General features: G+C 36.0%; 55 protein-coding genes and 3 tRNA genes (2 of these 58 only partly in view). 30 read left to right on the forward strand and 28 right to left on the reverse strand.

Annotated features, from left to right (window positions below; genetic code table 11):
- Nucleotides 1-4: the 5' end (the start) of a hypothetical protein gene (locus tag ACEN25_RS10755; RefSeq protein ID WP_441802921.1), read on the reverse strand. The gene continues 365 nt to the left of window position 1, outside the view; 4 of the gene's 369 nt are visible here — the first part of the coding sequence; it begins with the start codon at nt 2-4; the stop codon falls past the left edge of the window.
- A 126-nt stretch (nt 5-130) separates the two neighbouring features.
- Between ACEN25_RS10755 and ACEN25_RS10760 the strand changes: the two genes are divergently transcribed.
- The 5 genes from ACEN25_RS10760 to ACEN25_RS10780 all read left to right on the forward strand — a co-directional run bounded on the left by ACEN25_RS10760 (nt 131) and on the right by ACEN25_RS10780 (nt 3,955).
- Nucleotides 131-982: a thymidylate synthase gene (locus tag ACEN25_RS10760; protein ID WP_441802922.1), complete on the forward strand. Its 852-nt coding sequence runs from the start codon at nt 131-133 to the stop codon at nt 980-982.
- Nucleotides 983-997: 15 nt separating this feature from the next.
- Nucleotides 998-1,411, forward strand: a complete 414-nt coding sequence (locus ACEN25_RS10765; RefSeq protein WP_441802923.1) for an energy transducer TonB — start codon at nt 998-1,000, stop codon at nt 1,409-1,411.
- A gap of 82 nt (nt 1,412-1,493) precedes the next feature.
- Nucleotides 1,494-2,657, forward strand: coding sequence for an ergothioneine biosynthesis protein EgtB (gene egtB, locus ACEN25_RS10770; protein WP_441802924.1), 1,164 nt, complete (start codon nt 1,494-1,496; stop codon nt 2,655-2,657).
- 11 nt (nt 2,658-2,668) lie between these two features.
- On the forward strand, nt 2,669-3,643 hold the full coding sequence (gene egtD / locus ACEN25_RS10775; protein ID WP_441802925.1) for an L-histidine N(alpha)-methyltransferase: 975 nt from the start codon (nt 2,669-2,671) through the stop codon (nt 3,641-3,643).
- 30 nt (nt 3,644-3,673) lie between these two features.
- Nucleotides 3,674-3,955: a DUF427 domain-containing protein gene (locus ACEN25_RS10780; protein WP_441802926.1), complete on the forward strand. Its 282-nt coding sequence runs from the start codon at nt 3,674-3,676 to the stop codon at nt 3,953-3,955.
- Nucleotides 3,956-3,980: 25 nt separating this feature from the next.
- Here ACEN25_RS10780 and ACEN25_RS10785 read toward each other — a convergent pair whose 3' ends face one another.
- Nucleotides 3,981-4,271 (reverse strand): isoamylase early set domain-containing protein, encoded by a 291-nt coding sequence (locus tag ACEN25_RS10785; RefSeq protein WP_028376666.1) that lies wholly within the window; start codon nt 4,269-4,271, stop codon nt 3,981-3,983.
- A 197-nt stretch (nt 4,272-4,468) separates the two neighbouring features.
- The gene (locus tag ACEN25_RS10790; protein ID WP_441802927.1) at nt 4,469-5,539 is read right to left on the reverse strand and encodes an aminotransferase class V-fold PLP-dependent enzyme; all 1,071 of its coding nucleotides are present in this window, start codon (nt 5,537-5,539) and stop codon (nt 4,469-4,471) included.
- A gap of 58 nt (nt 5,540-5,597) precedes the next feature.
- Here ACEN25_RS10790 and ACEN25_RS10795 point away from each other — a divergent pair, with 58 nt between their 5' ends.
- From ACEN25_RS10795 to ACEN25_RS10810, 4 genes are read left to right on the forward strand one after another with little or no spacing between them, the layout of a single operon-like run.
- Nucleotides 5,598-6,023 carry a 2TM domain-containing protein gene (locus ACEN25_RS10795; protein WP_441802928.1) on the forward strand — a complete coding sequence of 142 codons (426 nt, stop codon included), beginning with the start codon at nt 5,598-5,600 and terminating at the stop codon, nt 6,021-6,023.
- A gap of 5 nt (nt 6,024-6,028) precedes the next feature.
- Nucleotides 6,029-6,514, forward strand: coding sequence for a dihydrofolate reductase (locus ACEN25_RS10800; RefSeq protein ID WP_441802929.1), 486 nt, complete (start codon nt 6,029-6,031; stop codon nt 6,512-6,514).
- Nucleotides 6,501-7,352 (forward strand): fructosamine kinase family protein, encoded by an 852-nt coding sequence (locus ACEN25_RS10805; RefSeq protein WP_441802930.1) that lies wholly within the window; start codon nt 6,501-6,503, stop codon nt 7,350-7,352. Before ACEN25_RS10800 ends, ACEN25_RS10805 begins: the two co-directional genes overlap by 14 nt.
- A 22-nt stretch (nt 7,353-7,374) precedes the next feature.
- The gene (locus tag ACEN25_RS10810; protein WP_441802931.1) at nt 7,375-7,947 is read left to right on the forward strand and encodes a pyridoxamine 5'-phosphate oxidase family protein; all 573 of its coding nucleotides are present in this window, start codon (nt 7,375-7,377) and stop codon (nt 7,945-7,947) included.
- A gap of 45 nt (nt 7,948-7,992) precedes the next feature.
- On the opposite strand, the gene ACEN25_RS10815 is transcribed toward ACEN25_RS10810, so the two are convergent.
- Complete coding sequence (locus ACEN25_RS10815) at nt 7,993-8,367, reverse strand: hypothetical protein (RefSeq protein WP_125411776.1); 375 nt, start codon at nt 8,365-8,367, stop codon at nt 7,993-7,995.
- Nucleotides 8,368-8,500: 133 nt separating this feature from the next.
- Here ACEN25_RS10815 and fabD point away from each other — a divergent pair, with 133 nt between their 5' ends.
- On the forward strand, nt 8,501-9,382 hold the full coding sequence (fabD, locus tag ACEN25_RS10820) for an ACP S-malonyltransferase (protein WP_441802932.1): 882 nt from the start codon (nt 8,501-8,503) through the stop codon (nt 9,380-9,382).
- Between the two features lie 62 nt (nt 9,383-9,444).
- Here fabD and ACEN25_RS10825 read toward each other — a convergent pair whose 3' ends face one another.
- The 4 genes from ACEN25_RS10825 to ACEN25_RS10840 form a co-directional block, all read right to left on the reverse strand.
- A complete protein-coding gene (locus ACEN25_RS10825) occupies nt 9,445-9,681 on the reverse strand; it encodes a hypothetical protein (RefSeq protein ID WP_028376674.1) in 237 nt (78 codons plus the stop codon).
- Between the two features lie 258 nt (nt 9,682-9,939).
- Nucleotides 9,940-10,158 carry a hypothetical protein gene (locus tag ACEN25_RS10830; protein WP_441802933.1) on the reverse strand — a complete coding sequence of 73 codons (219 nt, stop codon included), beginning with the start codon at nt 10,156-10,158 and terminating at the stop codon, nt 9,940-9,942.
- 43 nt (nt 10,159-10,201) lie between these two features.
- Nucleotides 10,202-10,951 carry a TIGR03915 family putative DNA repair protein gene (locus tag ACEN25_RS10835; protein WP_441802934.1) on the reverse strand — a complete coding sequence of 250 codons (750 nt, stop codon included), beginning with the start codon at nt 10,949-10,951 and terminating at the stop codon, nt 10,202-10,204.
- Complete coding sequence (locus ACEN25_RS10840) at nt 10,952-12,214, reverse strand: putative DNA modification/repair radical SAM protein (protein ID WP_441802935.1); 1,263 nt, start codon at nt 12,212-12,214, stop codon at nt 10,952-10,954.
- Nucleotides 12,215-12,312: 98 nt separating this feature from the next.
- On the opposite strand from ACEN25_RS10840, the gene ACEN25_RS10845 reads away from it, so the two are divergent.
- Nucleotides 12,313-13,080 (forward strand): LexA family transcriptional regulator, encoded by a 768-nt coding sequence (locus tag ACEN25_RS10845; RefSeq protein WP_441802936.1) that lies wholly within the window; start codon nt 12,313-12,315, stop codon nt 13,078-13,080.
- A 51-nt stretch (nt 13,081-13,131) separates the two neighbouring features.
- Here the strand turns inward: ACEN25_RS10845 and ACEN25_RS10850 are convergent, their stop codons facing one another.
- Entirely contained in the window at nt 13,132-13,365 is a 234-nt protein-coding gene (locus tag ACEN25_RS10850) for a hypothetical protein (protein WP_441802937.1), read from the reverse strand.
- Nucleotides 13,366-13,383: 18 nt separating this feature from the next.
- Nucleotides 13,384-13,605 (reverse strand): hypothetical protein, encoded by a 222-nt coding sequence (locus ACEN25_RS10855; protein ID WP_441802938.1) that lies wholly within the window; start codon nt 13,603-13,605, stop codon nt 13,384-13,386.
- 146 nt (nt 13,606-13,751) lie between these two features.
- Here ACEN25_RS10855 and ACEN25_RS10860 point away from each other — a divergent pair, with 146 nt between their 5' ends.
- Nucleotides 13,752-14,408, forward strand: a complete 657-nt coding sequence (locus ACEN25_RS10860; RefSeq protein WP_441802939.1) for a DUF2461 domain-containing protein — start codon at nt 13,752-13,754, stop codon at nt 14,406-14,408.
- Here ACEN25_RS10860 and ACEN25_RS10865 read toward each other — a convergent pair.
- Complete coding sequence (locus ACEN25_RS10865; protein ID WP_441802940.1) at nt 14,381-15,631, reverse strand: 3-deoxy-D-manno-octulosonic acid transferase; 1,251 nt, start codon at nt 15,629-15,631, stop codon at nt 14,381-14,383. The two genes, ACEN25_RS10860 and ACEN25_RS10865, sit on opposite strands and share 28 nt — an antisense overlap.
- Before the next feature lie 220 nt (nt 15,632-15,851).
- Between ACEN25_RS10865 and ACEN25_RS10870 the strand changes: the two genes are divergently transcribed.
- A complete protein-coding gene (locus ACEN25_RS10870) occupies nt 15,852-16,985 on the forward strand; it encodes a DegT/DnrJ/EryC1/StrS family aminotransferase (protein ID WP_441802941.1) in 1,134 nt (377 codons plus the stop codon).
- A 75-nt stretch (nt 16,986-17,060) separates the two neighbouring features.
- On the opposite strand, the gene ACEN25_RS10875 is transcribed toward ACEN25_RS10870, so the two are convergent.
- Entirely contained in the window at nt 17,061-17,618 is a 558-nt protein-coding gene (locus ACEN25_RS10875; protein WP_441802942.1) for a nitroreductase family protein, read from the reverse strand.
- 286 nt (nt 17,619-17,904) lie between these two features.
- Here ACEN25_RS10875 and ACEN25_RS10880 point away from each other — a divergent pair, with 286 nt between their 5' ends.
- Nucleotides 17,905-19,833, forward strand: a complete 1,929-nt coding sequence (locus ACEN25_RS10880; RefSeq protein WP_441802943.1) for an OmpA family protein — start codon at nt 17,905-17,907, stop codon at nt 19,831-19,833.
- An 80-nt stretch (nt 19,834-19,913) separates the two neighbouring features.
- Here the strand turns inward: ACEN25_RS10880 and ACEN25_RS10885 are convergent, their stop codons facing one another.
- Complete coding sequence (locus ACEN25_RS10885; RefSeq protein ID WP_441802944.1) at nt 19,914-22,580, reverse strand: AsmA family protein; 2,667 nt, start codon at nt 22,578-22,580, stop codon at nt 19,914-19,916.
- Between the two features lie 5 nt (nt 22,581-22,585).
- The gene (locus tag ACEN25_RS10890) at nt 22,586-23,320 is read right to left on the reverse strand and encodes a queuosine precursor transporter (RefSeq protein ID WP_441802945.1); all 735 of its coding nucleotides are present in this window, start codon (nt 23,318-23,320) and stop codon (nt 22,586-22,588) included.
- A 112-nt stretch (nt 23,321-23,432) separates the two neighbouring features.
- Between ACEN25_RS10890 and folK the strand changes: the two genes are divergently transcribed.
- Nucleotides 23,433-24,536 carry a 2-amino-4-hydroxy-6-hydroxymethyldihydropteridine diphosphokinase gene (folK, locus tag ACEN25_RS10895; protein WP_441802993.1) on the forward strand — a complete coding sequence of 368 codons (1,104 nt, stop codon included), beginning with the start codon at nt 23,433-23,435 and terminating at the stop codon, nt 24,534-24,536.
- A gap of 277 nt (nt 24,537-24,813) precedes the next feature.
- Here folK and ACEN25_RS10900 read toward each other — a convergent pair whose 3' ends face one another.
- A complete protein-coding gene (locus ACEN25_RS10900) occupies nt 24,814-25,350 on the reverse strand; it encodes a TrmH family RNA methyltransferase (protein WP_441802946.1) in 537 nt (178 codons plus the stop codon).
- Between the two features lie 174 nt (nt 25,351-25,524).
- Here ACEN25_RS10900 and mutS point away from each other — a divergent pair, with 174 nt between their 5' ends.
- The 13 genes from mutS (at nt 25,525) to ACEN25_RS10965 (ending at nt 41,666) form a co-directional block, all read left to right on the forward strand.
- Complete coding sequence (mutS, locus tag ACEN25_RS10905; RefSeq protein ID WP_441802947.1) at nt 25,525-28,149, forward strand: DNA mismatch repair protein MutS; 2,625 nt, start codon at nt 25,525-25,527, stop codon at nt 28,147-28,149.
- Between the two features lie 88 nt (nt 28,150-28,237).
- Nucleotides 28,238-28,309, forward strand: a tRNA-Gly gene (locus ACEN25_RS10910).
- A gap of 46 nt (nt 28,310-28,355) precedes the next feature.
- Nucleotides 28,356-28,439 (forward strand) — tRNA-Leu (locus ACEN25_RS10915).
- 148 nt (nt 28,440-28,587) lie between these two features.
- The gene (locus ACEN25_RS10920; protein ID WP_441802948.1) at nt 28,588-29,187 is read left to right on the forward strand and encodes a hypothetical protein; all 600 of its coding nucleotides are present in this window, start codon (nt 28,588-28,590) and stop codon (nt 29,185-29,187) included.
- A 77-nt stretch (nt 29,188-29,264) separates the two neighbouring features.
- Nucleotides 29,265-31,703, forward strand: a complete 2,439-nt coding sequence (locus tag ACEN25_RS10925) for a zinc-dependent metalloprotease (protein ID WP_441802949.1) — start codon at nt 29,265-29,267, stop codon at nt 31,701-31,703.
- Between the two features lie 198 nt (nt 31,704-31,901).
- Complete coding sequence (locus ACEN25_RS10930; protein WP_028376693.1) at nt 31,902-32,348, forward strand: ferritin-like domain-containing protein; 447 nt, start codon at nt 31,902-31,904, stop codon at nt 32,346-32,348.
- A gap of 179 nt (nt 32,349-32,527) precedes the next feature.
- Nucleotides 32,528-32,974, forward strand: a complete 447-nt coding sequence (locus ACEN25_RS10935; RefSeq protein ID WP_028376694.1) for a ferritin-like domain-containing protein — start codon at nt 32,528-32,530, stop codon at nt 32,972-32,974.
- A 286-nt stretch (nt 32,975-33,260) separates the two neighbouring features.
- On the forward strand, nt 33,261-37,643 hold the full coding sequence (dnaE, locus tag ACEN25_RS10940; RefSeq protein ID WP_441802950.1) for a DNA polymerase III subunit alpha: 4,383 nt from the start codon (nt 33,261-33,263) through the stop codon (nt 37,641-37,643).
- A gap of 695 nt (nt 37,644-38,338) precedes the next feature.
- The gene (gene trxA / locus ACEN25_RS10945; protein WP_371457763.1) at nt 38,339-38,689 is read left to right on the forward strand and encodes a thioredoxin; all 351 of its coding nucleotides are present in this window, start codon (nt 38,339-38,341) and stop codon (nt 38,687-38,689) included.
- 210 nt (nt 38,690-38,899) lie between these two features.
- Entirely contained in the window at nt 38,900-39,445 is a 546-nt protein-coding gene (locus ACEN25_RS10950; protein WP_028376700.1) for a ClpP family protease, read from the forward strand.
- A 94-nt stretch (nt 39,446-39,539) separates the two neighbouring features.
- Nucleotides 39,540-40,469, forward strand: coding sequence for a DUF58 domain-containing protein (locus ACEN25_RS10955; RefSeq protein ID WP_441802951.1), 930 nt, complete (start codon nt 39,540-39,542; stop codon nt 40,467-40,469).
- Nucleotides 40,470-40,583: 114 nt separating this feature from the next.
- Nucleotides 40,584-40,657, forward strand: a tRNA-Asp gene (locus ACEN25_RS10960).
- Between the two features lie 316 nt (nt 40,658-40,973).
- Nucleotides 40,974-41,666 (forward strand): type 1 glutamine amidotransferase domain-containing protein, encoded by a 693-nt coding sequence (locus ACEN25_RS10965; protein WP_441802952.1) that lies wholly within the window; start codon nt 40,974-40,976, stop codon nt 41,664-41,666.
- Between the two features lie 79 nt (nt 41,667-41,745).
- Here ACEN25_RS10965 and ligD read toward each other — a convergent pair whose 3' ends face one another.
- From ligD to ACEN25_RS10995, 6 genes are all read right to left on the reverse strand, one after another.
- Nucleotides 41,746-44,172, reverse strand: a complete 2,427-nt coding sequence (gene ligD / locus ACEN25_RS10970) for a DNA ligase D (RefSeq protein WP_441802953.1) — start codon at nt 44,170-44,172, stop codon at nt 41,746-41,748.
- Nucleotides 44,173-44,176: 4 nt separating this feature from the next.
- Entirely contained in the window at nt 44,177-44,953 is a 777-nt protein-coding gene (gene ku / locus ACEN25_RS10975; RefSeq protein WP_441802954.1) for a non-homologous end joining protein Ku, read from the reverse strand.
- A gap of 165 nt (nt 44,954-45,118) precedes the next feature.
- The gene (locus tag ACEN25_RS10980) at nt 45,119-45,967 is read right to left on the reverse strand and encodes an SDR family oxidoreductase (RefSeq protein WP_441802955.1); all 849 of its coding nucleotides are present in this window, start codon (nt 45,965-45,967) and stop codon (nt 45,119-45,121) included.
- A 13-nt stretch (nt 45,968-45,980) separates the two neighbouring features.
- Nucleotides 45,981-46,427: a hypothetical protein gene (locus ACEN25_RS10985; RefSeq protein WP_441802956.1), complete on the reverse strand. Its 447-nt coding sequence runs from the start codon at nt 46,425-46,427 to the stop codon at nt 45,981-45,983.
- Between the two features lie 23 nt (nt 46,428-46,450).
- The gene (locus tag ACEN25_RS10990; RefSeq protein ID WP_441802957.1) at nt 46,451-46,726 is read right to left on the reverse strand and encodes a hypothetical protein; all 276 of its coding nucleotides are present in this window, start codon (nt 46,724-46,726) and stop codon (nt 46,451-46,453) included.
- 140 nt (nt 46,727-46,866) lie between these two features.
- Complete coding sequence (locus tag ACEN25_RS10995) at nt 46,867-47,034, reverse strand: adenylosuccinate synthetase (protein ID WP_441802958.1); 168 nt, start codon at nt 47,032-47,034, stop codon at nt 46,867-46,869.
- A gap of 216 nt (nt 47,035-47,250) precedes the next feature.
- On the opposite strand from ACEN25_RS10995, the gene ACEN25_RS11000 reads away from it, so the two are divergent.
- Complete coding sequence (locus ACEN25_RS11000) at nt 47,251-48,069, forward strand: endonuclease/exonuclease/phosphatase family protein (RefSeq protein ID WP_441802959.1); 819 nt, start codon at nt 47,251-47,253, stop codon at nt 48,067-48,069.
- Between the two features lie 34 nt (nt 48,070-48,103).
- Here ACEN25_RS11000 and ACEN25_RS11005 read toward each other — a convergent pair whose 3' ends face one another.
- The 3 genes from ACEN25_RS11005 to ACEN25_RS11015 all read right to left on the reverse strand — a co-directional run bounded on the left by ACEN25_RS11005 (nt 48,104) and on the right by ACEN25_RS11015 (nt 50,965).
- Nucleotides 48,104-48,769, reverse strand: a complete 666-nt coding sequence (locus ACEN25_RS11005) for a DNA-binding response regulator (RefSeq protein ID WP_441802960.1) — start codon at nt 48,767-48,769, stop codon at nt 48,104-48,106.
- 12 nt (nt 48,770-48,781) lie between these two features.
- Nucleotides 48,782-50,722: an ATP-binding protein gene (locus tag ACEN25_RS11010; RefSeq protein ID WP_441802961.1), complete on the reverse strand. Its 1,941-nt coding sequence runs from the start codon at nt 50,720-50,722 to the stop codon at nt 48,782-48,784.
- Between the two features lie 78 nt (nt 50,723-50,800).
- Nucleotides 50,801-50,965 (reverse strand): hypothetical protein, encoded by a 165-nt coding sequence (locus ACEN25_RS11015; RefSeq protein WP_441802962.1) that lies wholly within the window; start codon nt 50,963-50,965, stop codon nt 50,801-50,803.
- A 352-nt stretch (nt 50,966-51,317) separates the two neighbouring features.
- Between ACEN25_RS11015 and ACEN25_RS11020 the strand changes: the two genes are divergently transcribed.
- Nucleotides 51,318-52,097, forward strand: coding sequence for a hypothetical protein (locus ACEN25_RS11020; protein ID WP_441802963.1), 780 nt, complete (start codon nt 51,318-51,320; stop codon nt 52,095-52,097).
- Between the two features lie 85 nt (nt 52,098-52,182).
- Here ACEN25_RS11020 and ACEN25_RS11025 read toward each other — a convergent pair whose 3' ends face one another.
- From ACEN25_RS11025 to ACEN25_RS11040, 4 genes are all read right to left on the reverse strand, one after another.
- Nucleotides 52,183-53,946 (reverse strand): alkaline phosphatase, encoded by a 1,764-nt coding sequence (locus tag ACEN25_RS11025; protein ID WP_441802964.1) that lies wholly within the window; start codon nt 53,944-53,946, stop codon nt 52,183-52,185.
- An 8-nt stretch (nt 53,947-53,954) separates the two neighbouring features.
- The gene (locus ACEN25_RS11030; protein ID WP_441802965.1) at nt 53,955-55,073 is read right to left on the reverse strand and encodes an alkaline phosphatase; all 1,119 of its coding nucleotides are present in this window, start codon (nt 55,071-55,073) and stop codon (nt 53,955-53,957) included.
- A gap of 66 nt (nt 55,074-55,139) precedes the next feature.
- Complete coding sequence (locus tag ACEN25_RS11035) at nt 55,140-56,948, reverse strand: RagB/SusD family nutrient uptake outer membrane protein (RefSeq protein WP_441802966.1); 1,809 nt, start codon at nt 56,946-56,948, stop codon at nt 55,140-55,142.
- 17 nt (nt 56,949-56,965) lie between these two features.
- Nucleotides 56,966-57,671 carry the 3' end of a SusC/RagA family TonB-linked outer membrane protein gene (locus ACEN25_RS11040; protein WP_441802967.1) on the reverse strand. It continues 2,330 nt past the right edge of the window, so the window shows 706 of its 3,036 coding nt (coding positions 2,331-3,036); the start codon falls outside the window, past its right edge — the gene reads right to left on this strand; it ends in the stop codon at nt 56,966-56,968.

Below are 57,671 nucleotides of genomic sequence, written 5' to 3' on the forward strand. Positions count from 1 at the left end.
TCATATAGATGAATAATTAATTCGTCACAAAAATACTTATTTAAAGTTAATAAGTTTTTAGAAAATTTTAACTTATTAACATTTTTCTCATACCGGCTTCTTTTATTTTTGAACCGAAAAAAATATTCCAATGAAACAGTATCACGAGTTAGCAAAACATATTTTAAAAAACGGAATTCAGAAAGGCGATCGCACTGGTACCGGTACGTTAAGCGTTTTTGGATATCAAATGCGTTTTGATTTAAGTGAAGGTTTCCCAATGGTTACCACAAAAAAATTACACCTTAAATCAATCATTTATGAATTGCTTTGGTTTTTAAAAGGGGAAACTAATATTGCTTACCTTCAAGAAAATGGTGTTCGTATATGGAATGAATGGGCAGATGACAACGGAGATTTAGGCCCTGTTTATGGTCACCAATGGCGCAACTGGGCAAGCGAAGAAATAGACCAAATCAAAGAGGTTATTGAAACCTTAAAAACAAACCCAAATAGCAGACGTATGCTTGTAAGTGCCTGGAATCCAAGTGTATTACCAGACACTTCAAAGTCATTTGCCGAAAATGTAGTGAATGGTAAAGCAGCGCTTCCGCCTTGTCATGCTTTCTTTCAGTTTTATGTTGCTCCTGCAGATCTTAATAGCGAAGACAAAAGACCTAGACTTTCCTGCCAACTTTATCAGCGTAGCGCAGATGTTTTTTTAGGGGTTCCGTTTAATATAGCTTCTTACGCTCTGTTCACAATGATGATTGCACAAGTTTGTGATTATGCTCCCGGAGATTTTGTACACACTTTTGGCGATGCACATATTTATAATAATCATATCGAGCAATTAAACTTGCAATTGAGCCGAGAAATACGCATCTTACCGACAATGAAAATCAATCCTGAAGTCAAAAATATATTTGACTTCAAATTTGAAGATTTTACATTAGAGAATTATAACCCGCATCCTCACATTAAAGGAGCGGTAGCTATTTAACCCCAACTTTAATTCATGAGAACTCTTTTTTTAATTGCATTTCTAACAGTTAGCAGTTTAAGCTTTGCTCAGGAAGGCGTGACTGTATCTGGCAACGCAATATCTATAACCGAAATTCCTCCTATTTGGCCCGGCTGTACAGGTAATGCAGCAGAAACAAAAGCCTGCTTTAAAAAAGAATTAGTTAAACACGTAGTAAGTAATTTTAGATTTCCGGAAGGTTATAAAAAAGGCACTGTAAAAGAAAAAGTGGTCGTTGATTTTGTAATTAATGAAGAGGGTAAACCTCAAATTCTAGGTGTAAAGGGAGGAACTAAAGTGTTACAGGAAGAAGCTAAGCGCAATATCCTGGCAATACCACAAATGACACCAGGAAAAGCAGGCGGAAGCCCAAGAGCCATTAAATATACTATGCCTTTTACGTTTTAACGCCCTGTTAACGCACGTGTAAAAAAGGTCAAGGCAATAATTGTGTAACTTTGGGAATAACCTAAAGTTATATACTATTGCTATGATTACCAGTTCTATCTCGCTATTAGATTTTTTACTTGAAACACGGGAGCATACAGAAACTATTTGCAAGCCTCTGCAAATAGAAGATTATGTAGTTCAGCCTATTGAAGATGTTTCTCCTCCTAAATGGCATTTAGGACATACTACATGGTTTTTTGAAGACTTTATTCTAAAAAAATACAAACTAAATTATCAGGTTTACGATAATCATTTTGCGTATGTTTTTAATAGTTATTACGAAAGCATGGGGGCTAGAGTTGTTCGCACAGATCGTGGTAATCTCTCAAGACCTACTGTAGATCAAGTCTATTCTTACCGAAAGCACGTAACTAATGCCCTTAAAGAACTACTCGAGGAAAACCCTTCAGAAGAAGTCGAAAGTCTCATTGAGATAGGTATTCATCACGAAAAGCAGCATCAAGAATTATTACTCACAGATATTAAATACATATTAGGCAATAACCCCTTACTACCAACATATTCTGTTGATTTTAATGAATTTAAACTGAATCCTAAGCCTGCAGAATGGTTATCTGTAGAAGAAGGTATTTATAGCATTGGTTATCAAGGTTCTGGCTTTTGTTATGATAATGAACTAGGATTGCATAAAGTCTATCTCAATTCTTTTGAAATAAGCAGTCGTTTAGTAACTAATGCCGAATATCTAGAGTTTATTGAAGATTCAGGCTATAAACAAACCTTATTGTGGCATAGCGAAGGTTGGTCCTGGGTTACTGAAAATACTATTACCGCGCCATTATACTGGCATAAACAGGTTGACGGCTGGGAATATTATGGCTTAAACGGTCTACAAAAATTAAATCTTGAGGCTCCTGTAACTCATATTTCATATTTTGAAGCATACGCATACGCACAATGGAGGGGCCTACGACTTCCTACCGAATTTGAATGGGAAGTTGCACAATCACAGTTTGACTGGGGAGAACGCTGGGAATGGACAGAAAGCGCATATTTACCTTATCCTAATTATACAAAAGCTCCAGGAGCACTCGGGGAATATAATGGTAAGTTTATGGTTAGTCAAAAAACCCTTCGTGGCGGCTCTGTTGCAACTTCAAATAGTCATACCAGATCTACTTATCGCAATTTTTTTCACCCTCAACTTAGGTGGCAGTTTACCGGCTTACGCCTTGCCCGCTAATTTTATTATCAATGAATACAAATCAAAATGTAACATTTAAAAATACTTTTGAAGAAGAAGTATATGAGGGATTAACAGCATTTCCTAAATACTTATCATCTAAGTGGTTTTATGATATGAAAGGAGATAAGCTATTTCAGAAAATAATGGCACTTCCTGAGTATTACCTAACGGAATGTGAGCGATCTATAATAGAGGAAAACAAAGCAGATATAGCACAACTTTTTTCAGACAACACGGGCTTTGATCTTGTTGAATTAGGTGCAGGTGACGGTAAAAAAACTAAAATACTACTGCAGGAATTGGTGAATTCAAAACTAAATTTTACCTACAGACCTATAGACATAAGCCAGAATGTACTTGATGAATTAGAAGAAGACGTTCTTAAAAGATGGCCTAAGCTAGATATTATAACAGAACAAGGAACTTATTTTAATATTCTAAATAAACTGAGCGAGCAGCAAAAAGACCGCAAAATGGTAATTGTTGTTTTAGGCTCAAATATTGGTAATCTTTCTCATCAATATGCCGTGGAGTTTTTGACAACTATACGTAAATCAATGCAACCCGATGATCTTTTATTTATGGGATTTGATCAAAAAAAGAATCCCGAAGTTATTCTTAAAGCCTATAATGATTCTCAAGGGGTAACAGAAAGCTTCAATAAAAATTTACTAACTCGCATTAATAAGGAAATGGATGCAAATTTTGAAATAGATAATTTTAAACATTGGCCTGTTTACGATCCGGAAAGCGGCACTACAAAGAGTTTTTTAGTAAGCACAAAAGACCAAACAGTTACAATTCAAAAATTAAATCTAGACATTCATTTTTCTGCCTGGGAAAGTATTCACACCGAAATTTCTCAAAAATATGACGATGATATCGTAAACTGGTTAGCTCAAGAAGCTGGTTTAAGTGTTGAAAAACAATATACAGATCATCAAAATTACTTTACAGATTATATATTCAGAATAAAAAATTAGCCCATTCTTAAATAGTAAACACATAAATAAATGAAAGCAATTTGGAAAGATGCAGTGATTGCAGAAAGTAATGAGACTATTGTAGTAGAGGGCAATCACTATTTTCCGCTAAAAGATGTAAATAATATGTTTTTGTCTAAAACAAATACTCGTACTACCTGCCCGTGGAAAGGTGAAGCGTACTACTACTCTATTACTGTAGCTGGCGAAACACTAAAAGACGCGGGCTGGTATTACCCAGAGCCAAAAGATAAAGCAAAAAACATTGCTAATTATGTAGCTTTTTGGAAAGGTGTTAGTGTTAATTCATAACTAACACTAGCACCCTTTTCTATATTTATAATGCTAAAATACTGTTGTCTGCACCAGCAAAATCATTCCATTTTGTACCATCTGCTTCAGGTTCTGTCATCCAGTTTTGATCAACTGCATATTTAAACTCATAAGAAGCATCAACAGGTATATTCAAAGAACCTTTAAAAGATCCGTTTTTTAATTTTTTTAATTCGGCTTTTTCCCAGTTATTAAAATCTCCCGCTACAGCAACCGCATCAGCATCAACATTCTCAACCACAAATGTTACTTTACACTCTGGTTTTGACTTTAAGAATTGTTTTGTAATTGGCATAACTATTAGTTTTAAGTTTTTCCAAATTTATAAACGAAAATCGATAGTAAGCAAGAAATCAGATTTTTAGCGTTATTTTTCCGAATAATAAATTTTATCAAAGTATTGAGAATTAAATATTTAATACGAAAACGTTATATCAAATTAATTTACTACTATTTTAAGTGTTTCGCCAAGAAAATTAACTCCATTAAATGCTAAATTAACTTTAAAAGCTTCAATAAATCCTCTTCTGAATTAAAATAATGGAAACTTACGCGTATTCCTTCTCCACGTTGAGAACATATAATCTGATTATTATTTAATTTTTTAAATAATTTTTGATCTCCCCTTATATTAAAAATTGATGAATGCTGCTTCCGCTTTAATACAACAGAATCTAGCAAACCTTTTTCAGCAAATTGCTCAAAAGCTTTTGTTTTTAATATATCTATTTGAGTCGTTATCTGATGCTGTCCTACCCGCTTAATAAGACCTATAGCAGCCTGTAAACTCCCTTGTGCCAAAGTGTCTAAATGACCCGGTTCTAATTTTCCTATAAAGGTATTTTTTGCCTCTTTATATTTACCTCTAATACTATTAAAACCCGTTGTTTTTAATTCAATATGCGTAGCAATTTCTTGCTTAATTAGAAAGAAGCCATTGCCGTAACCGGCATTTAACCATTTATAGGCGCTTGCTCCTAATATATCTATACCACTATTCTCAAAATCAAAACTCTCAATCCCACAATATTGCGTACCATCTGCGATTATAAGAAGTTTAGGAAATTTAGATTTTAAGGCTTTTAAAAACTCTAAATCAATACGGATACCACTGATATATTGTACTAAGCTTAAACACAAAACATCAGGATGCTCTTTCTCGATAGCCTGTTGTATATTGTCTTCTAGATGTTCATTAATTGAAGCATAACACACATTAAAATTGCGCGATAAAACAGGCCAGTTTATAGATGGGTAATCTTCTTCTAGAAGTAGAATTTTATGAGTGGCAGGTATACCTTCAAGTACAGCATTAAATCCTATTGAAAAATTAGGAACTAAAGCAACATAAGAAGCGTTACAGTTAAAAAAAGCACCTACATCTTTGCGCACTTTATCTAAAAAACTATCCTGGTCATTTTTAAGCAAACTCCCCATTACCAGATAATCAAGATCGTAATTTTGTCTAAAATCAAGCAAGGTTTCAGAGAGTAAACCAGAGCCGGCAGTATTTAAATGCGTATAATTTGCCGTGACCGGGAATTCTTTTTTTAAGTTTTTCATAAGTGAGAACTGCGATTAAATCTTGTAAATTTGAACAACAAACAATTTACCTCATCTTATGTTCTCAAAAAAGCAAGAAACCACAAAAATAGATCGTGACCAACGCGAACTCATAGAGTATGCACAATTACGTATCAAAGAAAAGAAAAATCTTTTTAGACATTTTGTGATATTTCTTGCAGGTGCCGTATTGCTTATTATTCTGAATTTAATTTTAGATTTTGGTGCAGATTTTAGACCATTTGACGTAGACTGGTTTGTATGGGCTACGTTGATATGGTTCTTTCTTTTTTTAATTCATTTTCTAAATGTTTTTCTTTTTAGAACGTTTATGAATAAAAAATGGGAGAATGAACAACTTGATAAACTAGTTGCTAAACAAAAAGATAAAATTGCAAAGCTTCAAACTCAGGTAGAAAAAGAGTATCCTGTGATTGAGAACGATACTAAAATAATACGCCCTAATACCCCATTAAATCCCTAATTGATATGATTACAATGATTGCGGCTGCCGCAGAAAATAATGCTTTGGGTAAAGACAATGCAATGATCTGGCATTTGCCAGATGATTTTAAACGATTTAAAAAACTTACTTCTCACCATACTATTATTATGGGAAGAAAAACCTTTGAGTCGCTTGACGGACCTTTACCGAATCGTAAGCATATTGTGATCACGCGTCAAAAAAATTACAATCCCGGTGACCATATTATTGTAGTGCAAAGTATTGAAGAAGCGCTAACCTATATTGATACAGATCAAAATGCATTTATTATAGGAGGCGGCGAGATTTATAAATTAGGATTAGATTATGCGACCCATATAGAACTTACGCGGGTACACGGAACCTTTGAAGCTGAGGCATTTTTCCCCGAACTAGATCCTGAAAAGTGGGAACTTCTAGAAAGTGTCTTTCACGATACAGATGAGCGTCACAACTACTCATTTACGTATCTAACCTATGCTAAACGATAGCTTTAAAAAACATCTTCAAGTCGTTCTTTCTGTAGAGGCAAAACAAATCACCTCGCTCACGGGTGGCGACATCAATGACGTCTATAAACTTTCGAGTGCAGATTACAACTATGTGATAAAAGTTAATGACGCTTCAGCCTTTCCTAATATGTTTGAGCTCGAAGCGCAGGGTCTGGCGTTTATTAAAGCCTCCGGTAGTTTCCCGGTACCTAATGTGCTTGAATACGGTAATTTTGAAAATCTGTCCTACCTTATTTTAGAATATCTCGAGACGGGACCTAAAAACCCCGATTTCAATAATATTTTTGGCTCTCAACTTGCAGCAATGCATCAAACCAGCTCGTCAAAATTTGGTTTCGAGAATGACAATTATATGGGCAGTTTAAAGCAATACAATACTTCAGAATCTACTGCCATTGATTTTTATATTAATCAACGTTTAGAACCTCAATTCAAATTAGCAGCAGACAATGGTTACTACTTTAATTCTATTGAATTATTTTATAAAGAAATAAGTCAACTAATTCCTTCAGAAAAACCAGCTTTAATTCACGGTGACTTATGGTCTGGTAATTACCTCATAAATTCTAAAGGAGGTCCATCACTTATAGATCCCGCAGTTAGTTTTGCCCCACGAGAGATGGATATTGCTCTGATGCATCTTTTTGGGGGATTTGACGTACAAATTTTTGAAATCTACACTACACATTTTCCTTTAGAAAGCGGTTGGGAAGAACGCTTACGTCTATGGCAATTGTACTATATTTTAGTTCACGTCAATCTCTTTGGAGGATCATATTATAATTCCGCAAAAGCGATACTCAAGGCTTATATATAGCATTAACAAACTTTATATTTTAATGCTTTATTATTGGCAAATTCTTACCAATTCTCAAGATTTTAATGAAGTAACTTTATTAAAAACTAATGTTATGAGTACAGAGAATTTATCAAATACAGAAGCCATTAAAAAATTAAAAGATTTAGCTACGTCAATAGACTTTGCAATGATGGCAACAGACTTATCTAACAAGCCAGTAGATGCCATACCCATGTCAACTAAAAAAGTTGATGAAGCAGGAAATATCTGGTTTTTAAGTGGGGCAGACAGCGATCACAATGCAAATATTGCTAAAGATGCCGATGTACAATTATTATATGCCAAGCCCAGCGACATGAAATTTCTTAGTGTTTTCGGGAAAGCCATAATCACAAAAGATAAAACTATTTTAGAGGAACTTTATTCTACAACAGATGACTCCTGGTTTGACGGTATAGATGATCCTAACCTTACTGCTATTAAATTTACACCTGCTCAAGCTCAATATTGGGACACAAAAAGCAACAAATTTATATCGCTACTAAAAATGGGCTATGCGGCTGTTACAGGAGACAAAGTAGATGTTGGTGCAACAGGCTCTCTTAATCTTTAATGATGTTTTAAAAATTTAAAGGAGTCTCATAACTAAGGCTCCTTTTTAATTTTCTGTATTTTTTGTGTTGATTATTATCAACATCTTCTGATGCCGTTCTGGCACGCCTATTATTTCATCTATATTCTTAATAAAATAAATGCTGTTACTAAAAGAAAAGATGCTCTCTTTATATTCTTCAAAAAAACTGCGCTTTAAAACCTTTCCATCTACAATAAGTATATAATTTTCGATATCTGGTTGCTTTAAGAAGTATTCTAATTGAAGCTTAGCTTCTTTCAATTCTCTAAAATTATCCTTGTCATTATATGTATCAGGATAACTTCCTCCCGGCTCTAGTGTCGCATTCTTAAAATTTTGAGCCACTATTGCGTTGATACCAAGCATTACAAAAACCGAAAGTAATATTAATCTCCTCATACTTATATTTTGTACTAATGTAAACATTTATCATAAAGCATATTACATCTAGTTCAGAATGAACTGTTTTAAATTGCTGTCATTATCTGGCATTCGTTATTTTTGCACTACAAATTTTTAGAAAAACACTATTATGAAAGCTTATATATTCCCTGGTCAGGGAGCTCAATTTACAGGAATGGGAAAAGATGTTTATGACAACTCTAAACTTGCTCGTTCTCTGTTTTCAAAAGCCAATGAAATTCTGGGATTTGATATCACTAAAATTATGTTTGAAGGCTCTGCCGAAGAATTAAAAGAAACTAAAGTTACGCAGCCTGCTATTTTTATACATTCTGTGGCTTTATTTAAAGCTTTAGGTGATTCAGCTGTACCTCAAATGGTTGCCGGTCACTCTTTAGGAGAAATATCTGCTTTAGTAGCTAATGGCACTCTAAGTTTTGAAGACGGATTAAGTCTGGTTTCGCAAAGAGCACAGGCAATGCAAAAAGCTTGTGACAATACACCATCAACAATGGCTGCTATATTAGGTCTTGAAGATGAACTTGTTGAATCTGTTTGTGCAGATGTTGACGGAATAGTAGTTGCTGCAAATTATAACTGTCCGGGTCAATTAATCATTTCTGGTGAGCTTAGTGCGGTTGAAGAAGCTTGTGAACGTCTTAAAGAACGCGGCGCCAAACGTGCATTACTATTACCGGTAGGAGGCGCATTTCACTCTCCTTTAATGGAACCTGCACGTGAAGAACTTGCAAAGGCAATTGAAAATACAACGTTTAATACGCCATCTTGCCCCATTTATCAAAATGTGAGTACAACAGCGGTAACAGATCCTGTTGAGATAAAGAAGAATTTACTGTTTCAACTTACTGCTCCCGTAAAATGGACGCAAAGTGTACAAAATATGCTTGCCGATGGGGCTTCTGAATTTATAGAAGTGGGCCCAGGAAAAGTTTTACAGGGCCTGGTTAAGAAAGTAGATCGTCAAGCGGTTACCAGCAGTGCTGTGCTATAAATTCTTAATTACTACAAATAAAAAAAGCCCCAAAAGGGGCTTTTTCTTATCTTAAGAAGATATTACATGTCGTCGTTTCCTTCAACTTCGTCTTCTACTTCCTGAGCACCGTCTTCGATAGCATCACCTGTATCTTCAGCAGCCTCTTCTATAGCGTCACCAGCGTCATCCATAGCATCACCCATGTCATCAGCAGCGTTTTCCATTGCATCTTCAGTTTTTTCTTCAGTAGTTTCGCGACAAGCAGAAACAGAAACCATTAGTAAAAGTGCGAAAGCACTAAAAATTAATTTTTTCATAATTGGTAATATTTTAATTAGCGTTAATTGCTCGCAAAAGTATATAAATTAACATCACAATTTCATAAAATTTATTAAATTTTTTATCGAATTATAATTTTGATAAAAATATCGTAACGTTTACAACAATTTGATTAACAGAGGCACAGGAAAATCTCAACTTTTTAAAGCCTACCATTATTCCGGTTTTTCTATAATACAAGTGCTTTTGGTGTAAATTTTATAACCAATGCAACTTTAAAAGGGCTTTTTTATAGACTACGCATCATCATCCATTACATCATCATTACCTTGTATCTCATCATTTAATTCATCTGCACCTTCTTTGATAGCTTCACCAGCATTTTCTGCACCGTTTTCTATATCCTCGCCTATAGACTCAAGAGCATCCTCTGTTTTTTCTTGAGTGGTTTCTCTACATGAGTAAATTGAAAAAACAAATACTACTATCATTGCTTTTAAAAAAATACGTTTCATACTTTATATGTTTTAGTTAGATTTTAAAAATAGTCAAAAGTTCTTATAACGGATTTTTCTCATTCAAGTATTTCCAATAACGTTTAGGAACGTGCTGCGTATGTAATCTCAAATTAATACGGCTTTTAATGGTTGTACTTGTAAAATAGTTTTGCCATAATAAATCATAATGATTTTCCTCCTCGTGCATCGCTTCTTTAAACGCTTCTTTAGATTTAAAATCAAAAGAAACAAATTCAATTTTTTTCAAATCGTAAAACAAACCAAAATCACGGTTAGAATCAAAAATTAAAAACTGCTGGTCTGCATATCTGTTTTTAAAATGCTTGGCAATTAAAGGAAGTACATTAAAATCTGGACTTATTATTGAAGCATACAAATCATCTGCCGTTCTTTTAAAACGCACAAACGCTTCCATTCTATGTTTTTCTCTACCTACCTTTTTAGTAAGTTGTGCCAACATCAAAACTGCGGGATGCCCAAAATCATTCTCATTCTTAGTTTTTAAAACATACTGAATTGCAGCAAGAATATACCGTTCTCTACCCTCCTGCTCACTTAAAAATGACCAGTATACTAATTGCTGAAAGCTTTTAAACTGCCGGAGTCCTTCGTAAACTCGAGAAGCTTTAGTTTCATCTGTATAAATTTCTACCGTTTCAGAAAAAAAATCAGGCTCAAAATGTGTCGTATTTACGATTATAACCTCACTTAATCGCTCTTCATACACCTGAAATATAGCCGTAAGCATCCCCTCAAAACTACCATCATATACAAGTTTATGCTTTTGCATCTAATTGAATAACGCTAATTGTTGATTGTAAAATTTTTGATACTTACTTTTTGAGGTTTGCAAAATCATACTCTTAATACGCTCGGGCTCCAGATCTCTACTTTCAAAATTTGAAGAATTACATACCATAAAATACTTAGCTCTGCTCATCGCAATGCCTATTGCTTTTAAGTTTTCCCAGTTAAGCCTTCTAAATTTTCGGGCATTTATAATTTTATGTACAGACTTCATCCCAAGACCAGGAACTCTGGCTAGCATTTGTTTATCTGCAGTATTTACATCTACCGGAAACATATGCATATTTCGTAAAGCCCAACTCAATTTAGGATCTATATCTATATCTAGATTGGGGTGATTTTGATTGAGTAATTCACGTACATCAAAACCATAAAAACGCAATAGCCAGTCAGTCTGATACAATCGGTTTTCGCGTAACATAGGCACTTCAGTTCCTAGAGCTGGCAATCGAGTATCTTCAAGCACCGGTACATATCCTGAATAGTAGACACGCTTCATCTTATAGGTGCTGTAATAATGCACCGCAGAGTACATAATATCTTTGTCACTCTCCCCCGTTGCTCCTACAATCATCTGAGTACTTTGCCCGGCAGGTGCATAAACCGGAGTGCTTTTAATTATTTTCTTTTCAGCTTTATATTGAATGATTTCATTTTTCACCTTTTCCATAGGTTTAATAAAATCTTTATGATCTTTTTCAGGAGCTAATAATTTTAGACCAGAAACCGTGGGTATTTCTATATTTATAGATAACCTATCTGCGTATAAACCCGCCTCGCGCATAAGCTCGTCACTACATCCGGGAATAGATTTTAAATGAATATATCCATTAAAATTTTCTTCTAAACGCAACTTCTTGGCTACCGATATCAAACGCTCCATCGTATAATCTGGATTATGAAAGATACCACTGCTTAAAAACAGACCTTCAATATAATTACGTCTGTAAAAATTTATCGTTAGATCTACTACCTCCTGAATTTTAAAAGCTGCTCGTTTTATATCGTTACTCTTACGACTTACACAATATGCACAATCGTAAATGCAATGATTAGTTAATAAAATCTTCAGTAAAGAAACACAGCGACCATCTTCTGTATAACTGTGGCATATACCCATACCAGAACTATCCCCTAAACCCTTATTTGTATTTAAACGCTTACTCCCACTACTGGAGCAGGATACATCATACTTAGCCGCATCAGCAAGTATGTTTAATTTTTCTTTTATTCTCTCAAAATTCATAGCGTGGAATTTCTACGAATTTAAAGAATATTTCCTATTTAAAGGATTTTTTCCTATTTTTAATTAGGATTTTTTCCGAATTATAGTACATTTACGATATGGGAATCAATGATATAACAGGCGATGTTCGCCGATTTAAGCAAATACGAGAAGAGCAAAACCTTACACAGACTGAGTTTGCTGAAGCTTTAGGTGTTAAAAATTCTACTGCAGATATTGAGCGTGGGCGTACAAAACTTTCAGGACAGATTGTTACTGAACTTCTAAGGCTCTATAATATTAATCCGCTGTGGCTTTTTGGGTATAGCAATCAAAAATTATTGCACGCCGGTAAAGGTGATGTAAGTCCTAAAGTAGTTACCGTAGATGCGAGTGATAATGAAAATCTTGTTATGGTAAATCAAAAAGCTGCCGCTGGTTACCCGCATAATGTGCAGGATGTAGACTGGTATCAGCAATTGCCTGCATTTGATCTTCCATTACCACAATATCGTAATGCAACCTACCGTGGTTTTCAAATTGAGGGAGATAGTATGATGCCTAATTTTATGCCCGAAGATTGGGTATTAGGAAAAGCTACCGTAAATATGGGTGAGGCGACAAACAATAAGGTTTATGTGGTGGTTCTACCTGATGCTGTGGTGGTTAAAAAACTACAAAAGCTACCAGACCCTTCTAAAGTTTTGTTGATTTCATTAAATCAAGAATACCTTCCCTTTGAAGTACAGGTAAGTGATATTCAAGAGCTATGGCAGGTAAATAGTAAGCTGACCTTTCACCTTGATGCCCCATCAGAAAGTAATTTATTGAGAGAATTGCAACAGGGAATGCTTGATTTAAAAAATCAAATGCGCACTTTAAAGTAAAAAACCCACAAGCAAAGCTTATGGGTTTAAATAAATTATGGGTTATTCCTACTAATTATCAACTTTGATTTTAGTGTCACCGTCTGCATCTTCTTTAATTTTTACTTCTTTAGAATCAGACTCCATTTTAATTTTATAATTACCGTCATCGTCTATTTTCTCATCGATAACAGCACCTTCTTCTTTCATTTCTTCAACAAGTTTTTCTTTTTCGGTTTTCTCGCGACAAGAAGTAAAAGAAAGTGTTGCTACTAAAAGGATTGCTAGTAAGCTTATATTTTTCATAATGCTAATATTAATTAATTAGTTATCGTCACCAATTGTTTCTATTTTTTTGTCAATTTCTTTATTGACTTCGTTATCTACTTTCTTTGCAGTACGCTCTAAAATACCCTCGTTGTCTGGAGTTTCAGTTTGTACCTGAACTTCTTTTACAACAACAGTCTCTTTATCTTCAGTCTCTCTACAAGAAATTGTATTGAAAACTATAAGGCCTAAAGCAAAAATTCCAATTACTTTTTTCATAATATATTCATTTGGTTGAACGAACAAATCTAACTACTTTATAGATAGACCATTTATAAATGATTCCCAATATCTCTAAATATTCAGTTAAATGTTAATTATTTAATAGTCAACAAACTTGCCACTGCTATCTTTGAGCTAAAAAAATGAGTTTCTACAAACTTTATACATTTCTTAGAGAATTACAGCAAAATAATTCTAAAGAATGGATGGATGAGAATCGCAATTATTATTTTGAAGTTCGCGACTTTTATATAGACTGGCTTAATAAAATGGATATTAAACTGGCTGCGATAGATCCTAACTACACACCTACAACAGGCAAACAAGCTATAAATCGCATTAATAATAATTTACTATATCATCCTAACAAACCTACATATAAAGATCATTTTGGAGCAGGGCTAGATCAAGAAACGAAACAAGGTGATTTTTACATACATTTGGGAACATCTGAGAGTTTTATTGCCGGTGGCTTTTATAAACCTAAATCTTCAATACTCAAAAGTATACGACAGGCTATAGATTATAATGGAGACGAATTACTCGATATACTTAATAAACCTAGTTTCAAAAAAGTTTTTGGAACCCTAATAGATGATGGTGACAGCCTTAAAACAGCACCTAAAGGATTTAGTCAGGATCACAAACACATTGATTTACTACGCCGAAAAACCTTTGCTGTACAACACGATCTCAGTCAAAAGTTAGTAACCGGTGATGAATTTGAAGAACGTGTAATCACAGTTTATAAAGAAATGCTTCCCTTTAGAGCTTATTTAAACGAGGCCGTAAGTGTCTGATTTAAATAAGCCATTATAGCAGTTGTAGCGCCGGTGTTGCTTGAAACATAGTGACCATTAATCATTCCTGTCTGTAACCTAAATTGATCATCATTTAGGAATCTATTTAATAAACTTGTGGTCTCACTCTCATTATTTACCGTATATAAGCCCGCTAGTCGTCTTAACTCTAAGGCTTCAGGAAATTTATCAATATGAGTACCGGTTAAAATAGGAATCCCAAAAGTTGCCGGCTCAAGAATATTGTGCATTCCCGTTTGACCCGCTGCACCGCCCACATAAGCTATAGATGCATATGCATAAGCTTTGCTCAATAGGCCTATGGTATCTAAAATAAGAACACGTGCCTCTTTTAAGCTTTGAGTATCCTTTTGAGAATACCTCACAACCGGAATCTCAATCGCTGCGATAAGCTTATCTATTTTTTCTGAATTGATTTTGTGTGGAGCTATCAAAATCTTAAGATTTGGATTACTATTCACAAAATTTAAAAGTAGTGCTTCATCCTCTTGCCAGGTGCTCCCACAAACAAGCAGTAATTCATTTTGCTTAAACTCTTCAATAAATGAAAGCGAATTATCATACGACAATTGTATGCTTACTCTATCAAAGCGAGTATCGCCACTTACAATAGCATTTTTAAAACCTAGTTGTTTCAGTAGTTCTAGAGAGGCAGTATTTTGTAAAAAGAAATAATTGAATGCGTTTAAAGAGTTGACCATCCATTTTCCGTAGAATTTAAAGAAGGGTTGTTTTGATCTAAATATACCCGAAATCAAAATTGTATGGGTATCTGTAATGCGAAGTTCATTTAGAAAATTAGGCCAAAACTCATATTTTACAAAAATCGCCAGTTTTGGTTTTACAATTTTAAGAAAGCGCCTTGCATTGACTTTTGTATCTAATGGCAAATACGTTACAACATCTGCTAAAGGTGTATTATATTTTACATCATAACCTGAAGGAGAAAAAAAGGTAAGTAGAATTTTAAAGTTTGGGTACTTCGTTCTAATCTCTTCAAGAACGGGGACTGCCTGCTCATACTCTCCTAATGAGGCTGCGTGAACCCAGATATAATTATCTTCTTTAGAAATAGCAGCTTCTAATGTAGAAAAAACATTTACCCGAACGCGTCTAAATTCTTTCAGTTTAGGAACAAATAAACCAAAGACCGGCAGAATACCATTAAAAAGCGAGATTATAAAAGAATACAGGTGTTGCATAAGGGTGTAAAAATAGCGTTTTAGGCTAAAAAAAGAGATTGGTTAGCGGATCGAGATTTTGTATTTTCGTAGAACAAAAAAATTACTGAATTAGCTTTTTAATTCTTGTTATTAAAACTGAATTATTACTTACATAACTAGCTTGAACATCTTCCTATTAATACACGGAGTTCAACAATAAGAATTCAATAGAAAAAATAGTTCAGCTGAATAATTACCTATGAAAAAAATTCAAATGGTTGACCTTAAAGGTCAATACGAATCTATAAAAGAGCAGGTTAACCACTCTATTCAGGAAGTTATAGATACCACTGCATTTATTAATGGTCCCGAGGTTCATTCATTTCAAAAAGAGCTGGAAGAATATCTTGACGTTAAACACGTCATCCCGTGCGCAAATGGTACAGATGCCCTGCAAATTGCAATGATGGGTCTGGGTTTAAAACCCGGAGACGAAGTTATAACTGCAGATTTTACTTTTGCTGCCACGGTAGAAGTAATAGCTTTATTGCAGTTAACTCCTGTACTGGTAGACGTGACCCCACACGGTTTTAATATAGATGTTGAGGCTATAAAACGAGCAATAACTCCAAAAACTAAGGCTATTGTTCCTGTTCATCTATTTGGTCAGGTTGCAGATATGGATGCCATTATGCAAATAGCAGAAGAGCATAATTTATTTGTTATAGAAGATAACGCACAGGCAATAGGAGCTAATTACACTCGTAGAGATGGTACTCGTGTTAAAACCGGCACTATAGGTCACGTAGGAAGTACATCCTTTTTTCCTTCTAAAAATTTAGGAGGTTATGGTGATGGTGGCGCTATTTTCACTAATGATGATGCTCTGGCACATACGATACGCGGTATAGTTAATCACGGTATGTATGAGCGTTATCACCACGATGTTGTAGGTGTAAATTCTCGCTTAGATTCTATACAGGCAGCAGTTTTACGAGTAAAATTGCCGTTGCTTGATACTTACAATGATAAACGTAGAGCATCTGCCAGAAAATATTCTGAAAAGCTGGCAAATCACGATAAAATTACCGTGCCTTTGATTTGTGATACGTGTGATTGTCACGTATTTCATCAATATACCTTGCGCTTAAAAGATACCGATCGTGATGCACTGGTTAAACACTTAAATGCAAATGATATTCCTTGTGGGGTATATTACCCCATACCCTTGCATAAACAAAAAGCTTATGTTGACGAGCGTTATAATGAAGCAGATTTTACAGTAACTAACAAACTTGTAAAAGAAGTGATCTCATTACCTATGCATACCGAATTAGAAGATGATCAGATTGATTTTATAACTAAAACGATATTAGACTTTCTGGATAAGTAATTCAAAAAGAAAAAAATCCCTGATATTATACGTATCAGGGATTTTTTATTCTTAATTATTTGAGTTAAAAAGCTATTAAAACCAGGTGATTTTATCTTCAATACTCGTACGTACACCTTCTGGGTTAGGACCATTAAAAACTCCCAGATAGAAAAAACCTAAACATTTTTCACCTTCATTAAGTTTCAGTTCGGTACCCAATTCGGTAATATAACCCGGAGAACTCCAGTAACCACCCAATCCCTGTTCACCTGCTGTAAGCCACATATTTTGAACAGCCATCCCTACAGCAGCAATTTCTTCCCATTCCGGAATGCGCGCTTTCGGATCTCTTTGCATGCATATGGCTATTACCGCACCACTTTGCATTACTTTTTCGATACTTTTATTCAATTTAAATTCTGAAAATTTATCTGCTGGAGTAGTTTTAGTATATCCTGTTTTAAGAATGTCAGCAAGTAGCTCTAGAGCATCATCTTTAAATATTTTAAATCTCCACGGCTCTGTTTTGGCGTGCGTAGGAGCCCAATTTGCCGCTTCAAGCAAAGTCCTTATTTTATCATCACTTATAGTTTCGGCCTCAAACTGATTAGGAAATATTGATCTGCGATTTTTTATTGTATCTAATATCATATAGGTATTTTAAGCAAATATAAAGGCTAATTACCAAATGTGCTTTTAAGCTCTTAATGGATTGATGAAAATACATTCTAAACCGCTTCAAATTTCAAATTCTTAAAATTCTGGCACACCTTAGTAACAACTTGAAAAACAGTAAAAACCCCCATACTTCTAAAGTTTTGAAGTAGTATATTTGTCTGGTATTAATTTATATATATTTGCCTTCTCCTAATGCCCCCTTTAATCTTTAATAAACTCAATGAATATGCGAGTTAATATGAAACAGTGGGTTACACTGATGCTAGTTTTCATAGCACCTTTTTATTTTTATGGACAAAATAAGGAATTAAATAAAGCTGATAAGAAATTTGAGAGCTATGCTTTTATTGATGCTCAAAAAATATACTTAAGGTTAGCCGGAGAAGGTTATGAATCTGCAGAACTTTTTCAAAAACTGGGAGATTCTTATTATTTCAACGCTAAATATGAAGAAAGCTCTAAATGGTTTGAAAAACTTTTCAATAAATATCCTGAAACAATAACTCCCGAGTATTTGTTTAGATATGCACAGTCTTTAAAAGCCCTTCAACAATACGATAAGTCTGATGAGATGATGGAAGAATTCCGTCGTCTAAAAGGAGGAGATTCCCGTGCTGAACTTTTTAATAAAGAGCCCGATTACCTAGAAGAAATTAGCTACAGTGATAGCGAATATGAAGTAGAAAATCTGAGAAAAACCAACTCCAGATATTCTGACTTTGGGCCTATGATTTATGAAAACAAACTTATTTTCTCATCCTCAAGAGATACAGGAACCGGAAAAAAATACATACATACTTGGAATAACGAGCCATTCTTAGATTTCTACCAGGCTCCTATAGATATTGAAACAGGTGATCTTGGTAAAGTTGAAAAGTTTGCTGAAAACATTAATACACGGTTTCACGAGTCTTCTCCATCATTTACATCAGATGGTAATACCATGTACTTTACCCGAAACAATTTTAGTCAGGGAGTAAAACGTACCGACAAAAATGGTACCATACGTCTTAAGATTTTCAAATCTGTAAAACGGGGTGGCACTTGGGGAACTCCTAAAGAATTACCTTTTAACGACGACAATTACTCGGTTTCACACCCTTCATTAAGCCCTGACAATAAAAAACTTTACTTCGCATCAGATATGCCGGGAAGTGAAGGTTTATCAGACATTTGGGTGGTTGATATTCTAGGAAACGATGAATATAGTGAACCTAAAAATTTAGGCCCTATCATTAATACAGAAGGCCGTGAAAATTTCCCATATATTAGTAAAAAAGGAAACCTTTACTTTTCATCAGATGGTCGCCCGGGATTAGGTGGTCTTGATATTTACGTAGTGGCTACAAAGAAAAATGGAGACGTTGCCTATGTAATAAATTTAGGCAAACCTGTAAATAGTCCTCAAGATGATTTTGGTTTTGTAGTTGATGAGTTTAACAACACCGGCTACTTTTCTACTAACCGCTATTTTGGGATGGGAAGTGATGATATTTTTAAATTTACAAGAACTCCTGTTCCTCCGCCGGTATGTGAGATTTTAGTTACTGGCACCGTAAAAGACAAACAAACACTCTTACCTATACCTACTGCTACAGTAAGTGTGGTAGATCTTAATGGGAAGGTTCTTGAAACTACTAAAGTTGATGCACAAGGCAATTACACATTAAATCCGTTATGTAATCAGGAAATACTTATACGTGCTGAAGAACCAGATTACTACTCTGCAGAACAACTAATTGTAACTCCTAAAGCTAATGGAGAATCTATGGTGGTTGATTTATTATTAGAACCTCGTATTACTAAAATTAATCAAGGTGATGATTTAGCAAAATTACTGAAGCTAAATCCTATTTATTTTGACTTTGATCGCTTTAACATTCGCCCTGACGCTGCATTAGAATTAGTAAAAGTTCTTGCAGTTATGGAAACAAATCCTAGCCTCATTGTAGAAGTACGCTCACATACAGACAGTCGCGGAAAAGACGCATACAACTTAAGCTTATCTGATAAACGTGCACGATCAACTGCAGAATATATTATAAGTCGTGGTATAGATGCTAGCAGAATTACAGGAAAAGGTTTTGGTGAGACAGAACTTATGAACGACTGCGGTAATGGGTCTGACTGTTCAGAAGAAGAACATCAACTTAACAGACGCTCAGAATTTATAGTTATAAGTTTCTAATTAAGTTTTAAACTTATATTTAAGCATAAAAAAAAGCACCTCCTGGTGCTTTTTTTTATGCTTAAAATTTACAGATTAACTTAGTTATTACCCGTTTTTGTAGTATCTGCTGCTTTCTTCTTCTTACCAAATAAGCCTCCAAGTACATCCTTTACTACAGTTGTTGTATTAGGCTTAGTCGCTAAAGAATCTTTAGGTTTAGATGTAGTTGTAGTGTCCTTGGTCGTTTTACTACCGCCTAATAAGCCACCTAAAACATCTTTTATTTTATCTTCACCTTGCTGCTGTAATTTTCCTTTTTGAGTAGCAACAATCTGTTGCGTTAAATTAGTTACTGCTTGCTGCATATTAACATTCACCTGAGGGCTCGTAAAACTCCCCGACAAATTAACAGGTAGATCTACAGTATATTTATCTAGGTCTGTGTTGCTTAAACTTGACAATGTACTCCCTAATTTTGTTCCTAAAAACGTACCCGGTACTTTAAGATTCAATACATAATTAATTGTATTTTCTAAACTATGTGTTCCGCTTACACCTACATTAATACCCTTAACATTAAAATCAAAGGGCTTTACAGTAACTAAACCATCATTAAAACTCAACTGTGTTTTTAAATTACTTAAGTCGATATTTTGAAGATTTATAAAATCTAGTTTTCCGTCTAAGGCATTAAGAAGTTTCATTTTTTCAGGATCAACTTTTACGGTAAGTAATTGCGCTAAAGCATTTCCTGCCAGTGATGATAACACCGGTGTTAGATCGTCTGAAAGATTACCTTTAAGGCTTATTGTTGTATTTAATGCTCCCTGCAAGGCTTTTGCAATAGGCGCAAACTGCTGAAGCATTTCTAATCCTTCAAAAGATTTACTGATATCTACACTTTTAAGATCTAAATTCATCCCAAAAGTTGGGGTTAGCCCCTTAGTACTCACATTTCCCTGAAGTGCTATTGCACCTCCAAAAATATCAGATTGTATGTTATTTAGACTTGCGGTCTCATCATTAATCGCAACATTACCTCTAACATTAGAAAGTGTGATATTATCATAAATTACCTTTCCTGCAGAAAAATCTATCGCTGCATCTAAAAATGAAGGAATCTTAATTGCGGCTTCTTTTGTGGCAGTAACAGTCTTTGTCTTTGACTCAGCAGGAGTTACAGGCGTTGTCTCAACAACACTAAAATCACTAAGGTTTATAGTGTTTGAGTTTACATTAAAACGACCTTTTAAATTTTGTTTAGAAAGCAAGAAAGGAATAAGATTTTCTATGCTTCCTTTTGCAGCCAAATCTGTTTTACCGGTTTGTGCCGTTAAATTCTCAAGGGTTATCGTTCCCGGATTAAATTTTACATTAGCAACTGCAATAGTTAATGGATTAGGTAGTTCTGGCGAAATGTATTTGAAATCTTTTAAGTTAGCTGTACCACTACTCTTGATGTTCTGATATTGTTCTTTATCTACACTTTCCATATCAAAATTAGCAGTCATATCTACTGTCAACATTCCATTTAAATCCTGATCTAATTCTAAAGGATACGCCTTTTCTAGATTGGCTAAATTTAATTTCCCCTTTAATGCCAGATCTATAAGAGGGTTTGTAGTAAGCCTGTCTATTCTTCCTTTGGCATTAAAAACATCCTGATCTATTCTTAAATTTAAATTGCCCAGACGCAAATAGGTATCTTCTACCAGGCCCGTTTCATTTACTATTTGCATATCTATTACAATATCTTCTACCGTTTTAGGCAAGTCAGGATATTTAAAAGAAGCATTATTTGATTTGATCTCTATATCAAGCTTCGGAATATGCGTCTCATCAACAATCCCATTTATTTTACCATTAACTATAAAATCGCCTGTAGTTGTCACCCCATCAAGATTCTTTGCATAAATCTCAGGTATCACAGCGAGAAAGTTTTTAAAATCGCTAGATGGTGTTTCAAATGCAAGATCTAGCTCATTATTAGTCTCGTTAATTTTCACAAATCCTGAGAACACTAATGGAAGCTGATTAACGAGAAGCTGATTTTCCTTAAAGGTATAGCGCTGTTCTGGTAGATTCATCTCTATAAGTGCATCTAGCTTAATTTTATTTGAGTTTAAATAATTTACTCCATCAAAGTCAAAGGAAGCTAATGCTTCAGTTTTTGTGTCTAAATTAGAAACTGCTGCAGAAAAATCACCGGTACCCTCGTGGTTAACTTCGGTAAGCTTCAAATACGTTTTTGTGCTTTCGTCTAAATAATTTATCCTTGAATTATTGAGTTCATAATGCTGTATATCAAACTTAAAACTACCGGTATTGTCTGCAATCGTATCTGTTTCTGGAGTTGCACTCTCTTTTGTGATATCATAATTTGCATTGCCCAAACTATCCACTTTTATATTTACAAAAGCTTGATTCAATTTAATTGCATCAACTGCGATAGGGTTGCCAGACGAAGTTTTAAAAAGTTGCATCACGCCCATATCAAGCTGTAATAAGGCACCGCTCGCCAAAGTATCACCTTCAAAAGGAGCTTTGTTAACGATGCTAAAATTTTTAACCTGAACCGCTGCATCTGGGAAACTCGAGAATAAAGTAAGATCAAATTCCTCCCACGCAACCGTTGCATTTAAATTTTCATTTATTGAACGTTTCAATAAATCTTCAAGCTGACTTTTAAATAAGAAAGGCGCAGCAATAAGTCCTACAATTAGAACAACCAGTATAATTCCTAATATTTTAAATATCTTTTTCATACTCTTTAAATTTTTTCTTCTTTTTGAAATACTTCAATTTCAGAACCTAACTCTTGATTAGGAGCGAGGTTAAACCGTTTTCTAAATATATAAACGCCTAAATACATAAAAGGGGTATCACAAATAGCAATAAGTACCTTAAATAAAAAACCGCTAACCAAAAGTGCTGTAAAACGCTCCCACTCTATTTTACCAAAACTACACAACAATAATAGCACCGTGATGGTGTCTAAAAACTGACTAAAAAAAGTGGAAAAGTTATTTCTAAGCCATAAATGTTTTCCTTTTGTGAGATTTTTCCAAAAATGATAAAGTTGTATATCTATATACTGTGCAAACAGGTAAGCCAGCATAGACGCTAAAACCGCTACTACTGTAGCCCCAAAAACGGTATTAAATAATGCATCATTAACAGGAGACCATGAAGTTGCCGGGACTGCCGCAGAGGTATATACTATTAGTAAAGAAAATAATGAAGCAAAAATTCCTGCGGTAACTACTTGATTTGCTTTTTTCTTACCATACATCTCACTCAGCAAATCTGTAATTAAAAACGTGATGGGGTATGGCAAAATTCCTACGGAAATTTCAAACCGATAAAGACCAAAAAAATCCCAGTAAAAAAACTTTTGAAAAATAAGATTAGAGACTACAAGAGAACAAATAAACAAAGCTCCCAGAATGAAATAAATGCGGTAGGCAGCCAGTGCATCTCTTTGGCTTATTGAGGCTTGCGTCAAACTCTTGAATTTATTAGGTTCTAGTCGTCAAAATTAGCAGAATGTACACTGCTTTTACTTAAATTGCTCTTAAATTATTTAACATTCTACACCCATTAAAGCACTACAAAACATACTCTTATCTTTAGGAAGCAACCAGGGAAACTCATTTGAAAATCTTCAAAATGCGGTAGATCAACTATTCTTAGAACTAGGAAGCGTAAAACAGATTTCACCTGTTTACAAAACTAAATCGTGGGGTTTTGAAGGTGCAGACTTTCTTAATTGTGCGATTCTAATTCAAACCCGTTTAGAAAGCGCAGCGGTAATAGATTTAATTTTAACTATTGAAAAAGAATTGGGCCGCGTACGTTCTACACAAGGATATACAGATCGCCTTATAGATATTGACATTTTATTTTATGGCGATGAAATTTTATATACTGAAAAATTAGAAGTCCCTCACCCCAGGTTACACCAGCGTAATTTTGTTTTATACCCGCTTAATGACATTGCTACAACTTTTGAACATCCTGTATTAAAAAAAGAAATACGAGAGTTATTAAAGGAAACTACAGATCAGCTAATTCCTGAAAAAATAACAGAACCCCTCAAAAATCCCAACAGCGCTTATAACTTCAGCGCTCAAAATTACATTGCGATTGAGGGTAATATTGGAGCCGGTAAAACCACATTGGCTACTATGATTTCTGAAGATTTTAATGCAAAACTTATTCTAGAACGCTTTAAAGACAATCCGTTTCTCCCTAAGTTTTATGAAGATCAGGCGCGCTATGCCTTTCCTCTTGAAATGTCATTTTTAGCAGACCGCTATCAACAACTGCTTGATGACATAGGTCAATATGATTTGTTTAAAGATTTTATGATAGGCGATTATGATTGTTTTAAATCACTCATTTTTGCAAAAATCACCCTTACTGAAGAAGAGTACAATTTATATAAGAAGTTACACGGTATAATGTATCGCGAAATTGCACGACCAGATTTATACATTTATCTCTACCAAAATCCGGAGCGTTTATTGGAAAATATAAAAAAGCGTGGTAGATCTTACGAGCAGGATATATCTGAAAATTATTTACTGAAAATAAATAAGGGCTATCTGAATATGATAAAAAACAGTAGCCCGGGAAAAGTTAAAATAATAGATATTTCAGAACTGGATTTTGTAAAAAACCGCGCCGACTATTTGTCAATTCTCAATCAGATTAAATAAAAATTGATTGAAAGCTAATAGTAAAAAAAGCAAAGTAGCGCCAGCATAAATGCAAAGCCTATTATTATTCCTACTAGGATTCCAAGCTTCTTACCATCTTTAGCTCCTCTAGAATACGATGCGTAATCAAAATTATTAACGTTCATTATGTTGGGTTCTTTGTTATGTGGGTAACGCAAAACTCTTACATAAAATTGCCAATACTAGTGTATTTAGGAAAGATTTAGTAGAATTATATAATTTTTAACAATTCAATATATTATTTAAAATTATATTATCACAGTGCTTTCATCTTAGCATACACATCCCAAAGTACAATACCAGCGCTCACAGCTATATTAAATGAATGTTTGGTTCCTATTTGAGGAATCTCAAGCACAATATCTGAAGCATTTACGACTTTTTGCTGTACTCCTTTTACCTCATTCCCAAATATTACAGCGAGTTTGGCATTTGGCTCAGGAACAAAATCATCTAACATGACCGCTCGTTCTGCCTGTTCAATAGAAGCTATCGTATACCCTAAACTTTTTAATTGCTCAACTGCAATTAAAGTATCTTCAAAATATTCCCAGGTTACACTTTCTGTAGCTCCTAAAGCGGTTTTAGTGATTTCTTTATTAGGTGGCTGTGCGCAAATACCGCATAAATAGACAGCCTCAACGAGAAAAGCATCTGCTGTTCTAAACACAGAACCTATGTTATTAAGACTTCTTATATTATCAAGCACCACGATAATGGGTGTCTTTTTAGCACTCAAAAACTCATCTACAGACTTACGATCGAGTTCGCTGTTCTTTAACTTTCTATTCATCTTGTAAAAATAAGTATTCGATAAAATAAGGATTAAATTTTTTGAATTATAATTCAGAAGAAACTCCCATTAAATTGTTGACAAAAACAAATAACTCTTAGGGGAGTTAGAAGAACTTCCCTGTGATATTCTTTAAATTTATACCCACTAAATATAAATACGGCAACACTAGTTATGTCTAAGAAAAAAGAGAAAACAGTCACTCCTTTAATGAAACAATACAACGGGATCAAAACCAAATATCCTGATGCATTGTTACTTTTTAGAGTGGGTGATTTTTATGAGACTTTTGGAGAAGATGCTGTAAAGGCTGCCGGTATTTTAGGTATAATTTTAACCAATAGAAATAATGGCGGTGAGCGTACCGAACTTGCAGGCTTTCCTCATCATTCACTAAACACCTATTTACCTAAGCTGGTTAAAGCGGGTTGCCGGGTTGCAATTTGCGATCAATTAGAAGATCCCAAAACCACAAAAACTATTGTTAAACGCGGAGTGACCGAACTCGTAACTCCGGGTGTTGCTTTAAACGACGAAGTACTACAGTCTAAAAGCAATAACTTTCTGGGCGCATTACATTTTGGTAAACGCTTGCTAGGACTCTCTTTTCTTGACGTTTCTACTGGTGAATTTCTTACAACGCAGGGAGATTGCGCCTATGTAGATAAGCTACTTCAAAATTTTAACCCTAGCGAACTGCTTATTAGTAAAAGCAACAAGAAAGAATTTAAAGATAGTTTTGGCACAGATTTTCACGTCTTCTATCAGGAAGATTGGGTGTTTCAAATAGATTTTGCCCGAGAAAGTTTAAATAAACACTTCAATACAAAAACTCTAAAAGGTTTTGGCATTGATGATATAGATGAAGGTATAATTGCGGCCGGTGCAGCACTTCATTATTTAAGCGAGACGCAGCATCACAAACTTCAGCATATTGCACGCATAGGCCGTATTGCCGAAGACGCCTATGTGTGGATGGATCGATTTACCATACGTAACTTAGAGCTATACCAGGGCACTTCTACTAAGTCTATCACACTTTTAGATGTTATTGATAAAACTATATCGCCTATGGGCGGAAGGCTTCTAAAGCGATGGCTTGCTTTACCGCTAAAATCAATCGCGCCCATACAGGAGCGACACGAGGTTGTAGAATATATTTTAAACAATAATGAGTTTTACGACAAGTTATCACAGCACATAAAAAAAATAGGAGATGTTGAGCGACTTATCTCTAAGGTAGCAACGGGGAAGGTTACACCCCGGGAAATTATTCAGCTTAAAAATTCTTTAGAAGCAATGGTGCCTATAAAAGCACTGGCTCAAAATACAGAAAACGAAGCACTTCAGATTTTAGCAGAAAAAATTAATAATCTGGAGCATTTAAGATCAAAGATTAAAGAGACACTTACCGAGGATGCTCCGGTAAATGTGATAAAAGGAAATACCATCGCCCCGGGATTTCACGAAGAGCTTGACGAACTGAGAGGTTTAGCAACTTCGGGCAAAGAATATCTTGACAAAATGCTTGCCCGAGAGACTGAACGAACAGGCATTACTTCTCTAAAAATAGCTTCAAATAATGTTTTTGGGTATTATATTGAAGTGCGTAATACGCATAAAGACAAGGTGCCAGCAGATTGGATACGTAAACAAACGCTGGTAAATGCAGAACGCTACATCACCGAAGAACTAAAAGAATACGAAGCTAAAATTCTGGGAGCCGAAGAACGCATATTGGGGATTGAGCAACAACTTTTTAATCAGCTTGTAATCTGGATTACTCAATTTATTGACCCTGTGCAGACCAATGCTAACACCATTGCGCAGCTAGATTGTTTGCGTTCATTTACATGTTTGGCTAAAGAAAACGAGTACTCAAGACCTGTCATTGACGAGTCTTTTGAACTCGAGATCACAGAAGGGCGTCATCCCGTAATTGAAAAACAACTCCCGCTGGGTGAAGTTTATATAGCAAATGACACCTACTTAGATAGAGATACCCAGCAAATGATTATGATTACCGGCCCTAACATGTCTGGTAAATCTGCTATTCTAAGACAAACCGCCTTAATTGTTTTATTAGCACAAATAGGAAGTTTTGTACCTGCAAAAGCTGCCCGTATAGGCCTTGTAGATCGCATTTTTACTCGCGTGGGGGCAAGCGATAACATCTCTATGGGAGAATCTACCTTTATGGTTGAGATGAATGAGACAGCAAGTATTCTAAATAATATATCTAACCGAAGTTTAGTTTTACTGGATGAGATAGGCAGGGGTACCAGTACTTATGATGGCATATCTATTGCCTGGGCAATTAGTGAATATTTGCACGAACACCCAGCACGACCTAAAACCCTGTTCGCAACCCACTATCACGAACTCAATGATATGTGCGATACCTTTTTACGTATAAAAAACTTCAATGTATCTGTTAAAGAGCTCAAAGACACGGTTTTATTTCTTCGGAAGTTAATCCCGGGAGGTAGTGCGCACAGTTTTGGGATACATGTAGCTAAAATGGCCGGAATGCCACAACAAGTTTTACACAGAGCAAACAAAATGCTTGAAAAATTAGAGAATTCAAGCCGAAAAGAAGATCAACAGAAAGTTTTAAAAGAAAAAGACAGTGATGAAATGCAGCTTAGCTTTTTCAATCTTGACGATCCCCTTTTAGAAGAAATTAAAGAGGAAATACTTCATATTGATATAGATACACTAACGCCTGTTGAAGCTTTAATGAAATTAAATGAGATAAAAAGAATGCTTATTCGAAGTAAAAAAAATAAGGTTTCATAAAGATTTAATTTTTTTTCAGAAATTGCTTTGCAGATTGAAGAAATCTTGTAAATTTGCATCCGCATTAAGCGACACAGTTTAATGAATTGCGAAAGTAGCTCAGGGGTAGAGCATCACCTTGCCAAGGTGAGGGTCGCGGGTTCAAATCCCGTCTTTCGCTCTAATAGTTTCACCATATATAAAATGGTGTTTAATTGAAAGCCCACGCTCGGGTGGTGGAATTGGTAGACACGTTGGACTTAAAATCCAATGAACATTAGTTCGTACGGGTTCAAGTCCCGTCCCGAGTACAAAAGCCTCCTCAACAGGAGGCTTTTTTTATTGGTAATTTATTAACTAAATAGCAATGCTATTTTGGTTATTTTTGCAGCCTAGAATAAAAAAAATTCCCCTACATAATAGCTCTATTTTTTCGTATATAAGAAAATTGACACCATTATGCTCTTTAAATTTTTTAAAAGATCAAAATCTAACGATAACGGTCTTCAACATAATATTTTATTTGCGCCAAATTACCTCGTAAAAACCAAGGCTTATAAAGATAGAACCGAGTACGTAATGGGCGGCCACTCAATACTTAATATTGAGCACGAGGATGGTAAAAATATAGGTTTGTATTTTGATGTTACCCGAACTCAGAATGCAAATAAATTAAGCCTTACAGATGATGACTCTTTACATCTGGGATTTCAAAGTCTTTTAGATACTAATTATCTTATTCTGGGTACACGTAAAAATTTAGCTCAATCTAAAGTTGGGGATAAACTCACGCTCAAATTTAAAGATGGCAACGCTATAACACTAGCATTAGAATCCTGTTCAAGTATAGCAAAAGAAAAAAAAGGATACGCTTGCAACCTTCGAACTGAAATTTCAGATGAGGTGCTACATCTTTTTACTACTAAACTTGTAGAATCATACTCTTTTGAACTTCAGAATTCAAAAGAATTAGTAAACAAATCATTCAACGCAGACTCGAGAAGAAAATTTAGAGAAGCAGCTCAATCCTTCTTATTTGTGCTTCAGAAGCACTATTAGCATGCGATGAAATTTCTGTAATTTTTGCAGTGTAGATTTAGTAACGATTCTGTAAATTATGCATCAAATTCAACATGATGCTAAGAAAACTCGTATTACTACCTCTCCTATGTATTTTACTCTACAGTTGCAAATCTCAAAAGCTCCAGAATAAAGCTTCCACAGCGATTGAAACTAAAGACAAAAAGGATTCTAAACTCAAACCTTACGACAAGGTTGTCACTAAAGAAGCCTTAAGTGATCAGGGGCTTTTCACAACACATACCGTTGATGAAAAACTCTATTTTGAAATCCCAGATAGCTTATTAGGCAAAGACATGCTTTTAGTAAGTCGTATTGCAAAAGTTCCCTCTGGTTTTGGCGGTGGTTATGTTAATGCAGGTTCTAAAGTAAATGAGCAGGTGGTACGCTGGATAAAACGCGGAAACTATGTTGACCTAAAAGTAATTAGTTTTGAAAATCAAAGCGACGAGAACAGCCCGATCTCAAAATCTGTAGAAGCAAATAATTTCTTCCCTATACTCTACAGTACAGCAATAGCCGCAAAAAGTAAAGATTCTACAAATCTCGTTATTGAAGTAACAGACCTATTTACTAAAGATATTGATGCTATAAACGGTGTATCTTCAAGACTACGCAAAGAATATAAGATTAAAAAGTTAGATGGAACCAGATCATATATCGAGTCTGCTGCAGCTTTTCCTAAGAATGTAGAAGTTAAACACGTAATGACTTATGATGCAGAGGAGCCACCAGAGCGCGATCAAGCCGGTACCCTAACTTTGCTAATGAATCAATCTATGGTTCTTCTTCCAGACGATAAAATGCAACCGCGACTTGCAGATGATCGTGTAGGCTGGTTTACCTCTAAAAAATACAATTACGATTCTGAACAGTTAAAAGCAGATGATTATAAAATTATTCGCCGCTGGAAATTAATACCTAAAGATATCGAAGCCTACAAAAGAGGTGAACTGGTAGAACCCGTAAAACCCATCATTTATTATTTAGATCCTGCAACTCCGTTAAAGTGGCGCCCCTACTTCAAGCAAGGTATTGAAGACTGGAACAAAGCCTTTGAAGTTGCCGGCTTTAAAAACGCCATTATTGCTAAAGACCCGCCTTCTATCGAAGAAGACCCTGACTTTAGCCCGGAAGATGTGCGCTATTCTGTAATTCGATACGTGGCAAGCACAACGCGTAATGCTGTAGGACCTTCTGTATCTGACCCAAGAACGGGTGAGATTATAGAAAGTGATGTGATCTGGTATCACAACCACCTACGCTCCTACCGTAACCGTTTTATGATTGAGGCTGGAGCTCAAAACCCGGCTGCACGTACTTTAGAAACTCCCGAAGCAGAAATAGGTGAGATGATGCGTATGGTTATTGCTCACGAAGTAGGTCACGCATTAGGCTTACCTCATAATATGAAAGCAAGTTCAGCATATCCTACAGATTCGCTACGTGTTGCTTCTTTTACCCAGAAATACGGACTCACCCCTTCTATTATGGATTATGCGCGTGTAAACTATGTAGCGCAACCAGGAGATGATGGCGTACGCTACATACGCATGATGGGACCGTACGATTTATATGCTATCAACTGGGGATATAGATATATTCCTGAAGCAAACAGCTCTATAGAAGAAAAACCTACTCTAGATAAGTGGATTCTTGAAAAAGCAGGAAACCCGTGGTATGAATTTGGAAGCGCTAACGGTATAGACCCGCATTCTCAAACCGAAAGCCTGGGAGATGATAACATCAAAGCCAGCAGCTATGGTTTAGCTAACTTGAAGAAAGTAGTGCCTAATTTAATAAACTGGACTACCAAAGACGGCTACGGCTATGATGACTTAAGCGAAGTATATGGAGAATTAGCCCGTTTATGGCGCGGTTATATCAATCACGTAGTTACTAATGTAGGCGGCATTTACGAAACTATAAAAACTTCAGATCAGAAAGGTGTGGTATATCAACCGGTGCCTAAAGAAGTTCAGCAGGAAGCTGTAGATTTTCTAAACGAAAATGCATTCACAACCCCACAGTGGCTATTAAATTCAGATATATTAGACCGCATTGAAGCAGAAGGAGCTATTGAGCAGGTTAAAAGTGTACAAATTTATGCGCTTAGCAATTTACTATCAGGCAAGCGTCTTACCAGAATGATTGAAAATGAGCAGAAAAATGGCGCATCTGCATATTCGGCGGTTACATTAATGAATGATTTAAGAAAAGGGATTTTCAACGAATTGTATCAAGGTCAAAAAACTGATGCATACCGCAGAAATCTACAACGTAAATATGTAGAAATCGCTACCTCCTATCTAGGCGAACTTGAAAAAGACAATCAAGAGATTTTAATATCAGATGTATTACCTCTTATGCGCGGTGAACTTACGCAGCTACGTTCAGATTTAAATTCACGTAAAAACAACTCCAGAGACACATTGACCAGGTTCCATTACGTAGATTTAATCGCACGTATAGATGCCGGTTTAAAGGTAGATTAAACAGCTACTTCCATTCAATAGATAACGCTTCTCCTACTTAGGGGAAGCGTTATTTTTTTAACAAAAAACTTCTTAAACCCTGTGTTAATTTGACTTAAAAGCGGTTAAAACCTGTTAATTCTGAAAATTGAATTTTTTTTCGATATAAATTGAGGTGTGTTTTAGAATAACCTAAAGCAATTCAACAAAAAAAATACTATGAGTTATACAGATGATATGGGCAAAAAGCTCAACGAATTATTAGAGAAAAATTACGATGCTGAAGCAGGGTATAAAAATGCTGCTGAAAAAGTTCAGAATTCAGCATTAAAAAATTATTTATTAAGTCGAGCACAGGACCGCTATGATTTTGGTCACGAATTAAAAACCGAACTGAGTAATCTTGGTCAGGAGCCAGATAAAGGCACCAGTCTTGCAGGAGATGCACACCGTCTGTGGATGGATTTAAAAACTGCATTGACCTCAGACAAGGATGAAGCAGTTTTAGAAGAAGCGATACGTGGTGAAAAAACTGCCCTGGAAGAATACAATGAGATTATAAAAAATGGTGAATTACCATTATCTACAACAAACATAATAGCAAAACAACGCGACAGTGTACAAAATGCATTGACAGAAGCTAAAGCCCTTGAAACTTTAGCATAAAATATATTTAAGTTAAGTCTCATTAGCAAGAAATTCTAAAAGTGTTAAACACCTGATATAGAAGTTAAACACTCTTAATTTATTTGCTTCTGGCGGCTTAACTTAGTATCTTAAAGTAAACGTAGACGAAACACGTTACCTTAACAAAAACGTTTCGATAATTTAAAAGAAGTTAGAAGATGAAGTTCACAGAAAAAATTTCGAATAAGTTAAACGAATTATTAACCAAGAATTACGACGCGGAAGCAGGTTACAAGTTAGCTTCAGACCATACCAAGAATGGAACTTTGACAGAATACTTTAATCGTAAAGCAAAAGAGCGTTATGATTTTGGCCACCATATAAAAAATGAAATTAAAGCTTATGGCGAGACTCCTGAAAAAGGTACGAGTCTGGCAGGCGATGCACACAGAGCTTGGATGAATATAAAATCTACAGTGTCTAGTAACAGCGACGAAGCGCTTTTAAAAGAAACGATACGTGGGGAAAATAACGCTATAGAGGAGTATAAAAATATTCTGAGCGAACCACATCTACCTCCTACAACTGAAGCCATTTTAAAATCTCAATTAGGAGTTATAGAAAGCACACTAGAAGAAGTAAAAGCCTTTGAAATAATGGCATAAAATCTGTTTATTTGAATTAGCCAAAATAAAAATAAACTCTAAAATCCCCTTCAATAGTCAACTATTGAAGGGGATTTTTTTATGATACATACGTTAATAACTCCTCAAAAGTTAACTTTTTAAAGCCTCTGTTTTTCTTTAAATTTAAACTTTTAGCCCATTTTTATTTCGGTCTTAGAGCACAGCGTTTTAAGAAGTTGATCTAATATTTTTCTAAAATTATTTTGACAGCTTTAGCTGTCAAACGATTCAATCCTCGACTATCGAGTAATTCAAAGAGAACCAGATGTACCTAATTTTTGATACAGAAACTACCGGCTTACCTAAAAACTGGAACGCTCCCCTTACCGATTCTGACAACTGGCCAAGAGCCATACAAATCGCGTGGCAACTTCACGATGACATGGGCAACTGCATGGAGCACGAAGATTATTTAATACGTCCTGATGGTTTTGACATTCCTTTTGATGCAGAACGCATACATGGTATTTCTACAGAATTGGCTCAACGAGATGGACTTCCTCTCGGCGAAGTTCTGGGGAAATTTAAAGCTGCTTTAGACAAGACAAAATTTGTAGTGGGTCAAAACGTAGGTTTTGATTTAAACATCATGGGTGCAGAATTTTACCGACTTGATGTTACAAACCAATTACAAGAACTTCCGGTTTTAGACACCTGTACCGAAAGAACCGCACAACTGTGTCAAATTCCCGGAGGTCGTGGAGGAAAATTTAAACTTCCTACGCTTACTGAATTACACCAGTATTTATTCAACAAACCTTTTTCTGAAGCACATAATGCCACCGCAGATGTGGAAGCAACCACACGTTGCTTTTTTGAACTGGTACGCCGTCGCATATTTACTCAGGAAGAATTAGATGTACCGGCAGGTTATTTTGAAAACTTTTCAGAAGCTAATCCGCAGCCGATTCAATTTATCGGGCTTAAGCATATAAATCTTAAAAAAGCTTCCGAAGAAATACGCAAAACGCTACAAAAAGTAGATCAGGCAGATATTTCTAAAGAAGAAATTAAGGAAAACAAAGCCCAACTTGCCAAGGTAGATTTTGTGCATTTGCACAACCACTCGCAGTTCTCCATCCTTCAGTCTACTTCAAGTGTACACGATCTGGTTGCTGCTGCAAAAAAACATCAGATGCCCGCAGTCGCCATTAGCGATATGGGAAACATGATGGGTGCCTTCCACTTTGTGAAAGCATTGACTGCACATAATTCCGCAGCAGCCAAAAAAAATAAGGAACTCGAAGAAGCAGGCGAAGAACCTACAGAAACCATTATAAAACCTATTGTTGGGATCGAACTCAACGTATGTCAGGATCATAAAAATAAAACCCAAAAAGACAACGGCTATCAGATTGTGTTTATCGCAAAAAACAAAAAGGGCTATCACAATCTCGCAAAAATGGCTTCGCTTGCTTATACAGACGGATTTTACTACGTTCCGCGTATAGACCGGGAGATTGTAGAGCGCTACAAAGAAGACCTTATCGTACTTACCGGTAACTTATATGGCGAAGTACCCAGTAAAGTGCTCAATGTAGGTGAAAAGCAAGCCGAAGAGGCCTTACTCTGGTGGAAAGATACCTTTGATGAAGATCTCTATATTGAGATTATGCGTCACGGGCAGGAAGATGAAGACCGGGTCAACCAGACTTTAGTGGAGTTTTCTAAAACTCATGATATAAAACTAGTCGCCACTAACAACACCTTCTACATTGAGAAAGAAGATGCCTCTGCTCACGATATTTTATTGTGTGTAAAAGATGGGGAGAAGGTTGCGACACCAAAAGGTCGTGGGCGTGGATATCGTTTTGGTCTGGATAATGAAGAATATTACTTTAAGTCTGCCGAAGAAATGAAGGCCCTGTTTACAGATCTGCCGGAAGCGATAAGCAATGTGAGTGAAGTTGTAGATAAGATTGAAGCTTTTGTATTAGCGCGTGATGTCTTATTACCTGCATTTACGATTCCTGAAGAATTTAGGTTTGAAGAAGATAAACTCGATGGTGGAAAACGCGGAGAAAATAAATACCTCAAGCACATCACATTTGAAGGAGCTAAAAAGCGCTATCCAGACTTAACTCCCGAAATTGAAGAGCGACTCAATTTCGAGTTGAGCGTTATTGAGAATACGGGATATCCGGGTTATTTCCTGATTGTAGAAGATTTCATTCGCGAAGCACGTAATATGGATGTTTCGGTAGGTCCTGGCCGGGGTTCGGCTGCCGGTTCTGCGGTAGCCTATTGTCTGGGAATTACAAATATTGATCCTATTAAATACGATCTGCTTTTTGAGCGTTTCTTAAATCCAGATCGTGTGAGTATGCCCGATATTGATATCGATTTTGATGATGAGGGCCGAAGCCGGGTTATGGATTATGTAATCAATAAATATGGTGCTAATCAGGTGGCGCAAATTATCACCTACGGTACCATGGCAGCAAAATCATCAATTCGAGATACCGCCCGGGTGCTTGATCTTCCGTTAGGAGATGCAGACCGCATTGCCAAGTTGATTCCCAATATGTCGAAGCTTGCCAAGATCTTTGGGCAAAGTGAAGCCGAATTAAAAAAGAAATTTCGCTCAGATGATCTTATAAAGGTAAACGAACTCCTCAACCTTGCCGAAGGTGATGATCTTGAGGGCCAAACCTTGCGAAGAGCACGCCAGCTTGAAGGTTCGGTGCGTAACACGGGTATTCACGCCTGTGGGGTAATTATAACGCCCGATGACATTACTAATTTCGTCCCGGTGTCCACAGCAAAAGATTCCGATTTATACGTTACGCAATTTGACAACTCGGTAGTAGAAGAAGCCGGTCTGCTAAAAATGGACTTCCTGGGTCTGAAGACCCTTACGCTGATTAAGGATACTGTAAAACTTGTAAAACACAAACACGGGATTGATCTCGATCCCGATAATTTTCCGCTAGATGATGCAAAAACCTACGAACTCTTTCAGCGGGGTGATACGGTAGGGATATTTCAGTATGAATCACCCGGGATGCAAAAACACATGCAGGCATTAAAACCTACTGTTTTTGAAGATCTCATTGCTATGAACGCTTTGTATCGCCCGGGCCCTATGGAATACATCCCGAGCTTTATTGCGCGAAAACACGGTGACGAAGAAATACAATACGATCTACCTGCCATGCAGGAATATCTGGAGGAAACTTACGGGATAACCGTCTATCAGGAGCAGGTGATGCTCTTGTCACAGAGCCTTGCAGGCTTTAGTAAAGGTGATGCCGATGTCTTGCGTAAAGCGATGGGTAAAAAGATTTTATCGGTACTTGATAAGATGAAACCCCAATTTCTGGAAGGTGGTGAGAAAAATGGCCATCCTCGAGAGGTTTTAAATAAAATATGGAAAGACTGGGAAGCTTTTGCTGCCTATGCTTTTAACAAATCTCACTCTACCTGTTATGCGTGGATTGCTTACCAGACCGCTTATTGTAAGGCCCACTACCCTGCCGAATATATGGCTGCGGTACTGTCTAACAATATGAACGATATCAAACAGGTTACTTTCTTTATGGAAGAGTGTAAACGTATGGGACTCGAAGTTTTAGGGCCAGACGTGAATGAATCGTTTAGAAAATTTACCGTAAACGACCGCGGCGCGGTACGTTTTGGTATGGGAGCTGTAAAAGGCGTTGGGGCTAACGCAGTACAAACCATCGTTGACAATCGTAAAGACGGGCCGTATCGTTCTGTGTTTGACCTTGCAAAGCGTATAGATTTACGGGCTGCTAACAAAAAAGCTTTTGAAAGTCTGGCACTGGCCGGCGGTTTTGACAGCTTTACAACCACCCACCGCGCGCAATACTTTAAAGACGAGGGCGATGGCATTACCTTCCTTGAAAAAGCAGTGAAATATGGAGCTAAATTTCAGGAAAATGAGAATTCGTCTCAGGTAAGTTTGTTTGGCGATGCCAGTGAAGTGCAAATCCCAGAGCCAGTGGTGCCTCCCTGTGAAGAATGGGGAACGATGGAAAAACTGCGTCGCGAGAAAGAGGTGGTAGGTATTTACATTAGTGGGCACCCGCTAGATGATTTTAAATTAGAAATGGAAAATTTCTGCAACGGCAAGATTAGTGATTTTAATAACCTTGATAATCACCTTAACCGTGAACTTACCATTGGTGGGGTAATTAGCGATGTGCAGCATCGGGTTTCTAAAAACGGAAAAGGCTGGGCAGCATTTACTGTTGAAGATTTTGATGAGTCATACGAGTTTAGGATGTTTGGCGAAGAGTATTTAAAATTCAGGCATTTTTTAATACCCAACTCTTTTGTGCATATGCGTGTTTTTGTACGTGAAGGATGGACCAACCGCGATACCGGAAAAAAAGGCGATCCCCGTTTGCAGTTTAACAACTTTATGCAATTACAGGACGTTATGGAAACCTTTAGCAAAAAACTCACCATCAATCTGGATCTAAAAGAAGTACAAAGCAGCCGTATTGATGAGCTGCGCGAAACCTTATTTAATCACCGCGGCGATCACAATCTGCATTTTTACGTCTTTGAATCTGACGAAAAGATCGCATTGCAGATGCCCAGTCGTAAGAAAAAAGTAAAAATAAGTAGTGCGTTGTTAAATGAATTGAAGGCACAGCGGTTTAGTTTTAAACTCAATTAATAGGCTTTTACATCATTAGCTTTGCTGTTTGGGCGTTCCCTAACGGTCGGGCTATACACTGCAATCTCCTTGTTGCCTCGGGCAACAAGGAGGATTTACGCTGCTATCCCTAACGCTTTTTGTAATACTAAACTTATTTCAGCATCATACTCCTAAAATCTGCGCCCCTTAAAAGAGTTCAAGGTGACGAAACTATCGTAAACCCGCGTAAGGGATAGCAGTGAAAAGCCCACAGCGAGGAACGAGCGCGGACTTGTAACGTATAGCCCGACCCGAAGGGTTACGCCCAAATCATTTTAAAAAGTTTAATTTTTATTTCGTCATTCTGAACTTGTTTCAGCATCACACTCGCAGCATAAGCTACCCCTGTAACGAGTTCAGGTTGAAGAAACAATAGAAAAAGCGCGTAAGAGATAGCAGTGAAAAGCCCACAGCGAGGAACGAGCGCGGACTTGTAACGTATAGCGCGATCCAAAGGGTTACGCCCAAAACCTTAAAATCGCACGTTACAATCCCGGAATATTAGAGATTTCAATCTTTTAGAAGCAAAAAATAGTACTTCAATTTAAAGACAGTTTAAGAAATGCTTATATTGTTAAGGCAAAAGGGTATTATTAATCAATATAACTGATAAAATCATAGTCAAATCTAATTCGTTGATTGTAAGCTTTAGATAAATAATTGACTAATTTTACATTAATAACCTAAATAAAAATAAAATGGCACTAGAAATAACTGACGCAACATTTGACGAAGCTGTACTACAATCTGATAAACCGGTACTTGTAGACTTTTGGGCAGCATGGTGTGGCCCTTGTAGAATGGTAGGCCCCGTTATTGAAGAAATAAGCAAAGAATATGAAGGTAAAGCCGTAGTAGGTAAAGTCGACGTTGATGCTAACCAGGAATTTGCAGCAAAATATGGTGTACGTAACATACCTACGGTTTTGATGTTTAAAAACGGTGAGGTTGTAGGTCGCCAGGTAGGTGTTGCTCCTAAAGCTACATATACTGAGGCTTTAGAAGGTTTACTTAGCGAAGCATAAGAAAACATTTTTAAAATAGAATAAAAAGGTTTGGCTTCATGTCAAACCTTTTTATTTTGCCTGTAAGCTGTAAATTAATGCCTGCGACACTTCTCTAATTTTATAAGCAAATCTTAAACTTATTGTTTATACTTGTTAAGGCGATTAAAAAAATTGTTCCGAAATTTATACACTGTTTTGCTGAACAGTATCTGAAATAAAAATTATACAATGGAAAATAAAAAAGGAAAACCACAAGATCTTATTGATGCTAAGTTACTGGAAGAACGTAAAGTTTTTCTTTGGGGACAGGTAGATGACAAGAGTGCTAAGCACGTTGTTGACCGTCTTATGTATTTAGATGCAATAAGTCATAAAGAAATTCAATTATACATTAACAGCCCAGGTGGTTATGTGACTGCCGGTTTCTCTATTTACGATACGATTAAATCTATAAAAAGTCCGGTTTCTACAATATGTACCGGTCTTGCTGCCAGTATGGGAAGTATCTTACTTTCGGTAGGTGAGAAAGGTCGTCGTTTTATACAGCCTCACGCTCGTGTTATGATACATCAGCCTAGTGGTGGTGCGCGTGGGCAGGCTAGTGATATTGAAATTACAGCTCAGGAAATTCTAAAAACTAAAGAATTGAGCGCAAAAATTCTTGCAGACAACTGCGGTCAGGATTTTGAAAAAGTAATGAAAGATTTTAACCGTGACCACTGGATGGGTGCAGAGGAATCTGTTTCCTACGGAATCGTTGACGGTGTAATCTAAAACCTTCTTGTAAACAGTCTCAGTAAGCGGTTGATGCTCTTGAATTTTTATTTTAGGCTTACCGCTAACTGAGACTGTATTTTTATATCACCCTATGGATTTTCAAGCGCACCTTAATGCTATTGCCGGTTTTAACAACCTAGAGCTTCTGGCCGGTCAGGTTGTTGAAGGGTTTATTAGCGGGATGCACAAGAGTCCGTTTCATGGGTTTTCTGCAGAGTTTGCAGAACATAAGGTGTACAACGCCGGCGAAAGTACAAAACACATAGATTGGAAGCTTTATGCGCGTACAGATAAACTCTATACAAAGCGCTACGAGGAAGAAACAAACCTGCGCTGTCATCTTATCTTAGACAACAGCAGTAGCATGCACTACCCTACACTACCCTCTTCAGGCTTAAACAGCCCAAATAAAATTGCCTTTTCGGTATTAGCGGCGGCGGCTATTATGCAATTGATGAAAAAACAGCGGGATGCGGTAGGCTTAAGTATATATGCTGAAAATTTTGAGTATTATGCCCCCGAGAAAGGAAGTGAGCGTCATCATCATATGTTGCTTAATCAATTAAATCAAACGCTGGTAAAGCCTGACAATGCGGTAAAAACAGATACCTACGCTAATCTTCACTTCATAGCCGAAAAACTGAAGCGCAGATCGCTTGTGTTTTTATTTAGTGATTTGTTTCAAAATGAAATTGAGCAGGAAAAAACCTTTGAAGCGTTACAGCATTTAAAATATAATAAGCACGAGGTCGTACTTTTTCACACGTATGATAGCGCTACAGAATTAAATTTTAACTTTGATAGTACGCCTAAACGTTTTGAAGATGTGGAAACCGGAAAGCATATTGATGTCTTTTCAGACAACTTAAAAGAAGACTATAAAAAACTGGTAAATGCTTATTTTGAGGCTCTTAAATTACGCTGCGCACAATACCGTATAAAATATGTGAAGGCAGATATACAGCGAGGCTTTGCTCCTATATTGAGTACATTTCTGGTAGAACGCAAACAGTTTTTATAAAAATTAAAAAAAGTTTCATTTTTTGTTTGCACACTTAAAAAATGGATGTATATTTGCACCCGCAAGAAAGGAAATGATCATCGCTTCTAATCTTCAAAAGTTCTTAAAATATTTGGTCTGGTAGTTCAGTTGGTTAGAATACATGCCTGTCACGCATGGGGTCGCGGGTTCGAGTCCCGTCCAGACCGCTAAAAGCTCTTCGAAAGAAGGGCTTTTTTTGTTTATAGAAATCTCGTAAATGCAATAGATAAGCCCTGGGAAATTTATTATCTATAGTTTTAGCCACCTTCAAAATCAACCCACGCGGTATTTATTAGCAAAACCTCACCTTAATTGTTTTCCTCAAATAAATTGACTAGAAAATAGAAAACAATGATTCTCTTCGCAGATAAATTTTAGCAGATTTTTGGCTTTCGACTCATTTAAAAATTCGGAAATTCATTTTGAAAATACAGTAGACTTAGAATGTCTGATTTCAGAATAAACCTAAAAAACAACCAGATTATGAAGTCAAAAAAAATATTAATGATTGTTACATCTCACGGGGAGTTGTTAAACACAAAAAGCAAAACAGGTTTATGGATAGGAGAGTTTACAGATCCTTATTACGAATTTATTGATGCCGGGTGTGAGGTCACATTAGCGAGTCCTAAAGGAGGTCACCCCCCTATTGATGAAATGAGCCAACTAACTGAAAATATCACACAATCAAATAAGCGTTTTAAAAATGATTCTGTTGCTCAAATTGCTTTAAATACCACACTAAAATTAGAAAGTGTAACAGCTACCGATTTTGATGCTGTTTTCTTTCCTGGTGGTCACGGCCCTATGTTTGATCTAGCTTCAAATGAGTTAAGCGGTCAATTAATTTTAGATTTTATCGCAAGCGGAAAACCTGTAGCTGCAGTATGTCACGGCCCTGCAGCACTGTTAAAAGCTGCAGAACTAAATCCTTTATTGCTAGAAAATAAGAAAATAACTGGTTTTTCTAATACCGAAGAAAAATTAGCATTACGCTCCAATAATATACCCTACAAATTAGAAGATCGTCTAAAGAAGCTTGGAGCAAATTATAAGACTGCTGCCGTGCCCTTTATAGCACACGTAGAAAGTGACGGATTATTGATTACAGGACAAAATCCTTTATCTGCAGGACCTACTGCAAAAGCTTTACTTAATTTCTGGGGTTCTATGTAACTCCTATATATCACAAGTTTTACAACGGGCATTCAAAAATAGAATGTCCGTTTTTGTTTATATAATATGTTTGGCTCCTTTATTTATCAAGATTACTCAACGCTAAATTCATATCTATTCCCGCTTTGAGAACACCCATAAATAGATCTCCTTTTTCTGAAAATCTATTAATAACAGACTTCATATTAAATTCTTCAATCGATAAACCTGTCTTGACTTCTTCCCACGCTAGAGGTGTAGATACAGTAGCTCCCACCTTTGGTCTTACGCAATAAGGTGCTGCAAGGGTTTGCCCTTTTCTATTCTGTAAATAATCAAGATAAATTTTATCTCCCCGGGTTTTTAATGACCTATCTAGACTGGTGATTTCCGGAAGCATCTCGTTAACGTAAAGACATAGTAGCTTAATAAAATTACGTACTTCTTCATACGTATAGTTTCCACCCATTGGTATATATACATGCAATCCTGTTGAACCTGAAGTTTTACAATATCCTGGGATATCTGCAATTTTTAAAACTTCGTTAACTGCCTGAGCAGTCTCAATAACCTGTTCAAAAGTATTCTTTTTTGAAGGGTCAAGATCAATAACTCCGTAATCTGGATGGTCTAGTGTTGATATTCTAGAATTCCAGGGATTAATTTCTATACATCCTAAATTTGCCATGTAGATGAGCGTAGCCTCATTTTGACAGAGTAAATAATTTATTTTTTTATCTACAGATTTTGAATAGATAGCTTTACTTTCCACCCATTCTGGTAAATATTCATTATCCTTTTGATAAAAGCCAGATTCCTTAATTCCGTTAGGATGTCTATGAAGATTTTGGGGCCTGTCAACTAAATAGGGAAGTATATAATCTGAAATCTTTAAATAATAATCGATCAAATCATATTTTAAAAATCCCTTCTCTGGCCAATAGACTTTGTTTACATTAGAAATAGGAACCTTGACCGAACCTATCTCTAAAACAGAATCTACATCTGTACTATCATTAGTTTTTAAACTCTTTAAAACTTTGGGTTGGGATACCTCATCAACCATCTTATCAAAACGTAAACCTTTAAATACGGGGTGTCTTAATAAACCAGTTTGTGTTTTTTCCATATATTTTACTTCACAAACAAAATGTGGTTTCATCCAGTGTGCTTCTCTTCCCTTTAAAGAAACTTTTTGATTAAAAGGTGACGAAGAAATTTCATATAATTTAAATTTTGAGAGCAATTCTTTCTTTTCGGCATTAGAAAAACCACTCCCACAGTTACCTGCATAGCTCAAGTTTCCCTCTTTATAATTCCCGAGAATTAACGAGCCAAAATGATCATTTTTATTTAGTGGGCTGGTATAACCACAAATAAGAAATTCGTCGCTTTCTATATTTTTTATTTTTAGCCAATGCTCAAACCGAAGCCCGGGATAATAATTACTGTCTTTTTTCTTTGCTATCACACCTTCTACACCACTTGCTATGGCCTTATTGTAAAACATAGTGCCCATACCCTCTATATGATCGCAATACACACAATGATCTAACCCTTGTAGTAGCTCTGGTAGAAAACTTTTTCGGTCTATTAATGGAAGTTGCTGCATATCATATCCATCAAGATATACAATATCAAAAACATAATACCTTAGAACTCCTTTTGTTTTACCTCGCTCGTAGTTCTGTAATTTTTGAAAGTTAGGAAGACCATTTTCTTCCAGTATTACGAGTTCTCCGTCGAGAATTACATTTTGAGGAAGAGCGTGTAACTCTTCCGCAATAAGACTGAATTTTTCATTATAAGATTGCCCATTTCTAGATTGAAGAATTACATTACCTTCATTTACATAAGATACTAGGCGATAGCCGTCCCACTTAATTTCGTAAATCCAATCGGGACTATTAAAGATTTCTTTAGCCGGAGTCGCCAACATAGGCTTGACCTGCTGGTCGATTTTAATTTCACGTGTTGCAGGAATTGGTTGTTTTTGAGGTAAAGCAAAATCAGGTAATTCTATGCTGTAATGTAATTCGGTTGCATACGCATCCTGTTTTTTTATGAGTAGCCATTGATTATTTTTTTTAGGATCTTTAATTCGAACTAAAGCAAAAGCACCTTTTATTTTTGCGCCAAAAAAGGTGAGTTTTAAATCTCCCTTTTTAAATAACTGGTCTGATGTAGATGGGCCAGTATTATTAAACTCAAAAAAACCCGAATCCCATATTTTCATTTTTCCTGCCCCATAATTACCTTTAGGTATTTCTCCTTCAAAAGTTAGGTAACTCACAGGATGATCTTCAGTTTGTATAGCAAGTCTTTTATCTTTAATATTTAAGGAAGGCCCTTTAGGTATAGCCCAGCTTTTAAGCACACCATCTATTTCTAACCTTAAATCAAAATGCAAACGCGAGGCTTTATGCACCTGAATAACAAACCGGTTTAAATGTTCTTCATTAAGAGTGCCTTCAGGTTCTGGAGTCTTCTCAAAATTCCGTTTATCGTTATACTTTTTGAGACTCATAGAATTAGGATGCTTTTTTCTTCTTACGAGCTTCCAAGCTTGCCTTCAATTGAGCCATTAGATCTTTGGCATCGGTGGGTTTAATATTAACTTCTTCTACTTTAGTTGATTTTCCTTTTGCCTTATCGTTAATAATTTTCATAAGTTGATCATTATAAACATCTTTATATTTAGATAAATCAAATTTTTCAGAATAGTTTTCAATTAAAGAAACCGCCATATCTACCTCCTTTTTGGTAACTTTTGTTTTGGGTAATTTTAGCTCTGAAGGATCCCTAATTTCATCATTAAACCGAATCACGTGTAAAACCAAAGCATCTTTGTAATGACCTATAAGACTAAGATGTTCTTTTTGGCGCATAACGAATGTACCCACACCTAACTTACCTGTCTTTTTTAAAGCATCTCTTAGTAAATTGTAGGACTTGCTACCTTCCTTTTGGGGTTCTAAAAAATAGGGTTTCTTGAATAAGACATCGGCAACATCATCTTCTAAAACAAATTCTTCGATATCTATGGTTTTACTCTTTTTAAGATTGGCCTTTTCAAAATCTTCATTTTCTAATATGATATAGGTATCATCTTTCTTGAAACCTTTTACGATATCACCCCAAACTACTTCTTCCCCGGTTTTCTCATTAACACGTTTATACCTAATCCTTTGATTATCGTGTTTATCAAGCATATCAAGATCAAGTTTTCTATCTTCTGAACCAGAAAATAATTTTACCGGTATAGAAACCAGACCAAAACTTAGCGTACCATTCCAAATAGATCTCATAATTTTTATTTTAAAATTACTTATTAACTCAGTGTATTAGCGTTTGTTTCCCATTACTTTAACACGGTAAGACTAATGGAATTTGAAGATTTATAATCAAAGGACCTATCATCAAAAAAGAAGGGCAACTACGTGAGTAATTGCCCTTTCTAAAATGCTCATAAATTAAGCCCCTACAACTTCGCCTCCATTCACATGAATTACCTGTCCAGTAATATAACTGCTATCTTCTGAAGCCAGAAATACATAAGCTGGTGCTACTTCACTGGGTTGTCCTGCTCGACCTAGTGGCACATCCTGGCCAAAATCTGATACGTCATCAAAAGTTGCCGGGATTAAGGGTGTCCAGATAGGACCCGGAGCGACGCCATTAACACGAATATTTTTAGACGCCCACATTTTACTTAATGAGCGCGTAAACGTGGTTATCGCTCCCTTAGTACTACTGTAATCTAATAAATGTGAAGAACCTCTATACGCGGTGACAGAAGTTGAATTGATAATAGAATCGCCACTTTTAAATTGACTCTCTAAAGCTTTTACAAAATAAAAATACGGGTAAATATTAGTTTCAAATGTTTCTTTTACTTCAGAAATAGTAAGATTAGCCAAACTATCTTTAGGAAACTGAACTGCTGCATTATTAACTAAAATATTTACCTGTTTAAAATGTTTTAAAACATCCTGAGTACACTGGTTGCAAAAAGTCTCATCTCTAATATCTCCTTCAAATAATAAACATTCTTGCCCTTCTTTCTCTACAAGTTCTTTTGTGTAGGCGGCATCATCGCTCTCAGATTTATAAATTATAGCGACTGAAGCTCCTTCTTTGGCAAAGTGAACAGCAACGCTTCTACCTATGCCACTATCGCCTCCGGTAATTAAAGCGACTTTATTTTTAAGTTTATCAGACCCCTTGTAACCTGCTCTAATTATTTCGGGTTGTGGACTCATCTGACTTTCGGTACCTGGCAATTCCTGGCTTTGCTCCGGAAAATTTTTTGGCTTATTCATATTTATAATTTTATTAGTTAGGTTGATTCGTTAGTGCAAGTGAATTAAAGTCGATTGCGTGTAACTCACTAATTAATTTGCTATGTTTCTCTATAAATTCACGAAGAATATTTTTGACTACTTGATTTTTATTCTGAAAATATTCTGACCTGCAAGTTTCGTGTATGGCTAGTTCTATTTGATAACAATTTTTAATAACAGTAGAAAATCCAATTTCAGGCATCATCTCTCTATAATTTGAAGGAATAGTTGACTGCTCTTCATTTGATTTAGCGTGCACCAATACATCTTCAATAGATTTCACAAAATCTGACTTACAGGTATATAAATTTTTAAATACCCTCTTTAGAAAGATATTCTTTGAATTTATTGCCAGATTCTGATAGGTATCAAAGTATTTAGAGGAAATATATTTTATTCCACAGAGCTGATTTAGTTGCTGTTGAGATAAGTTTTGCACACACATAAGAATAAAATTTTACACTAATTAAAATCCTTATTAGGGAGAAAGCCTGCAATTTTAGAACACGAATTTTCTGGATGTATATAGTTTACTTTAATTTTATAGGTTCCAGCGGTTCCAGTGGTGGAAAAATCACCTTTTTTAATATCAAAACCACCTTCATCTGTATACGATAGACTTACTATAGAAGTGGTTTTGATAAAATCTAACTCTTGATTTTCCTTGTGCGAGAAAGAATGACGTTTTTGTAGATTGTTTAACGTCTTTAGAAAATGATTATCATTGGAGAAGTTCATAGTGCAATTATTTTCGTTAGTAATTATTTAAAATTAAAAACTTAAAATCGCATCTTTTACCTAATAAAATATAATTATTAAAAATTTAATATAGTTAATTAAATTTTTCTTAATAAAATTGTTGTCAATTTTGAGACTAATTAGCTCCTTTTATTACGCTTGCGTTTCCACCATATATAAAACAGAAGTACCACAATAGGCAGAATTACAAAAACAATCAAATCAAAGGAATTTGTAAAATCTACAGGATTATTATCATCAGGATTTTGAGTGCCGGGAGGTAATTGTATAAGGAATGGATAAAACATAGGGTTTAATAATTTATAAATATTAATAGTATATTTCTAAAACTAATATAGTCAAAATGTAATGAAATAGTTACAACTATTTTTTCGATAACTACAACCTAATCGTATTCTGTGGCATTATTTAATAAAATGTTGAAGAAAAAATTTACTTACAAATTCCTGTATAGTCTTCGATTAAAGAATATCTATTTTTAGCCTCTACTTAAAAAGTATATTTTGATTATAAAATTAGCGCTCCTCTTCTTCCTGTGTCTCTCAATTAGTTCGGTTGCACAGCAAAAAGAGATCACATTAGTCTCGTGGAATATTCGGGATTTTGGCAAAACAAAAAATGGTGAAGAACTTAATGCAATTGCCGAAATTTTAAGAGATGCAGATGTTGTGGCTTTACAGGAGGTAGTTGCAGGTTATGGTGGCGCACAGGCTGTAGCTAAACTTGCAGATATTTTAAATCGAAAAGGTGCCAAGTGGGATTACCTAATAAGTGACCCTACCCATAGCCCTAAATATGTAACAGAACGTTATGCGTATCTTTGGAAGACCGCTCAAATCAAAATAAAAAACAGAGGTGACTTAATTAAGCAACTAGATGAAGCGGTAGATCGGGAGCCCTTTCTTATTGATTTTTATTTCGAGAAAACACCTTTTACAGTGATTAACTTTCACTCAAGACCCTTTGATCAAAATCCCGAGCGCGAGATTAAAGCGATATCAAATTACATTCTCAATACACTCACCGGAACTGTATTTTTAGCCGGTGACTTTAATATGAATGAACAGGAAGAAGTCTTCAATCCTTTAAAGAAAAGGGGATTTATAGCGGCACTTAAAAATCAAAAAACAACTCTAAAAAATCAATGCAGCCCTTTAGGTTATCTCAACTACGCTATTGATAACATATTCTATTCAAAAAACATACACTGCATAAAAACCGGCGTTATAGACTTTGTCGGGTCTTGTGATAATTTAGAATATGCACGTAATCTTTCAGATCATTTACCGGTGTTTGTTCAATTTAAATTGAACAAAAAATAGCGCTTCAGTATTAAAAAAACTCTTTTTACTTAATTTAAATTATCCCTTTTCTAATAAGTTTAGCCACTAATTCGGTAGTGTTTTTAACGCCAAACTCTACAAAAAGTTTACTTACCCTTTTATCTATAGAACTTTCAGAATTGGGTTTAAGATTTTGTTGCATCAACTGTTCTCTAATTTCCCGTTTACTAAAACCTTCGGCAAGGCTTTTTAAAACAATTAGGTCAAGTTCTTCAAGTTGAAATACATTAGAATTTGCATTTAAATTTATTTGTGGGGAAGTGTATTTTTTATGTTCGTTTACAGATTGCACAGCCATTACGAGTTCGTTTAAACTTTGTCTGCCCTTGCATACATAGCCGTCAATATTTAATTGATCAAAAAGCGCCTGCACTTTAGAAGGATTATCTTCCATAGAATTAACAACAATCTTAATCCCGGGTTGCAATTTGCGCACAGCAGCTATGAGTTCTTCTCCAGAATTGAGTTTTTGTTTAAGATGAGATTCTTTAAAAGATAAGTCTGTCACAAGCAGCTCAAAGGGATCATCTTCACTCAGGGCAACGCTAATCCTGTTATAAGCTTTATCACAATACAACTCTTCATATAAATACGGAATTCCCAGTTTCTCTTTTAAGGTATCAACAATACTTTTATTATCACCTTGAAAATCTTCAGCAATCAGAACTTTTTTGAACATAATACAGAACTTTTATTTTGGTAAATAGATCAAGGCCCTAAAGCCTTTTCCTGTTTCTGTGTCAAAACTAATAGTTCCTCCAATGGCTTTTATACGCTTTTCTGTATTACGGAGCCCATTTTTTAAAATTAATGCTTCTTTTGAGGCTCCTACACCATTATCTTCATAATTAATCTTTAGTGAATTTGATTCTTCAGAAAATTTTACCGTCACTAATTTTGCCTCGCTATGTTTTCTCATGTTTATCATTAACTCCCGTAACACTTTGTAAAGGGCAACTTTAGACCACTGGTCTACATGCTCCCACGAGATGTTTTGAACACCGGTAATAAACAGGTTTGTATTTTCGGGCTTTTGTATTTGCAATAGCGCTACTAAACTTTGTTTGTATTGCTCTCCCGTCTCTACTTCATTAATTTCTCTAGAAAAATCCCGGCTTTGTTTATACAAGCCATCGAGTTCGTCAAGCACAATCTCTTTATCAGAATTAGTCTGCAATAACAGCATTACGTGGTTAAGACCTGCCCCAAAGTCGTCGTGCAATCTGCTCGATAATTCTGTTTCTGTAGTATAAGCAGCCTCTAACCTATCTGCCCGGTTTTGAGTTTTTAAACGCTTTGTACGTTGTTTAAAAATTATATATATGACCACCAAAACTATAAGTAAACATATTACTATGGCCTTACCTACTAAATTAGCAAACTGTTCTTGTTCGGTTTGTAATTCTTTTAAAGCATTCTCTTTTTCTAAACGTACAATAGATTCTTGTTTAGATTTATCATCGTACTTATACTTGGCAAATTGCGTTTTTACTTTTAATTCCTGTTGATACAAACTGTCTTGGAGAACAATATAACGATCTCTTAGCTGAAGGTTTTTATCTGAAAACTGCAGCATTTTTTTTAAGACATCTTGTTCTGCCTTAGGAGTGTTTATAACTTTTGAAATCTGAATAACCGTATCAAAATAAGCTCTGGCTTTTTGCTCATTTATGCTACTATAAAACTCACCTAAATGGGTATAACTAGATTGCTGACCCCGTAAATCATTTATAGATTTTCGAATATTAAGGGGTTGAATTAACGGCGTTTCTACATGGAGAGCACCGGCTAACCATTGTGCATATGCAAGGTTGTCTAAAACTCTCGCATATTCCTTTTCATTATTAATTACCGTTGAATCTTTTGAAACCGATTTTAATATTTCTATTGCTTTCTTATACTCCTTATTATCTAGGTAAGTAGCTGCCAGATTGTTTTTATAAATGTTTCGATCTGAATCTGAATCTGTAATTTTTATCGCCTTCTTTAAATACAGAATAGCATCATTATAATTAAAAAGCTTGCGGTGATTTGTACCTAGTACACTATAGCTTGAAGCTATAGCTCCTGTATTGTCGTTGTTTTCAAAAAACTGCAAGGCTTCAGTAATTGTTTCTTTACTTCCAAAAAAATCGCTCTGTGTTTGTTGAATACCGGCCATATTAACCAAATTTTTACCCACCCAGCTACTATCCTGTAGTGCCAGATAGTTGGTTTTAGATTTGTTATACCGCACAAAAGCACTATCAAGTTGATTTGCTACAACCTCAAAGTAATATCCCATCAAATATTCCTGCATCCCTAAAGTTGATTTATCATCAATTTTAAGTGCGTATTTGATTAGGGTGTCGTCATATTTAAGTAAACTGTCAAATTCACCTAAAGAGTAATTAAGCCAGTTTTTTTTATAAAGGATTTTTGTATAATTAGTATCCTTTGTTTTAGTGTTATATAGTTGAAGTGCTTTCTCAATAGAAATTTTTCGATCTACTAAAGATCGGGTTTTATCCTGTGCTTCGTCAAAATAGAATAATGCACTATCCTGAATAGTCTGCTGTTTAAAGTTGTGCTTATTATCTTTTCCGCAAGAGAGTAAAAGTCCGCAGAAAAAAAAGAGTATTGCTTTGTTCAATAGCTGAAGTTTACGGCTAAACTACTAAAAAGAGCCATAATTTTAGTATGGCTCTTGTACTAATTATAACTAAAAATATTAACCCGCATCATCACCTTCTAGTGGCGGAGGTGTTACTTTCCCATCATCGCCCTCAGTTGCCCGAGTATCATGTATTAATTGTTCTTCATAAGCGTCTGCTGTACACGATGTAAACACACCGTTAATTATTAAAGCCATTACAACTACTATAATTTTTTTCATTATTTACTTTTTTGAGATTAAACACAGGAATGGCCGTCCGAAATTTTTTCAGATTTAATTTTTAACCATTCTTTTTGAGGTTGGAGTACTCCTTTTCTTTTTGTGGAAAGTGAAAATCAAACACGGCAGCAAAAAGCTACTTTCCATTAGGCTTAAATCGCCGCATTATGATTTTCTAAAGAACAATTTTCTAGAAAGCCCTGAGTGCACAACAGAGCAGCTATCATTCTCAAGGACAAAGTAAATTAATGGTTGACCTTTAATTGCAGACACGTATTAGACTTGTATTGGACATTTAGTAGACTCCAGTAATAAAAGGAGTTAAGCAGTAATCCTGTCTAATTATTGTCTGATGATAATTTGTATTTTTGAAGAAATGGAAGAAGATTTACTTGCGAAAATTGTAAAAGAGGCTTTTGATAAGGCAGGTACTGAATCTGTTTCTAAAGCACGATATGCCTTAGCTAAACAGATAGAAATAGAATCTAATCTTAGTTCTAAAACAATTGAAAGAGCTCATAAAAGATATATTGAAAAAGATTTTAACTGTAGCGAACTGCAAGCTGATAGTGTTGATAAACTCTGTAAGTATTTAGGATATAAAAATTATGCAGCGTATGTGGATTACAAGGCAGATAAAGATGCTGGTGTCTCAGTAAAAACCTCTAAACCAGATCAAGAGAAGATCATAAAAACTGGCAATCGTAGAAATGTCTATTTAGTTTTAGGTGGTATCCTTATGCTATTGATATTCTCGTATTTAAGATGGAATACTAATAATGCTTTAACAGACAGTAAAGGGCAAAATTACATGACCTGGGCAAACACGCATTTTGAAAAAATCAATTGCGAGACAAAACCATACTCTGACTACGGCACGCAAATAGAACCCTTTGACTCGTTTAGATTTGAAAGTTTTAGAAAAATAGAAGTAACTATGGCTACTCCCTTTTTTACTGAAGAAAACTTCAAACCCCTAATCTGGTATTATAAAAAAAATAATGAAATCGAATTCTTTACAGCTCCCGGGCTTCACCCTGTTAATGGAGAAACATTGAGGAAGATAACTCCATATATTATTGAGAAATACGTTCCTATCCACAACAATAAAGGGAACTCTTTTTTAAAATAGCAATACCTATTATAAAACCCTATTTTCCTAAAAACAAAAAACCCGTCAGATGATGGGTTTTTGGTTTTATGGTATTTAAATAGTTTTACTTTTCTACAGCTTTTAGCATTTTATAAAACAGTTGGTTATTTTCAAAAACTCCTCTAAAATTTTGAGCTTGCGGCCCATAGGAAAAAACAGGAACCATAATTCCCGTGTGATCTGTAGTTAAAAAATCTGCCTGTACTTCACCTTGCTTTAATTCACCTCCTACAATACCCAAACCTGATGTCTCGTGATCTGCAGTGATTATAACAAGTGTGTTTTTTAAGGCATCAGCATATTTTAAAACTTCGGCAATTGCAGTATCAAAGTCAAGCATCTCCTGTATAATACCACTGGCTGAATTTGTATGCCCGTTACTGTCTATTTGCGCAGCTTCAATCATTAGGAAGAAGGGCTTCTCGTCTTTCTCCAAAACACGAAGTGCTTTTTGCACACTTTGTTTTAATAAATCACCTCTGCCATTTGCAATAGAAGGCACTTTGTTTTCTCCTATAAATACAGCGGACTTCTCCCTTAAATTGGTTAGTTGGTCAATTGTTTTTACGCGGTAAGAAGCAGGGATTGAGGCTGCCTTAGACCTTCCTCCGGCAATAAAAAACTGAAGCTCAGCCGTTTCTAAATCCTTCAGAATTCCTTCAGAATCATCGCGCTCCTTGCGGTGCGCATAAAAAGAAGCCGGTGTGGCGCCATCAATTGCATCTGTAGATATTAATGCCGTATTAAATCCTCTTTCACCTAAAATTTCTGTGATATTTGTTACCGGTTTATCTACCGTATCAACCCCTATCGCCCGGTTGTGTGTCTTAAAACCGGTTGCTATAGCCGTTGCTCCCGCTGCAGAATCTGTAATTAAATCATCTGAAGATGCCGTTTTTAAAAAGCCTATATCATTTAATTGTGTCAAAGTCAATTCACCCTGGTTAGCAATTTGTGCCGCAGTAATTTGCGCCAGACCATTACCATCGCCTATCATCAGAATTATATTAGTAGGTTTGGCTTTGTAATCAAAATCAAATGCAGGAGTATATACCTCAACCTGCTGTGCATTAGCGTAAGTGTTTTTATCTAATGTATATAAAAACGAAACTGCTTCAACAGGGTGATCTGTATTTATAAAATCTACCCCCATTTTTGCTAAAGAAGACCAGGCTGTTTTAGTATCTGGACTTCCCCAAAATCGCAAGGGTTTATTGTGTACATGGGCTTTATCTATTAATTCTAAAAGTACTGCCAACTCCTGTTCTACAGGTCTTCCCAGACCATTCCATACCGAGTGATTTTTAAAATTTACACTCAGCATCGCTATTTTGTCTAGATTAATCGTGTCTAAATCATCTAAACGCTGGTGATCAAAATGAATAAAATCAGGATATTTAGCATAGTCAGCTGCAGGAGGCCGGTTTCCGGAAACTACAATGGTCAGTTCATCTGAAGCTGTTAATTGAGGATACATACGCAACGTATGTATCAAATTCTGAAGTGTAGATTCTGCTTCAGTCTTAATGTCTATTAGAAGCGTAAGCTTGCGTAATTTAGACTTTTGAATCAGCTGAAAAACAGGCTCAATATACAAGCTTTGCAGGGTATTTTCAGGATTTAATTCGGCTGCGGTATGGGCTACTAAAAGGGTTCCGTTTTCTAAAAAAACATCAGCTTCAATAGATGCAGCCCCGGCGATATAAGATTCCCAAAACGGAAATTCATGAACATAATCATTGTGAGCATGCACAGAATATCCCGGCTGACGCTGAGCATTACAGCCCGTTAGACCGAACCAAAAAAATACAACAATAAAAAGCTTCATAGGTTCTATTACTTGGTGTTTATCGCATCAAGAATCTTATGATAAATCGCACTATTTTGATAAATACCTCTAAATTTTTCAGAGCCTTTACCTTTTGCAAATACAGGAATTAGCTCCCCGCTGTGTTGGTCTGTAATAAAATAAACCGCTACTTTTTGAGGCACTTCGGTCTTTTCTCCCGTCTCTTCATTAACGTCATAATATTTACCTATGCTCGCACCACCGGTCTCGTGATCTGCAGTGACAACTAATAAGGTATTAGGGTGTGTAGCCACATAGTCTAAAACCGCACCTATAGTTTTATCAAAATCTGCCACTTCCTGAATCATCATTTCCGCATTTTTATCGTGACCACCCCAATCTATATAGGAGCCTTCTATCATCAAGAAAAAAGGTTTGTTGTTAGTATCAAAATAATCGAGCGCAGTTAAACTTGCTTCTTTTAAAAAATCTCCTCTTCCCTGTATTTTAGACGGAAGGCCCTCATCTTCGATAATAAAAGCATTGCGCTTTGAAACTACCGGTTTGCTTAAACTCAAGGTATCTAAGTTGTAATTGCGTGCTAATAACGTATTAAACAGGGCTTTTTTATCACTACGCTGACTGAAGAATTTACGTCCACCACCTGCTAGAAAATCAATATCTGAAGTCACTAATTGTGCAGCAATATCTTCGTGCAGATCCCGATCTTTTACGTGGGCATAAAAGGAAGCCGGTGTCGCATGTGTTATAGACGTAAGCGAGATTAGACCCGTTTGATACCCTTTATCTTTTAAATGCTCAAGTATTGTTTCTTGCCGAATAGTATCTTTTGAAACGCCTATTGCCCGTTTATACGTTTTTTCTCCCGTGGAAAAAGCAGTGGCTCCTGCCGCAGAATCTGTAATTAAATGACTTACCGAATACGAGCGGTGTAATCCTATATCTTCAAAACGCTCAAAATTTGAAGCTTCTTCTCCAAAATAAAAGGCACTTGATACCTGCGGAATTCCCATCCCATCACCTATCATTAAAATAACACTTAAAGGTGCGTCTTCTTGTGAGGTTACTACTGCAGATTTTGACGCACAACTTTGCAATGCCACGATTCCCAGACCTAAAAGGCCCATACTAATACTATTTCTCATATTTTAATTTAAATAACTAACGGTAAGAGTGACCTCTTACCGTTAAATTATAATTCTATTTTATACTTAATATCCTCTGTTTTGTTCTAAATATCCAGGCGTATTTGAAGCACCATCTATTGCTGTTTGCGGTATAGGAAACAAACGGTGATTTACATCAGTATCTGTTTTTGACGTCCAGCTGTCTTCATATTTTCCGAAGCGTATTTGATCTGTACGACGTGTCATTTCCCAATAAAACTCAAAGCCTCGCTCTCTAAATAAAGTCTCTAAACTAATCGAACTTAAAGCCGGTGGAGTTTGCGATGGGCGTGCAGTTCTTGAAGCTCTTACGGTATTTACATCTGCCAGGGCTGCTGCATTATTGTTTAACCTTAGATATGCTTCAGCACGCATTAGATATACTTCAGCAAGACGTAAAAGTACAAGATCAACATCGCTATAGTCATTTCCGTTAGGAGAAGTCTTGCTAAACTGCCACTTAGAAAAACGGTAGCCGCCTGCATAGCTGTTTTGATTCTGAATGCTAATGTCTAGTGTATGATTTACGTAATAGGTAATATCTTCCAGATCTGAACCATTCTCACGTGCTTCGGCTAAAGGATAAATACGGAATTTTGTTTGCCCAGAGCCATCTGTGCCAGTCAGAAAGTTACCCGATCTAAATTTCTCTTTACGCGGAGCCCACATCGTACCCCGTATGATGCCGCGGTCAATCTCAAAATCAGCTCCAGCTAAGAAGTAATGATCCTTATCTGTCTTAAGTCCTAAAGTATCTTTACCATAGGGTGTAAGACCAGATATATCTACCAGATTTTCTGGTACCATTGCATTTTTCTGGTAAAAACGAGCATCTGCTTCTGCAGGATCTACGCTGCCATAGGCATCTAACCAGGTTTGATAAAAATCTGGAGTTGCCGCAGGACCGTCTGTACCATCCATACTTAAATATTTATCTCCCGGTCTCGGGAATAATGATCCAGACATAGACCAGTATGCCCAGCGGTTATGATCGCTGTCTAAAACACCGCGTAGATCAAGGGCAAAAATCAGCTCAGGATTGGTATGGTTTTCATCATTAAAAAGATCAAAATATTCTGGTGAAAGAGAAAAACCACCTCCATTAATAATATTACCGGTATAGGTCACCACTTTGTTCATATCTGCTTCAGTAAAAGCAGGTGTACCATAAGGATCTCTATAAACAGCTGCGTTTAAATACAACTTTGCTAAAAAACCATAAACCGCATCACGGGTCATACGCCCGGGACCTTTGTCTGTATTGATTGTATCTATTACCGCTAAAAATTCTGATTCGATATATGCAACGGCATCTGCCCCACGTATGATTTCTGAAGTTTGAGAAGTACCTTCTTTTTTAAAGGCAATTCCCCAACTGTCTAAAAACAGCATATTCTCATAAGCACGTAATGCCCGCATTTCGGCTAGAGCCTGTACTGCTTCTGCGTCTCCACTTTCCGCCAGCGGCGTTAATACGTCTATTGCGGCAACCGTTCTAAACAAAGCGGTTGTAAGGTAACCCCAGGAATCACTTACTAAGCTATTACTCGATGACATTAAATGTCTATGCGCTGTGGTATAGGTATCATTATCTGCCCATTGTGTACCACCTAACCCGGTACGCGGAGGTAAAATAGCCTCATCTGATGCTATTTCCTGCAACCCAAAATAACGCGTATGTCTAAAAGTTTGTGGTAAAATACCATAGGCAGCAGCCAGCGATCCTGATATAGGTTCTACTAAACCGTCTGTACCATTAAGGGACTCATCTAAAATTTCTTCTTCCAGATCTGTACAATTACAGAACGTTAAGGCACTTAGCCCAACCAGGAATGTAAGTATGCTATGTCTCATTTTATGCTGTTTTAAAATTAAAAGGATACATTAAGACCAAAAACAAAAGTTTGTGGCTTTGGGTAGGTGAAATAATCAATACCATAAGATTTAGAATCGCCAGAGCTTCCTGTATTTAGCTCAGGATCAAAGCCGGTATAATCTGTAATAACAAATAAATTTTGACCGGTAACTGAAAGATTAATTCCGTTAATCCACTTACTCATTCCTATAACCTGAGGGTCTAAATTGTAAGCTAGTGTTGCGTTGTTTAGGCGTAAAAAGCTACCATCTTCAAGATATCGTGTTGAAACCGTATTAGAGTTATTAATATCTTCTCCCGGAAACTCAATTGCCTGATCTGTTGTATTCAGAGAGTTTGCTATCTGCGTGATATTAAACAGATTCATACGGGTGTGGTTGTAAATTTTGTTACCACTTACCCCATTAAAATTGAATCCTAAATCAAAGTTCTTGTATTTAAATTTTAAGTAAAATGCATAGATCACATCAGGCACAGCACTTCCTGCAGAAATACGGTCACTATCGTCTATTTGACCATCTCCGTTTACATCTGTAAAGCTGCTAAAACCATCTTCGCCAATACCGTTAAATTCCCGTAAGAAAAAATTACCGATAGGTTTATTATTCATATACCCATTAATAGTCGCTCCCGTCTGGCCACCTCCACTTGCTGCTCCCGTAGTAACTATAGTAAAAGGTGAATCTGTAATTTCATTTTTA

Source organism: Leeuwenhoekiella sp. W20_SRS_FM14 (assembly GCF_052119605.1).
In the GTDB taxonomy this organism is placed as follows: Bacteria; Bacteroidota; Bacteroidia; order Flavobacteriales; family Flavobacteriaceae; genus Leeuwenhoekiella.

What these genes read in the sequence shown, in the direction of transcription:
- ACEN25_RS10760 (WP_441802922.1), top strand. Translation starts at nt 131, where the DNA reads ATGAAACAGTATCACGAGTTAGCAAAACATATTTTAAAAAACGGAATT.
- ACEN25_RS10765 (WP_441802923.1), top strand. Translation starts at nt 998, where the DNA reads ATGAGAACTCTTTTTTTAATTGCATTTCTAACAGTTAGCAGTTTAAGC.
- egtB (WP_441802924.1), top strand. Translation starts at nt 1,494, where the DNA reads ATGATTACCAGTTCTATCTCGCTATTAGATTTTTTACTTGAAACACGG.
- egtD (WP_441802925.1), top strand. Translation starts at nt 2,669, where the DNA reads ATGAATACAAATCAAAATGTAACATTTAAAAATACTTTTGAAGAAGAA.
- ACEN25_RS10780 (WP_441802926.1), top strand. Translation starts at nt 3,674, where the DNA reads ATGAAAGCAATTTGGAAAGATGCAGTGATTGCAGAAAGTAATGAGACT.
- ACEN25_RS10785 (WP_028376666.1), bottom strand. Translation starts at nt 4,271, where the DNA reads ATGCCAATTACAAAACAATTCTTAAAGTCAAAACCAGAGTGTAAAGTA.
- ACEN25_RS10790 (WP_441802927.1), bottom strand. Translation starts at nt 5,539, where the DNA reads ATGAAAAACTTAAAAAAAGAATTCCCGGTCACGGCAAATTATACGCAT.
- ACEN25_RS10795 (WP_441802928.1), top strand. Translation starts at nt 5,598, where the DNA reads ATGTTCTCAAAAAAGCAAGAAACCACAAAAATAGATCGTGACCAACGC.
- ACEN25_RS10800 (WP_441802929.1), top strand. Translation starts at nt 6,029, where the DNA reads ATGATTACAATGATTGCGGCTGCCGCAGAAAATAATGCTTTGGGTAAA.
- ACEN25_RS10805 (WP_441802930.1), top strand. Translation starts at nt 6,501, where the DNA reads ATGCTAAACGATAGCTTTAAAAAACATCTTCAAGTCGTTCTTTCTGTA.
- ACEN25_RS10810 (WP_441802931.1), top strand. Translation starts at nt 7,375, where the DNA reads ATGCTTTATTATTGGCAAATTCTTACCAATTCTCAAGATTTTAATGAA.
- ACEN25_RS10815 (WP_125411776.1), bottom strand. Translation starts at nt 8,367, where the DNA reads ATGAGGAGATTAATATTACTTTCGGTTTTTGTAATGCTTGGTATCAAC.
- fabD (WP_441802932.1), top strand. Translation starts at nt 8,501, where the DNA reads ATGAAAGCTTATATATTCCCTGGTCAGGGAGCTCAATTTACAGGAATG.
- ACEN25_RS10825 (WP_028376674.1), bottom strand. Translation starts at nt 9,681, where the DNA reads ATGAAAAAATTAATTTTTAGTGCTTTCGCACTTTTACTAATGGTTTCT.
- ACEN25_RS10830 (WP_441802933.1), bottom strand. Translation starts at nt 10,158, where the DNA reads ATGAAACGTATTTTTTTAAAAGCAATGATAGTAGTATTTGTTTTTTCA.
- ACEN25_RS10835 (WP_441802934.1), bottom strand. Translation starts at nt 10,951, where the DNA reads ATGCAAAAGCATAAACTTGTATATGATGGTAGTTTTGAGGGGATGCTT.
- ACEN25_RS10840 (WP_441802935.1), bottom strand. Translation starts at nt 12,214, where the DNA reads ATGAATTTTGAGAGAATAAAAGAAAAATTAAACATACTTGCTGATGCG.
- ACEN25_RS10845 (WP_441802936.1), top strand. Translation starts at nt 12,313, where the DNA reads ATGGGAATCAATGATATAACAGGCGATGTTCGCCGATTTAAGCAAATA.
- ACEN25_RS10850 (WP_441802937.1), bottom strand. Translation starts at nt 13,365, where the DNA reads ATGAAAAATATAAGCTTACTAGCAATCCTTTTAGTAGCAACACTTTCT.
- ACEN25_RS10855 (WP_441802938.1), bottom strand. Translation starts at nt 13,605, where the DNA reads ATGAAAAAAGTAATTGGAATTTTTGCTTTAGGCCTTATAGTTTTCAAT.
- ACEN25_RS10860 (WP_441802939.1), top strand. Translation starts at nt 13,752, where the DNA reads ATGAGTTTCTACAAACTTTATACATTTCTTAGAGAATTACAGCAAAAT.
- ACEN25_RS10865 (WP_441802940.1), bottom strand. Translation starts at nt 15,631, where the DNA reads ATGCAACACCTGTATTCTTTTATAATCTCGCTTTTTAATGGTATTCTG.
- ACEN25_RS10870 (WP_441802941.1), top strand. Translation starts at nt 15,852, where the DNA reads ATGAAAAAAATTCAAATGGTTGACCTTAAAGGTCAATACGAATCTATA.
- ACEN25_RS10875 (WP_441802942.1), bottom strand. Translation starts at nt 17,618, where the DNA reads ATGATATTAGATACAATAAAAAATCGCAGATCAATATTTCCTAATCAG.
- ACEN25_RS10880 (WP_441802943.1), top strand. Translation starts at nt 17,905, where the DNA reads ATGCTAGTTTTCATAGCACCTTTTTATTTTTATGGACAAAATAAGGAA.
- ACEN25_RS10885 (WP_441802944.1), bottom strand. Translation starts at nt 22,580, where the DNA reads ATGAAAAAGATATTTAAAATATTAGGAATTATACTGGTTGTTCTAATT.
- ACEN25_RS10900 (WP_441802946.1), bottom strand. Translation starts at nt 25,350, where the DNA reads ATGAATAGAAAGTTAAAGAACAGCGAACTCGATCGTAAGTCTGTAGAT.
- mutS (WP_441802947.1), top strand. Translation starts at nt 25,525, where the DNA reads ATGTCTAAGAAAAAAGAGAAAACAGTCACTCCTTTAATGAAACAATAC.
- ACEN25_RS10920 (WP_441802948.1), top strand. Translation starts at nt 28,588, where the DNA reads ATGCTCTTTAAATTTTTTAAAAGATCAAAATCTAACGATAACGGTCTT.
- ACEN25_RS10925 (WP_441802949.1), top strand. Translation starts at nt 29,265, where the DNA reads ATGCTAAGAAAACTCGTATTACTACCTCTCCTATGTATTTTACTCTAC.
- ACEN25_RS10930 (WP_028376693.1), top strand. Translation starts at nt 31,902, where the DNA reads ATGAGTTATACAGATGATATGGGCAAAAAGCTCAACGAATTATTAGAG.
- ACEN25_RS10935 (WP_028376694.1), top strand. Translation starts at nt 32,528, where the DNA reads ATGAAGTTCACAGAAAAAATTTCGAATAAGTTAAACGAATTATTAACC.
- dnaE (WP_441802950.1), top strand. Translation starts at nt 33,261, where the DNA reads ATGTACCTAATTTTTGATACAGAAACTACCGGCTTACCTAAAAACTGG.
- ACEN25_RS10950 (WP_028376700.1), top strand. Translation starts at nt 38,900, where the DNA reads ATGGAAAATAAAAAAGGAAAACCACAAGATCTTATTGATGCTAAGTTA.
- ACEN25_RS10955 (WP_441802951.1), top strand. Translation starts at nt 39,540, where the DNA reads ATGGATTTTCAAGCGCACCTTAATGCTATTGCCGGTTTTAACAACCTA.
- ACEN25_RS10965 (WP_441802952.1), top strand. Translation starts at nt 40,974, where the DNA reads ATGAAGTCAAAAAAAATATTAATGATTGTTACATCTCACGGGGAGTTG.
- ligD (WP_441802953.1), bottom strand. Translation starts at nt 44,172, where the DNA reads ATGAGTCTCAAAAAGTATAACGATAAACGGAATTTTGAGAAGACTCCA.
- ku (WP_441802954.1), bottom strand. Translation starts at nt 44,953, where the DNA reads ATGAGATCTATTTGGAATGGTACGCTAAGTTTTGGTCTGGTTTCTATA.
- ACEN25_RS10980 (WP_441802955.1), bottom strand. Translation starts at nt 45,967, where the DNA reads ATGAATAAGCCAAAAAATTTTCCGGAGCAAAGCCAGGAATTGCCAGGT.
- ACEN25_RS10990 (WP_441802957.1), bottom strand. Translation starts at nt 46,726, where the DNA reads ATGAACTTCTCCAATGATAATCATTTTCTAAAGACGTTAAACAATCTA.
- ACEN25_RS10995 (WP_441802958.1), bottom strand. Translation starts at nt 47,034, where the DNA reads ATGTTTTATCCATTCCTTATACAATTACCTCCCGGCACTCAAAATCCT.
- ACEN25_RS11005 (WP_441802960.1), bottom strand. Translation starts at nt 48,769, where the DNA reads ATGTTCAAAAAAGTTCTGATTGCTGAAGATTTTCAAGGTGATAATAAA.
- ACEN25_RS11015 (WP_441802962.1), bottom strand. Translation starts at nt 50,965, where the DNA reads ATGAAAAAAATTATAGTAGTTGTAATGGCTTTAATAATTAACGGTGTG.
- ACEN25_RS11020 (WP_441802963.1), top strand. Translation starts at nt 51,318, where the DNA reads ATGATAATTTGTATTTTTGAAGAAATGGAAGAAGATTTACTTGCGAAA.
- ACEN25_RS11025 (WP_441802964.1), bottom strand. Translation starts at nt 53,946, where the DNA reads ATGAAGCTTTTTATTGTTGTATTTTTTTGGTTCGGTCTAACGGGCTGT.
- ACEN25_RS11030 (WP_441802965.1), bottom strand. Translation starts at nt 55,073, where the DNA reads ATGAGAAATAGTATTAGTATGGGCCTTTTAGGTCTGGGAATCGTGGCA.
- ACEN25_RS11035 (WP_441802966.1), bottom strand. Translation starts at nt 56,948, where the DNA reads ATGAGACATAGCATACTTACATTCCTGGTTGGGCTAAGTGCCTTAACG.